Origin of the sequence: Frigoribacterium sp. Leaf415 (genome assembly GCF_001424645.1) — a bacterium.
GTDB lineage: Bacteria > Actinomycetota > Actinomycetes > Actinomycetales > Microbacteriaceae > Frigoribacterium.
This window is the reverse complement of the sequence record NZ_LMQR01000001.1, coordinates 794,966-852,636: the sequence shown is the minus strand read 5'-3', so window position 1 is coordinate 852,636 and position 57,671 is coordinate 794,966. Positions and strand designations below refer to the sequence as shown.

The window sequence follows — 57,671 nt, the reverse complement described above, 5'->3', positions numbered from 1 at the left end:
CTCGGCGTCGGCGTAGCGCAGTTCGAGCAGGGCCGCGTCGCCCTGTGCCTCGATCGTGAGCACCAGGTTGACCCGGATGACGCACGAGATCGTCGCGTCGTCCGGGGCGAGGTCGAGCGCCGTGACGAACTCTTGCCGTGCCACGTCGAGCACGCCGATCTGCGCGTAGGCGGTGCCCCGGTCGAAGTGGTGCACCCACGGCTCGACCACGTTGGCGACGCCGAGGGGCTCCGAGAGGGAGGCGCTGCGTTCGAACTGCTGGTCGCCGTACGACCACTGCGTCAGGGCGGCGAACGTGGGCAGGCTGAGCAGCTTGAGCGCGACGAGCAGCACCACGAGGACGACCGGTGCCGACCAGAGCAGCAGCCGACGTCGGAGGCGCTTGCGGTACTGCTCGACGGTGGGCCCGGCCTCGGCCTCGTGGGCGCGGCGGATCTCGTCGACGGGCGGCGGGACGAGGGTGTCGGTCACGGGCGTGCTCCCCTCTCGGGTCGGGCGGCGTCGAGGGTCGACGTCGCGGCACGGCCACGCCCACGGCCCGGCCCACGCTCGTCGCGCAGGGGCCGTGTCGGGCGGACCTCGCCCAGGGCCCTGGCCACGAGGGCGACGTCGATCAACAACAGGAGGAACGCCGGGATCGCGGCGATCCAGTAGAGGTCGATCAGGCTGTCGGCCCGCCCCTCGTCGGAGGCGACGGCCCCGTCGCGGGCGTCCGCGACGGCGGCGTCCACGGACGTCTCGGCCGTGCGGTGCACGTACGGCACGCCGAGCTGATCGGCGATGCGCCGGAGGGTGTCCTCGTCGATGGTCGAGACGGCGTCGGGATCGCCGGGCTGCGTGCGGTCCTGGATGTACTCCTTGGTCGAGTACTCGTCGCCGTAGCCGTCGAAGACGCGCATCTTGCCCCCCTGCTCGGTGCCGTAGCCGAAGACGGCACCGCCGTCGACGTCGCCGGCCGAGGCCGCGAAGCTCTCGGGCTCGGTGCCGCTGGTCTGCTCGCCGTCGCCGAGGTAGTAGACGACGTTGGCTCGTTCTGGGGCGCTCTGCCGCGCCTCGGTCAAGCGCTCGGCCAGCAGGTCGTTCGCCTCGCTGACGGAACTGCCGCTCGAGTAGTAGGTGACCTCTTGGTTCATGGCGTCGGCCGCGGCGACCACGGCGGAGGCGTCGTCGGTCAGCGGCGTCCGCAGGACGGCGGTGCTGTCGAAGGACAGCAACGAGAACCGGGCTCCCGCCAGCTGCGAGGTGACCTCGGCGATGTCGGCCCGCACCCCGTCGAGACGACGCTGGCCGTCGCCCCAGTCCTCCGCCGCGATGCTCGAGGTCGTGTCGACCACGAAGAAGACGTTGAGCTGCGCGACCGACGCCTGCGCCGACCCACCCGGGAGGCTCGGGCGCACCGCGACGACGAGGAGCAGGGCCACGATCACCAGACGTCGCACCCAGGTGAGCAGGGCCCGTCGTCGGCCCCGCTCGGCCACCACGCGCCAGCCGGTGAACCCGAGCAGGGCGACGGCGGCCACGGCGAGGAGCCACCAGGGCAGCACGGGCTGGAAGACCAGCGCGCCGGCGATCACAGCCGCACCCGCCAGAGCATCACGAGCCCACCCATCGCGACGAGCAAGGCCGCGATGGCCAGAGCCTGCGGATGGTCGGTCACCACGAGCCGTCGGGCCCCCGTGAACAGCCCCGCCTCGCGGGCGTCGATCTCGTCGACGATCTGCGGCACGGTCGTCGAATCGTCGAGGGCGTAATAGCCGCCGTCGGTCGACTCGGCCGCGGTGCGCAGTTCGTCGGCGACCTGGTCGGCCACGGCGTCCGTGGCGTGGTCGGCGGGGTTCACGGCGTACACGCGGACGTCGCGCTCGGTCGCCAGGTCGGCTGCCTCGGTGAGCGTGAGCAGGGCCTTGCCGTTGACGTAGTTGTCGGTGGCGAGCACGACCGACTTGGGTCGCGTGCTGTCGTCGTCGCCGAAGCCGAGGACGCACGAGGCCAGGCCGTCACCGATCAACGAGGCACCGTCACCGAGGTCGGTGCCCGTCCAGTAGCGGGTCCCGTTCTCGCCCATGGTGTCGAACGAGTCGCGGTACTGCTCGAGTTGCGTGCGGACGAAGTCGTAGTCGTCGGTGAGCGGGAAGGCCTGCACGGCCGAGCTGTCGAAGAGGTAGAGCCCGACGCGTTCGCCGTCGAGCCCCTGCGAGAGGGTCGAGAACGTGTCGACGATCTGGGAGTCGACCTCGGTCATCGAGCCCGACACGTCGAGGCAGAGCATGATGTCGCGCTTGTACGACTGGGGTTCGACGACGTCGGTGCTCGAGACGCGGGCCGCGAGCAGGACGCTGATGCCGGTCAGCGCCACCATGGCGACGAGCACGACCGCGAGGGCGGCACGGTAGCGCCGGACGACGCGCTGGTAGGCGGGCAGCGCGGTCAGCCGCTCGCCGTGCGCGACCGGGACGCCGAGACGACGGAGGCGCGCCCTGTCCCGGCGCCTCCACCGCACGTAGAGCCACGCCGCCACCGCCACGACCGCCAGTGCGACCAGCGGCAGCCACCAGAAAATCAGCCCCATGAGGACACCAGGTCTCTCGCGGTGGCCACGGCACGGGCGGTGTCGCCGGGCTCTTCGAGTCGGAAGGCCGGCGGGTAGTACTGCTCGACCGCCCCGGCGAGCCGGGGCAGGTTCGACTCGCGCAGGTCGGCGAGGGTCATCACGTGCGTGTCGACGCCGTTCGTCTCGTGTGCGAAGAACCGCAACAGCAGGCTGAGCCGCGAGTGCACCCCGCGGTCGTTGAGCCGCCCCGAGATCGCGGCCGTCTCGACCTCGTCGATCAGGGCGAGGTACTTCGCCTTGGTGTCGGCGAGGGCAGGCGGTCTCGACGCCGCCTGGGCCGCTCGCTGGGCCGGGGGAAGTCGGCGTGCCGAGAAACGGAACACGAAGACGTACCAGGCGACCACGAGGGCCAGCCCGGCCAGGCCGAGCACGAGCCAGAGCAGCCAGAGCGGGTACTGGTAGGGCCCGAAGAAGTCGTCAGCGCCCGACACGACGGTGCTTCTCGATCAGGGCGAACAGACCCGGCACGACCTCGGCCTGGCTGCCGAGTCGTTGGCTGCTGATGCCGAGGGCCAGGAGCTCGCGCTCGGTGTCGCCCACGCGTCGGACGGACGAGTCGTCGAACTCGCGCCGGAGCTGTGCGTTCTCGCGGAGGTAGGCCGGGAGCCCGGACATCTCTCGCACGTCGAAGACCTCGCCGGCGTGGCCCGCGCGGGTCATCAGGTCGGCGTCGCCGATCGTCAGCCAGACGACCTCGTGCTGGGCGCGCAGACGGCGCAGCAAGCGGGTGATGCGCTCGTCGATCGCGACGTCGTCGGTGACCACGAGCAGCATCGAGCGGCGCCGGATGCCGCGGGCGACCCACTCGAGCACCGAGGCGAGGTCGCTCGTCGGGGCGTCCAGGTCGACCCGTCGGTCGACCTGGCGCAGAAGGGTCTCGAGGTGGGCCTCGGTCGCGCCGGCCGGGTGCGCGCGGGTACCCGACGAGTCGCCCGCCACCAGGGACACGACGTCACCGTGCTTCGCGGCGATGTAGGCGAGGGCGCCCGCCGCCATCAGCGCGATGTCTTTCTTGGACTCGCCGCTCGTCGCCGTCGCCGCCATGTTGCGACCGGTGTCCATCACCAGGACGAGGTTCTGCCGGCGGCTGGCGATGTACCGCTTGACCAGGGGCTCGCCGTGACGGGCCGTCGCCTTCCAGTCGATGTCTTTCACTTCGTCGCCCGGGACGTAGGCCCTGAGGTCGTCGAAGTCGTGGCTGCGCCCGTGGTGCACCGAGGCGTAGCCGCCTTCGAGCAGGTCGATCGTGCGTCGGTGGGCGAAGAGCCCCATCTTCGTCCGCACACGCAGCAGCAGGCTGGCCACCGGCGTCAGGGGGTCTGGACGGCGCCGAACACGGCGTCGATGATCGTCTCGGGCGCGACCTCGTCGGCCGTGGCCTCGTAGTTGAGGATCAGGCGGTGTCGCAGCACGGAGTGTCGCAGGTGCTTGACGTCTTCGGGGATGACGTAGTCGCGCCCGTGCAGCAGGGCGAGGGCCCGGGCAGCCTGCATGAAGGCGATGCTCGCCCGCGGGCTGGCCCCGAACTCGACGTAGTCGGCGAGGGTGGCCGGGATGTACTGCTGAGGGTGCCGCGTGACGTAGATGAGCTGGACGATGTAGTTGACGATCGACGCGTCCACGTAGACGCGCTTGGCGAGGTCTTGCAGGTAGACGACGTCGGCCAGGCCGACGCCGGTCGAGGGTGCGGCGGTCTCGTCGTAGACGCCGCTCTCGATGCGCCGGATGATCTCGGCCTCTTCGGCCGGAGTCGGATAGTCGAGGATCTCTTTCAACAGGAAGCGGTCGAGCTGCGCCTCGGGCAACTGGTAGGTGCCCTCTTGCTCGATCGGGTTCTGCGTGGCCAGGACGAGGAAGGGCGACGGCAGCCGGTAGACCGTGCCACCGATGGTGGTCTGCCGCTCTTGCATCGCCTCGAGCATGGCGCTCTGGGTCTTGGCGCTCGATCGGTTGATCTCGTCGAGCAGGACGAAGTTCGAGTGGACCGGCCCGAGCTGGGTGACGAACGTCGACTTCTGGGCGTCGTAGATCTGCGTGCCCGTGATGTCGCTCGGCAGCAGGTCGGGCGTGCACTGGATGCGCCGGAAGCTGGCGTCGATCGACTGCGCGATGGTCTGCGCGGCGGTCGTCTTGGCCAGCCCCGGGACGCTCTCGAGCAGGACGTGCCCACCGGTGATCAAGGCGACGAGCAGGGTGTCGCGGAGGGCCGTCTGACCCACGACCTTGCGGCCGAAGGCCTGAGACACCGCCCCGACGATCTGCCTGGCCCGCTCGAGTTCGGCGGGCGTCACGGGGGCCGAGGCCGGCGGCGGGGTCTGGCTGGCGGTGGCGGTGTCGGTCACGCGCCCCACTGTAAACCAGTCCCCCGACAGCGCCGGCGCCCACGGCCCCGGTGCCTCATCGACGCAGCGCGCGCCTCGCCAGCCAGTTGCCGAGGAACTGGACGAGCTGCACCAGGACGATGATCAGGAGCACCGCGGCCCAGGTCACGACCGGGTCGAACTGCCGATAGCCGTAGAGCAGGGCGAAGTTGCCGAGCCCGCCGCCGCCGATGTAGCCGGCCACCGCCGACATGTCGACCAGCGCGACGAAGATGAACGTGTACCCGAGGACGAGCGGTCCGAGCGCCTCGGGCAGCAGCACCGTGCCGATGATGCGGGCCGGCCCGGCCCCCGCGGCTCGTGCGGCCTCGATGACGCCCGGCTGCACGGTGAGCAGGTTCTGCTCGACGATGCGCGAGATGGCGAACGACGCGGCGAGCGACAGGGTGAAGATGATGGCCGGGTTGCCGCTGCCCGAACCGATGACGAACCTCGCCAACGGCTGGGCCGCGGCCAGGAAGATGATGAACGGGATCGGCCGGAACACGTTCACGACCACGTTCAGCACACCGTAGACGACGCGGTTCGCGAACAGCGCCCCGCCCCGCGTCAGGTAGAGCGCCAGGCCGAGCACGAGTCCGCCGATGCCGCCGAAGAGCAGCGTCAGGGCGACGATGTAGACGGTCTCGACGGCCGCCTGCCACAGCATCGGCTGCAGTTTGATCAGGGAGTCCATGTCAGCGTCCTTCCGTGGGTGCGGCCGAGGTCGCCGGCGAGGTGGGCAGTTCGGTCGCGTTGTCGCCCAGCTCGGCGACGGCCGCCCGGACGGCAGCGTCGTCGCCGGTCACGGCGAGGGTCAGGGTGCCGAAGGTGCGCCCCTGGATGTCGTTGACGCCACCGAAGACGATCTCGAACGAGAGGCCGTGACGGGCGAGCAGCGCGAAGACGTCGCGCTGGTCGACGCCGCCCTCCGCGATGCGCACCGACACGAGGGTGCCGTCGTGCCGGGCCCGCAACGCCTCGAGCTCGTCGCCGTGCGGCGTGCCCGCGATGACGGTCGAGACGAACCGTTTGGTCGACGCCTGCTGCGGGTCGGAGAACACCTCGAAGGTGGGGCCGGTCTCGACGACGCGTCCGGAGTCCATCACGGCCACCCGGTCGGCGATCGACTTGATGACGTCCATCTCGTGGGTGATCACGACGATGGTGATGCCGAGCTCGGCGTTGACGCGCTTGAGCAGCGCGAGCACCTCGCTCGTCGTCTCGGGGTCGAGGGCGCTCGTCGCCTCGTCGGCCAGCAGGATGCGGGGGTTCGTCGCGAGCGCCCGGGCGATGCCGACGCGCTGCTTCTGTCCACCCGAGAGCTGGTCCGGCCGCGCGTGGGCCTTGTCGCCGAGGCCGACGAAGTGCAGCAGGTCGCTGATGCGCCGCTGGTGCTCGGCCTTCGGCACGCCCGCCGCCTTGAGCGGGAACTCGACGTTGCCCCAGACCGTCTTCGACGAGAAGAGGTTGAACTGCTGGAAGATCATGCCTATGCCGGCCCGGACCCCGCGCAGTTCGCGCTCACGCAGGCCGGTGATCTCGCGACCGTCGACGCGGATGCTCCCGCTCGTCGTGGGCTCGAGGGCGTTGACGAGGCGTACCAGGGTGCTCTTCCCCGCGCCCGAGTAGCCGATGATGCCGAAGATCTCGCCCTCGGCGATCTCGAGGCTGACGCCGTCGACCGCGGTCAGCGGTGCGGCGCCCTTCTCGCGGGGCGGGTACGTCTTGACGACGTCGGTCAGGGTGATGGCGGGCACGCGTTCTCCTCGGCACGGGCGGAGGCCCGGACCGCGGGCGGGTGTCTGCGCGCGGTCCGGGCCGGGGGTGGCGACCTGGTGGGGTCAGCCGTTCTGTTCGACGAGCTTCTCGGTCTCGGTCAGCGATTTCTCGAGGTCGCTCGCGGGGATCTTCGTGATGATCGCCGTGCCGCCCGAGTTGTCGACGACGCCGTCGGTGACGGTCTTGGTGTCCTGGTAGATCTGGACGAGCTTCTGGTAGGTCGCGTTGTCCTTGTCCTCCGCACGGGCGGCGAAGACGTTGGCGTAGGGCACCGACGACGGGTCGTTGGGGTCGTCCTGCGCGATGACGTCGTCGGTCGACAGGCCGGCCTTGGTCGCGAAGTCGTTGTTGATGATCGCGCCGGCGTAGTCGGGCAGCGACGTGGCGGCGAGGTCGGCGCTCACCGTGGCGACCTTGACCTTCGACTTCGACTCGTCGACGTCGTTGACGCCCGAGAAGATCGTGCCGCCGTCCTTCAGCGAGACCAGGCCGTTCGACTGCAGCACGAGCAGGGCGCGGGCCAGGTTGCTCGAGTCGTCGGGGATCGCGATGGTGTCGCCCTGCTGGAAGTCGCTCAGCTCGGTGTACTTCGACGAGTACAGCGGCAGGGGGTAGATCGCCGTCGAACCGATCGGCACGATGTCGTTGCCCGAGGCCACGTCGTACTGCGCGAGGTAGACGATGTGCTGGAACTGGTTCAGGTCGATCTCGCCGTCGGCGAGGGCCGGGTTCGGCTGCTCGTAGTCCGAGTAGTCCACGAGGTCGACCGTGATGCCCTCGTCGGCCGCGGCCTGGACGAAGTCGGCCCAGTACGGGTCGCTCGCGCCGACGACGCCGATGCGGACGGTCTCGTCGTCGCCACCGCCACGGGTGACCCCGATCGCGATGCCGACGGCGGCGAGCACGACGACGACCGCGACGATGATGGCGATCAGTCGACCGGGGCCCTTCTTGGGGGCGTCGATCAGGGGGGCGCTGCTGGTCATGGGTTCCTCTCGGGGCGCTGCTGGAGCACCGCTCGGGGGTGGGCCGAGGCTGTCGCGGTGCGTGCTCCATGCTGGCCGACGCCCCGGGGCGCGTCACATCGGGGCGTCACACGACGACACACGGCTGGGGCGGCCCCGGGCACGGACGCGACCGCACGCAGGAGGCGCGGTGCGAGAACCCTCGCACCGCGCCTCCTGAAGGGGGTCGCGTCGCCCCCGGGGCGTATCGGGTCAGACGGTGACGACCTCGGGCGAGCCCAGCTCGCCGGGGGGCATCTCGGCGGCGAGGCGGTTCGCCTCGTCGATGAGCGTCTGGACGATCTCGGACTCGGGGACGGTCTTGATGACCTCGCCCTTCACGAAGATCTGCCCCTTGCCGTTGCCGGACGCGACGCCGAGGTCGGCCTCGCGGGCCTCGCCCGGGCCGTTGACGACACAGCCCATGACGGCGACGCGCAGAGGCACGGTCATGCCCTCGAGCCCGTCGGTGACGTCGTTGGCGAGCTTGTAGACGTCGACCTGGGCACGACCGCAGCTGGGGCAGCTGACGATCTCGAGCTTGCGCTCGCGCAGGTTGAGCGACTGCAGGATCTGCAGGCCGACCTTGACCTCTTGGGCGGGCGGGGCACTGAGGCTGACACGGATGGTGTCGCCGATGCCCTCGCTCAGCAGGATGCCGAACGCCGTGGCCGACTTGATCGTGCCCTGGAACTCGGGACCGGCCTCGGTGACGCCGAGGTGCAGGGGCCAGTCACCGCGCTCGGCGAGCTGACGGTAGGCCTTGACCATGACGATCGGGTCGTTGTGCTTGACCGAGATCTTGAAGTCGTGGAAGTCGTGCTCTTCGAACAGCGAGGCCTCCCACACGGCGGACTCGACGAGCGCCTCGGGCGTGGCCTTGCCGTACTTCTGCAGGATGCTGGGCTCGAGCGAGCCGGCGTTGACGCCGATGCGGATCGAGACGCCCGCGGCCTTCGCCGCGGCGGCGATCTTGCCGACTTGGTCGTCGAACTTGCGGATGTTGCCGGGGTTGACCCGGACGGCCGCACAGCCGGCGTCGATCGCCTGGTAGACGTAGTTGGGCTGGAAGTGGATGTCGGCGATGACCGGGATCTGGCTCTTCTTCGCGATGATCGGAAGGGCCTCGGCGTCGTCACGGCTCGGCACGGCGACGCGCACGATGTCGCAGCCGCTGGCGGTGAGCTCGGCGATCTGCTGCAGGGTGGCGTTGATGTTGGGGGTCGGAGTCGTGGTCATCGACTGCACGCTGACGGGGGCGTCGCCGCCCACGAGCACCTTGCCGACCTTGATCTGCCGCGTCTTGCGGCGCGGGGCGAGGACTTCGGGGACCTTCGGCATTCCGAGATTGACTGCTGGCACGGTGTCATCGTAAACCTCGGCGCTGGACGCCGCGTGACGGGCGGGTGACCGGCCCGTCACGCGACGCCCGCCACCGGTCGTCAGCCGAAGATGTCGATCGGGTTCACGATGTCGGCATAGGTCAGCAGGACGGTCATGCCCCCGAGCAGGATCACGATGGCGAAGGTCACGGGGATGGCCTTGGCCGTGTCGACCGGGCCCGGATCGGGACGGCGGAAGAGCTTGGCGAAGCCGCGGCGGATCGCCTCGATGAGGGCTCCGGCCACGTGGCCGCCGTCGAGCGGCATGAGCGGCACCAGGTTGAACACGAACAGCGCGACGTTGAGGCTCGCGAGCAGACCGACGAGGGTGCTGATGCGGTCGACCACCGGGATGGTGTCGAGGCTCGCGATCTCACCCGCCATGCGTCCGACGCCGACGACGCTGACCGGGCCGTTCGGGTCGCGCTCGGCCCCGCCGAAGGCGGCCTGGGCCACCCCGACCAGACGCTGCGGCAGCGTGACGATGACGCCGACGACGTGCGCGATGTTGTCTCCGACGGCCGGCAGCACGGCCGTCACGGGCTCGCGTACCTTCTCGTAGGCGAAGCCGATGCCGACGAAGCCGACCTCTTGCGTCTGCGAACTGCCGTCGGGGTTCGTCGCCACGGCCCCGCTCGACGTGGTCACGTACCGCTCGGACAGCGCCGGCGTCACCTGCAGCGTGCGCTCGGTGCCGTCGCGGTCGACGACGACGTCGAGGGTGTCGCCGGGAGAACGCTGGAGGATGCTCGTGATCTGGTCGCCGTCGGTGACGGTCGTGCCGTCGATCGACACGATGCGGTCGCCGTTCAGCATGCCCGCGGCGTAGGCGGGGGCCTCGGGCGCGTCGGACGGGCAGCTCGTCTCCGTCGACCCGGCGGGCAGGACGCAGGTGCTGACGCTGCCGACGGTCGTGCTCGCCTGCTGGACGCCGAAGCCGCAGAGCAGCACGGCGAACAGCACGATCGCGATGAGCAGGTTCATGAACGGCCCGCCGAGCATGATGACGACGCGCTTGTACACGGGCAGGCGGTAGAAGGTGCGCGACTCGTCGCCCTCGTCGACGGTCTCGGCGCTGGCGGTCCGGGCGTCCTGCACGAGGGTGTTGAAGAAGCCGGTGCTCGACTGGCGCGCGCCTCCCCCGGTCTTGCCCGGAGGGAACATGCCCGACATCGAGATGTAGCCGCCGAGGGGCAACGCCTTGACGCCGTACTCGGTCTCGCCCTTCTTGCGCGAGAAGACGGTCGGCCCGAAGCCGATCATGTACTGGCCGACCTTCACGCCGAACTTCTTCGCCGGCACGAGGTGGCCCACCTCGTGCAGGGCGATCGACACGGCCAACCCGACGACCATGACCAGGACGCCGAGCACGAAGAGGAGGATCGTCTGCACCGGGCAAGGGTAGCCGCCCGTGGCCGGACGTCCACCGCGCCGACGCCATGACGACGCTGGGAGCCCCGAACTGGGGCGGCGGGCTCAGCGGGCCAGCAGCGCGTCCGCCTCGGCACGTGCCCAGCGTTCGGCGTCGAGCACGCCCTCGAGGCTGCTCTCGCCCGCGGTGTGGCGGTCGACGACGGCCTCGACCACGTCGAGGATGTCGAGGTACCCGACGCGTCCCGCGTGGAACGCCAGGACGGCCTGCTCGTTGGCCGCGTTGAAGACGGCCGGGTAGGTCCCCCCGGCCCGCCCGACCTGCTTGGCGAGCCGGACGGCCGGGAAGGCCTGCTCGTCGAGGGGCTCGAAGGTCCAGGTGGAGGCGCGGGTCCAGTCGAGCGGGACGCCCACCCCGTCGACGCGGTCCGGCCAGGCGAGCCCGAGCGAGATCGGCAGGCGCATGTCGGGCGGCGAGGCCTGGGCGATGGTCGAGCCGTCGACGAACTCGACCATGGAGTGGACGATCGACTGCGGGTGCACCGTGACGTCGATGTGGTCGTAGTCGACGTCGAACAGGAGGTGCGCCTCGATCACCTCGAGCCCCTTGTTGACCAGGGTCGACGAGTTCGTCGTGACGACCAGGCCCATGTCCCAGGTGGGGTGAGCGAGCGCCTCGCGCGGGGTGACGGCGGCCAGCGAGTCCCGCGTGCGACCGCGGAACGGCCCGCCCGACGCCGTCAGGACGAGCCGGCGCACCTCGCGGTCGCTGCCCGAGCGCAGGGCCTGCGCGATCGCCGAGTGCTCGGAGTCGACCGGCACGATCTGACCGGGGGCGGCCCGCTGCGTCACGAGGTCGCCACCGACGATCAGGCTCTCCTTGTTCGCCAGGGCGAGCGACGCACCCGAGTCCAGGGCGGCGAGGGTCGGTGCGAGACCGACCGAGCCCGTGATGCCGTTCAGGACGACGTCGGCCCGGACGTCGCGGACGAGCTGCACCGATTCGTCGGTGCCGAGGGCCGTGTGCTCGACGCCGAACTCGGCCGCCTGAGCGGCCACGCCCTGGCGGTCGGAGCCGGCGGAGAGGCCGACCACCTCGAAGAGGTCGGGGTGGGCCCGGACGACGTCGAGGGCCTGGACCCCGATCGAACCGGTGGAGCCGAGGATCGTGATGCGACGCATGGGGTCAGCCTAGGGCGAGCACCGGCGGGGCCGTTCGCCGCCACGGGTGGCCGGTGTCTGGGCGACCCGTGGCCAGGCGACCCGCGGCCAGGCGACCCGTGGCTGGGCGACCCGCGGCTAGGCGACGGCGAGGATGTCGATCACGAAGACGAGCGTGTCGGTGCCTCCGATGCCGGCCGAGGGCTGACCGGCCTCGCCGTAGCCCTCGGCGGGTGGGATGATCACCACGACCTGCGACCCGACCGTCTGACCGATCATGGCCTTGGCGAACCCCGGCACGACCTGGTCGGTCGAGAACGGCGTCGGCGTGCCCTTGCCCCAGCTCTGGTCGAAGACCTCGCCGGTGGTCCAGTTGACGCCCTGGTACTGGACGGTGACGTTCGCGGGGTCGGGGACGACGGGGCCGTCGCCCTTCTTCAGGACCTCGATCTGCAGATCGGACGGCGGGTCGGTGCCGGGCGGGATGGTCACGGTCGGCTGACCGTCGTCCGCGAGCTCGACCGCTGGGAAGCCGTCCTCGGGAGGCTGGGCCTCGCCCGTCGCCCTGGTGGGCACGATGGAGACGACGTCGGCGACGATGACCACGGGCGTGGGCGTGGCGGCCTGCTCCCCCGCGGTCGCGGTCGTCATGTCGGCCGCCGAGGCGACGGTCACCGTGCGGCTGCCCGAGGGCACACAGGCGATCGCGTCGACGATGCCCGGCACGTAGTAGTCGGTGCTCACCGTGAGTTGCGTGGGCTGCTGGCCCTCGTCGAAACCGGCCGACGTGACCTCGGCCCCGGTGGTCGCGTCGTAGACCGCGATGCGGACGTTGGCCACCGCGCCCGGGCCGGCGACCTCGCCGCTGCCCTCGACCAGGGTCGTGCGCTGGGTCGACGTGACCTCGAGCGGGGTGTCGAAGCTGACCTCGGGCGCGGCCTCGACCTCGCCCGTGACGTCGACGCCGTCGGACAGCGACCCCGACGCCGGCGCCTTGCAGTCGCCGTCGGCGCCGCTCGCCGTGGGAGACGGCTGGTCGGAACCCCCCGTGCAACCGCTCAGCACGAGGGCGACGAGCGGAACGGCCGCCAGGGCGACGATCCGTCCTCGACGGACACGGGTGGACGGACGAGGAGGCGCGGTGCGGGTCATCGAGGAGTCGTCTCGGTGGTCGACGGCGACGGTCGGCTAGGAGACGGCGAGGATGTCGATGACGAAGACGAGCGTGTCGGTGCCCGAGATGCCTGCCTGCGGGGCGCCGGCCTCGCCGTAGCCGTCGGCCGGCGGGATGACGACGACCGTCTGCGACCCGACGGTCTGCCCCACCATGCCGTCCGCGAAGCCGGTGATGACCTGGTCGGTCGAGAAGGTGGCCGGCGCGCCGCGCGACCAGCTCTCGTCGAAGATCTCGCCGGTGTTCCAGATGACGCCCTGGTACTGGACGGTGACGGTGTCACCGGCCTGGACCGTGGCGCCGTCGCCCTTGATCAGGGTCTCGACACCGAGCTCGGTCGGCGCGTCGGCCTCGGGGACGGTCACCGTCGGACGGCCGTCGGCGTCGAGCTCGACGGTCGGGAAGCCGGCCTGCGGGGCCTGGGGCTCGCCCGAGGCCCGCAGCGGGACGTCGGACGTCGACGACGCCGAGCTGGTCGGCGTCGCGGTGTCGGACGACCCGCCGGCGTCGCCGGCACAGGCCGCCAACGACAAGAGGAGGGCGGGGACGGCCAGGAGGGCGAGGGAGCGGCGCATGGGGATCTCTCGGTCGGAGTGACGGGGCTCGCGCCGTGGGACTCGGCGCGGCGGAGGTGCCGTGCCATTCTGCCTCACGCCCGGTCGGCTTCTCTGGACGCCGCCACCACGGTCGGCTCGTGGCCGACGGGGAAGGCGACGGACGCCGCGATGAAGCACTTGCGGCTCGCCTCGGCGTGCAGCTCGAGGGCGCGCTCGACCATGTCGTCGTCGGCGACGGTCACCCGGGGCCGCAGGGTGACCGACGTGAAGCGACCGCCGCCGTCCTGCGTCTGGGTCATGCGCCCCACGGCGGCGTCCTCGTAGGCGACCACGACCACGCCCGCGGTGGCGGCGACGTGCAGGTAGCTGAGGAGGTGGCACTGTGCCAGGGCGGCGAGCAGCAGCTCCTCGGGGTTCCACCGGTCGGCGTCGCCGTGGAACGTGCGATCGGCCGACGCCAGGATGTCGTGCTGCTTGCCGGTGGCGACGATCGTGTTGTCCCGGCCGTACGAACGGTACGAGGTGGTGCCCTCGCCCCGGTCGCCCGTCCAGTGGACGTCGACGGCGTAGTCGTGGTCGAGCATGCTGCCTCCCTCTGGGCCCCTCGTCGGTGCGACGTGGTCGCGTGGCGGGCCTCGGTACACTCCCCATCATGACCGACCCCCGCCCCGCCGTGCCCTCCCGTCACCCCCTGACCGCCTCGGGCAGCGTCGAGCTGGCCGTGCTCGAACGCTCGGGCTGGGACGAGAGCCGTCACCTCGGTGCGGGCGTCGTCGTGGATGCCGACGGGCACGAACTGCGTCGCGTCGGGGACGCCGACGCGACGATCTACCCACGCTCGTGCTTGAAACCGCTGCAAGCGCTGACGGTGCTGCGGTCCGGAGTCTCGCTCGACGGCCCGCAGGCCGTGCTGGCGACGGCGAGCCACGCCGGCACGCGGGCCCACCTCGACGTGGTCGAGGCACTGCTCGGCCGCTCGGGCAGCACCGAGGACGATCTCCTCTGCCCGCCGGACTGGCCCGGCGACCGAACAAGCGCCCGCGAGGCGTCCGCGAAGCGCCGCCTCGCCATGAACTGCTCGGGCAAGCACGCCTCGTTCCTGCTCGCCTGCGCCGAGAACGGCTGGGACCCGTCGAGCTACGTCGCCACCGACCACCCCCTGCAGGCCGCCGTCCGCGAGACGGTCGCCGAGTTCACCGGCGAGACCGTCGACCACGCCGGTGTCGACGGCTGCGGCGCCCCGGTGATCGCGACCACCGTGGTCGGCCTGGCCCGGGCGATCGCCCGCATCACCGGGTCGGTCCGCCCGACCGGCGCGGGACGCGACGACCACGCGGCGCACCTCGTCGAGGCCGTCCTCGGCGACGCCTGGGCGATCGACGGCCCCGGCCGCGCCAACACGGTGACGATCGACGAGCTGGGGGTGCTGGCCAAGCTGGGCGCCGAGGGCGTCATGGTGATGGGCACGACCGACGGCGTCGCGGTGGCCGTGAAGGTGCTCGACGGGAACGTGAGGGCCGGCACCCTGGTCGCGCTGCGCCTCCTGGTCGACGAGGGGGCTGTCGACGCAGCCGCCGCCGATCGCGTGATCGAGCGCACGCTCGAGAAGGTCACCGGCGGTGACGGCCTCGTGGGCCGCATCCGTCTCGGCAGCGGGCTCGACCGCTAGACGCATCGCGCGGCGTCGTCGAGCACCGACACGAACGCGACCCGCAGGCTCTGCCGACACGGCCTACCGTCCTTGAGGGTGACCGTGGCCTCACCGTCCGGGCTGATCACGACGACCGTGTCGACCGCGGGCGGTTCGGCCACGGGCAGGGCCCCCACCGAGGGCACCACACCGACGAGCACGCAGTCGACGGCCTCGGCCGCCTGGGCAGCCGACGCCCCCGCCGCCCGCAGCTGACGGCGGAGGCCCGACGCCACGGCCTCGGCCACGACGGGCGGTCCGACAATCCGGACGGTCGACGAGAGGGGCACGCAGAGCGGCGCCTCGTCGAGGGTGGCCGCCTCGGCCCGGAGGCGTGCCAGTCGGGCGACGGCCGGGTCGCCCGGCTCGAGGTCGTCCTCGGGACGCCCCTCGAGCGCGAGCCCGCTGGAGGCGCGACCCACCCCGAGCACCAGCACCCGGGTCGGACGACGTGCGGCGTCGGACGCACCGAGTCGATCGGCCGTCGGGTACCAGTCGGCCAGTTCACGCGACCGTGCCGCCCGGAGGCTCGTGACGACCTCCTCGACCGCGTCGAGGGACTCCAGGAATCGCGATCGTTCGCGACGGGCCGTGAGGGTCGCCCCGGCGACACGGTCGACGGCCCAGCCGACGAGGACCGCGAGAGCCGTCGCGACCGAGGACGCGAGGACGGCAGGCGGGCCGGTCCAGGGGACGAGGGCCCCGCACCCCGACACGAGGGCGCCCGTCGAGATCGCCGCGACCGGCGCGGCTGTCGGACGGGGGCGGGCCGGTGCCGACGGCAGCCGCACGCGGGATGCGACGGACGGGGACGTCACGGGAGTCGACGACGGCACGGGAGTCGACGACGACGCGGGAGTCGACGACGACGCGGGGGTGGAGGAGTCCATGCCCCCAGTGGAGCGGACTGCCTGCCGTGATCGGTGCCGGGTGGGCGGGGCCGGGGAGGACCCGCCGACCCTGCCGCGTGTGGAGGAGTCGTCGGTCAGACGACGACGAAGAACTGCTCGCCGATCTCGACCCGGGTGCCGCGCGTCACCCGGACGCGGACGCCCGGATCGGCACGGCGGGGCGGGAGATCACGAGGGCGGACGACCGTGCCGTTGCCGGACCACCGGTCGCTGACCCACAAGGCTCCGGCCTCTTGACCGAATTCGAGATGCGTCTTCGACACTGATTTCCCGGGATCGACGATGCGGACGAGCTGGTCGAACCGCTCCCCTGGCTGGGGCGTCGGCGCCCGGCCGACGAGACCCGTGCCGTCGACCGTGATGCTCTCACCCGTGCTGAACTGCAGGACGTACTCGGTCCCCAGGCCACCACGGCGGACGATGCGGGTCTCGTCGACGTCGTCGTCCACCGGCAGGTCGACGGGGGGACGACGAGGACGCCAGGGCGGGGCCGACGAGGAGGTCGGGGCCGGCGGGACGTCGGCGACGGTCGGCCTCGGGGTCACGGCCGGTCGCTCGGCCCGGAAGCCCGGGACGTGGTCGATCGGCTCGGGGGCCGGGCGTGGTGCCGCCTGCTGCTGATCGTCGGCCTCACCCTGTGCGGGGACGCCGTCATGGGAGCCCGGATCGCCCTGGCCGGTGCCGGCGTCGCCGGTGCCGGCGTCGCCGGTGCCCGATCGGACGGCCTCACCGTCCTCGGTGGCGGGACCCCGGCGGAGGACGGACTCGTCGTCCGGTCGCCACTCGGGTGGGAGCGGGACGACGGGGCCCGTGAACGACAGGGCGACGGATTGCACGACCGCACCGCATTCACCGCAGAAGATGTCGTCCTCGTCGACGGCTGCGCCACAGTGCGTGCACCGTTCGAGGCCGACGGCGGAACCCGGTGGGACGAGCGGCGCGGGCTCGACGAGCGGGACGGGTGCGGGACGACCGGACTCGACGGGAGCGGGACGGGACCCGTCGGGGATCGGCGGACGGAAGTCCCGGCCGAGCGCGGCGACCGGGGCGGTGTCGCCGTCCCGGGGCACGTCGGCCGTCGGACGCACGAGAGGCGGGGGGCTCACAGGAGCCGCCGCCCGGTCGTCGGGTGCGACCTCGGGGGTGGGAGCGGATGCGGGGGCGGGCTCGCCGGACGGCGCAGCCGCCTCCGGTCCGTCGGCGCCGTGGGCGTGGTCGGCCTCGGCCGGACGTGCGCCGTCGGGGGTGGAGGACGGCGCGGCCTCGCCGAAGCCGACCTCGTCGTCCGGACGGACGTCGGGCACCTCGGAGGACGGGGTCTCCGCGGCGGTCGTCGCCACGGGAGGGGTGTCGTCCGACCGGAGAGGCGTCAACGATGCCGTCCAGAGCGGGGCCGACGTGGGGCGTGGCCCGTTGTCGGGGTGCTCGGCGGGCGATCGGAGCGGGACGGGCGGTTCGACCGCCTCGGGGGCCGCCGTCCCGAGGGCGCCGACCTGGCCGTCGGGGATCGCGGGACGGTCGGGGCGAGAGGGCCTCGGGGACTCGGCCCGCGCCTCCTCGGAGGCTGCTCGAGGGTCGACGTCGGCCGCACGCTCGACCGATCGGTCGTCGACCGGCCACGCCGGGGGCTCGGGAACCGACTCGGGCGCCACGGGCCGGGGGTGGTCGGGGCCGGGCGACCCGACCTCGGCCGCGTCGGCGTCCGTCTGACGGTCGCGCACCCACCACGGTGGCTCCGCATCGCCGCGGCGGGGGTGCGACGTCGCGCGCGAGGGAGCCTCGGGCAGGTCGGGGGCGCTGGTGGCGTCGACGTGCTCGGCGGCGGCATCGGCCCGACGGCGGGCGGCCGCGAGGTCTGCGCTCGAGACCGCCCGACCGCACTCGCCGCAGAACATCGCGCCGACGGGCAGGGGGCTGGCACAGGTGGGGCAGTACATCAGTCGTTCCTCTGTCGCTCGGGAGGGGTGCGCCCATGGTAACCACGCAAAGATCGGAGCGAGACCGCCGCGGCGAACCGCTGCCGCCTCGTGAGGCCCACCCCGAGGGCTCGCCTCATCTCGGCGACGGCCGTCCAGACGCGGTCGGCGTCGGAGTCGGCGGGCGGGTTCGGAGAGAACACCGCACGGTCCGCCACCCGGGCCAGCACCGCGGGACGCGAACCACCGACCACGGCGGCGACCTCGCTCCGCGTCGCGGCCGGCGGGGTGCGGATGCCGTGGTCGACCACGGCGTCCTGGAACTCGTGCCAGCCGCCGCTGATGCGGGCGGACGGACTCGTCGCCGTCCGGCGGCGGCGTCTCCTCCGTGCCTTGAGGGCGACGATCGTCACGAACGGGGCCGCGAGCAGGCCGGCCACGAGAGCGCTCCAACCGGCGATCCGGACGATCGCCAGGACGACGGCCAACCAGACCGGAGGGGTCTCGGGGTCGTCCTGCTCGGATTGCGGCGGGGTCTGGTCGTCCCGCACCTGAGGGTCCTGGGGCGGCGGCTGGACGACGGACTCGGGACGGGAGATCTGCGTGGGGTCCTGCACCTGGTCCTCGGGGATCGGCCGTTCGGCCGGGTTCGGGTCGAGGGCCACCCAGCCGTGCTGGGCGGTGTCGACCTCGATCCAGGCGGTCACGCTGGACCCGGTGACCTCGACGCTGCCGCCGTCGGTCTCGGGCGCGAATCCCATGACCACCCTCGCGGGGAACCCCAGCTGATCGGCCATCAGCGCGGCCGCCGTCGCGTACTGCTCGGCGTCCCCGATCATGACGGGGTCGGTGAAGAGCTGGGCGATGCGGTCCGCCCCGTGCCCCGATCGACTGACGGGCTCGTCGGCGGTGACCCCGTGGCTCACGTAGCCGTCCTCGCGCAGCGCGCTCAGCGCCGCCTGCAGGCGCGCCCCCGGCCCCTGGACCCCGGCGACGTCCTCCTCGAGCGAGGAGGAGAGCTCGTCGGGCACGTCCCGCGGTGTCGGCACGGTGGCCGTCCCCGGCGTGAGCGCGTCGAGCTCGTCGTCGCCGGGCTGGCGGGGCTCGACCGCGTCCAACCGGTACGAGTCGCCTTGCCGGAGTCCGCCGAGGACGGCCGCCGTGCCCGTGACGTCGTTGTAGAAGAACTCGTCCCGCCGGGCGTCCGCCGTGGCTCCGTCGAACGAGACGGACTCGAGTCGGCCGACGGTGGGCAGCCAGAGGTCGTCGTAGGCACCGACCGTGACGTCCACCGTGGTCGCATCTCCGTCGACCTCGGATTGGTCGACGTCGGACGGCACGCGCGTGAAGAACCCGGAGGCGCTGTCGACCTCGCCGCTGCCGACGCTGTAGACGACACCGTCGTAGGTGTCGAGCGTGGCGACGCGCAGTCGCTGTCCGTCGCGGAGGCCCGAGACCGTGAGGAGCGTCTGGTCGACGGTCGGCTCCTGTTCGTAGGCCCGGAAGCCGCTGAGCGGGCTGACGTGGTCGCGGGGGTCGAACGGTTGCTCGACGACCGTGCGGGCCACCGTCCGCGAGGTGGTCGGCGGGACCGCCGCGACGGCGAGCGTGCCGGCTGTACCGGCGACGACCAGCGTGGCGAGCGTGCCGACGACGGCCCGGACGGCCACCGGGCGGTGCCCGGTCGACCTCGTGGCGTCACGGGCGGTGAGCGCGTCGAGCGCGACGCGACGCCGACGGAGGCGCCACCAGACCACCCAGGCGACCACCGTCACGAGCACGGCGACTCCCGTGGCTCGGGGCCACCAGGCCTCGCCCGGACCGAGCACGATCGCCGCGATCCAGACGACGACGGGGACGACGACGGCGAGTTCTCCGCGTCGGCCGCGGAGCGCGACGGACAGACCGACGACCGTGCCGACGAGGACCAGTACGAAGACCGGCACCAGCAAGGCCTCGTAGCTGCCCACCGGCAGGGCGATGGTGACGAGCTGTTTCCAGCCGAGAGCCGTCGCCGAGACCAACGTCAGGAGGCCCCTGCCCGTGGGCAGCACGCCGACGAGGGCCTGCGACGGCACGGCCAGCGGCACGCCGAGCACGAGGTACGCCACGACCGTGGCGACGAACACCCACACGCTCGACAGTCGGAGGACGGCCGACCCGAGCGCGATGACCACGCCGACGGCGAAGGCGACGACGACGAGCACCACGAAGGCGGCACTCTCGTACACCGGCCAGAAGGTCGCGGCCGCGGTGCCGAGCGAGGCGGCGAACAACGCCACGACGGAGGTCACGAACGGCGCCCGCAGTCGGGTCGGCCGGGTGCGTGACCGGGCGCGGGGAGGAGGGGTCACGGGCCCTGCGGGCGTCCGGACCTCGTCGACGGCGGTCATGCGCTCGCCGTCCGGGCGAGCGACTTCTGCAGGTCCTCGAGGAAGCCGATGGTGAGCACGGTGAGATCGGCGATGCGCCTCATGCCGGGCACCGTCTCGGGGTCGCACACGATCGCGACCGCTTCGACCCCGAGGGGGAACTGCATGGCGGCGGCGCGCATCTCGGTGACGGTCGTCGTGGACCCGACGACGAGGAACGCCACCGAGATCCCCACGACCTGGTCGCCGGCGACCCGTGAGACGTCGGTGATGGCCAGGGCGGACTCGGCCGTGGTGACGACGGCGAGCTCGTCGAGCAGCCGGTTGCGCGTCAGCGTGCTCAGCGAGCGGATCTCGAGGTTCTTGCGCTTGGCGAACTCGGGGGTGGTCGCTCCGACGACGACGCTGACCTCCCGCGCGTCCCGGATCGCCCGGGCGCCGAGCGAGCCCGCGACGCTGACGGCGAGCTCGAACTCGTCCTCGTTCGCGAAGTCGCCGGCCGCCAGGCTCAGGGCGATGACGAGGTGGCTGCGCCGACTCTCCTCGAACTGCCGCACCATGTAGGTGCCCGTCTTGGCGGTCGACTTCCAGTGGATGTTCCGTCGTTCGTCACCGGGCTGGTACTCGCGCAGCGCGTGGAACGAGATGTCGCTGGGTGAGAGGTCGCGCGTCGGGTTTCCCTCGAGGTCGCGGATGAGCCCCGTGCTCGTGCTCGGGATGCCGATGGTGCGGGGATGGACGAACACCTCGGTGACGCCGGTCCACTCGATCTCGCGTCGGGCGAGGCCGACCGGATCACCACGGACGGTGCTGACCGGTCCCACGACGACGACGCCCCGGCGCGTGGTGGGCAGGTCGAACGACTCGGTCACCTCGTCACCCGACCGCAGGCTCGGCAGGTCGATCTCGGCGAGCCCCGGGCCGACGGGGACCTCGACGGACACCCCGAGGATGCGGCGCGCACTCGCGTTGCGCACCCGCACGGTGCCGGCGGCCGCGGCGCCGACGGCCACCCGTTCGTGCGGGATCTCGAGGGTGATGCGGACGGAGTTCCGACCGATCAGCGCCAGCCCCGCGACGAGCAGCAGGACGATCGCGGCGAAACCGACCACCACGAACTCGGGCCAGCCGAGCAGGTAGCCGACGAGCAGCGCCACCGGTGCGGCGACGAGCATCGACCACCCGAACGGCGTGACCACCGAGGAGGCGCTGGTGAAGGCCCCGCGGACGGCGCGGCGGGTCCCGCGGGTCGTCCTGACGAGCAGGACGAGCAGGTCCGCTCCGATGCCGGTGCGATCGCCGACGATCCGGGTGCGGGCGTTCGTCAGCCCCTGTGTTCCCGTCGAGAACGCGGAGTCGAAGCGCTGGTCGACGCCACGGGTGCCGCCCCGCGGTCGTGTGCGACCGGCGCGGGAACCGTCCGCGGTCGACCCCGGCACGGGCCGCGCGGCCCGGTCGGTGCCTCGGGGACGCTCGCTCACACGGCTACCCGTTCGGCGGGTGGCGCCGTCTCGATGAGCAGCTGGCTGACGACGCTGGACGGCGTGACGCCGTCGAACTCCGCTTCGGGGTCGAGCACGAGACGGTGCGCGAGCACGGGCTCGGCGAGCGACTTGACGTCGTCCGGGATCACGTAGTGGCGGCCGAGGGACGCCGCGTAGGTCTTGGCCGAGCGGACGAGGGCCAGCGCGCCGCGCACGCTCACGCCGAGACGGACCTCTTGGGCGGTGCGCGTGCCGTCGACGAGTCGGGCGACGTAGTCGCTGATGGTGGGCTCGACGTGCACCGTGCGGGCGAGCTGGGCCATCTCGGTGATGACCCCCGCCTGGACGATCGGGTTGAGGCTGCCCTCGTGGACGCGTGTGGCCGAGCCCTCGAGGATGCGCACGGTCGCCGCGTGGTCGGGGTAGCCGATCGAGGTCTTCATGATGAACCGGTCGAGCTGGGCCTCGGGGAGACGGTAGGTGCCGGCCTGTTCGACCGGGTTCTGCGTGGCGATCACCATGAACGGCGAACCCACGGGATGGCTGATGCCGTCCACCGTCACGCGGCTCTCTTCCATGACCTCGAGCAGGGCGGACTGCGTCTTGGGGCTGGCCCGGTTGATCTCGTCGGCGAGCACGATGTTGGAGAAGATCGGCCCGCGGTGGAACTCGAACTCGCCGGCCTTCTGGTCGTAGATGCTGACGCCGGTGATGTCGCCGGGCAGGAGGTCGGGCGTGAACTGGACGCGGTTGCTCGTGCCCTGGACGCTCTGCGCGATCGCCCGGGCGAGCGAGGTCTTGCCGGTGCCCGGGAAGTCCTCGAGCAGCAGGTGCCCCTCGCTCAGCAGAGCCGTGAACGACAGCCGCACGACGAAGGTCTTGCCCAGGAGCACCTGGTCGACGTTGGCCACCAGGCGCCCGAAGATGTCGGAGAACCAGGTCGCCTGCTCGGGGGTCATGCTCATCGTGTCGTGTCTTTCTCGAGGGAGGGAGTCGCGGCGTCAGCCACAGTTTGCCGTGACCCAGCCCGCGGCAGTCTGCGGATCGCCGCTCGCCGGGACGACCGTCGCCTTGATCCGGGCCTGCTGAGCGCCTTCAGGAACGGCCGTCGGGTCGTCGGACGAAGCGTTCCGCCAGCTGGTGATGCCGAGGATCGGCACGTTGTACTGGATCTCGAACGTGGTGGAGGTGCTGCCGCCGGTGTTCCGAGGATCGTTGGTGTTCAGCCTTCCTGCCGGCTGGCACGAGGTGATCTCCCCGACGGTCTGGAGCGGGGTGACGCCGGCACTCGCATCCGAGTTCTGGTTGGAACAGCTCGTCGCCCGGCAGGCTCGGATGACGACCGACGCGTTGCGCCCGTAGACGGACGAGTCGGCGAGTGACGTCACGTAACCGTCCGCCGAGGGAGTCACCCAGTCCTTGTCACCGAACTTCGCCTGGAAGAAGACACCGTCGGCGTCACCCTCGACGGAGAGATCCGTCACCCGCACGTCGAACCGGTCCTGTCCGCTGTTCGCGACGGTGACCGTTCCTCGTGCCTTCCCCGGCAGGCTGGAGACGGACGTCGCCGAGGCGGAGCAGAAGACGGTGTTGTCGGCATGGACGAAGTACGTGTACCGCTTGCCGTTCTCGGCCGTCTTGTCGTCCGTGGGGCTGGACGCGTTCGAGGACAGTCTCGTCCGCGACGGGGAACAGTCCGTACCCGCGACGTTGCCTTCGCTTCGCCAGAGGGAATAGGTGACCGGTGCGGACCCGGCCGGCGACGCGTCCGACCACGAGACCCTGATCGAACCGTCGGCCTGGACCACCGCGTTCGGGGCCGTCTGACCGGGAGGACCGAAAGCGGAGGCCTGCGCGACGTCGCTCCGCGCCCAGTCGGTGTCGCTGCTGACCTGGGCGGCGTTCCGGGCGAAGACCCGGAACGTGTAAGGCTGCCCCGGGACGAGCCCGCCGATGACCATCGCCGTCGAGGTCGTGTCACGTCGTGCAGGTGCGTTCTGGCCGGTGGCCTCCACCGTGTAGCCCGCGACGGCGGTGCCGGGGCTCGGCTTGGGGACGGCGTTCCAGGAGATCTGGAGTTCACCGGCGGTACTGGTCGGCACGACCCTCACCCCGGTCGGCGCCGCGGGCACGTAGTCGGCGCTGTACGGGTCGCTCGAGGCGCTGGCCGCCGACTCTCCGATGCCGTTGACCGCGGTCACGGAGAACCGGAAGGTCTGCTCGGGGTCGAGGTCGGTCAGGGTGCACACGGTGGCCAGCCCGCAGTCCTTGGCGTACGAACCACCGGACGAGCCGGTGCCGGCCAGACGGTAGCCGGTCAGCGGCGAGTTGTTGGCCGCGGGCGCCGTGTAGCTGAGGGTGAGCTGTCCCCCCTTGAAGGTGCCCGATCGGACCGGTGCGTTGGGGGCGTTCGGAACGTCCTGCACGCTGATCGTGACGGTGCCCCACACGGAGCGGTCGGGGTCGTTCGTGACGTCGGCCACCTGGTACTGGAGGTTGGTGTCGCCCGGGGCGGCGGAGGCCGCGACCGAGACGGCGAGACTGCGGTTGTCACCGCTCGGCGTGATGGAGACACCCGCCGGGACGGACGACCCGTTCAGTCCCCGGATCGCCACCACCCGGAGGGCCTGGCCGGGGAAGGGGTTCGTCGCCTGGTCGTTCTGCAGCACGTCGACCGTGGTCGATGCTCCGCGCTTGACGACGGCACGGTCGGCCGCCGGCTGGGCGAGCGGTCGGGTCGATCCCACCACCGACAGGGTGACGGCACCGCTCCGGCCCGGATTGAGTGCGTCGCTGACGGCGACGGGCAGGGACCTGCTCGTCCCCTTGGCGGTGCCCGCGTCTGCCGACACCGTGAGTTTCGACCCCGACAGGTCGAAGCCGAAGCCCGCCGCACCGCTCTGCTCGACCGAGTAGCTGAGCTCGTCGACGTCGTCCGGATAGGGATACGTGGTGAGCCTGGCGAGGTCGAGCGTGCGGGACTGGCCCGGTTCGAGGTCGATCGACGTTCCGTTGAAGACGGGCGGTTGGTTCTCTCGCGACGTCACCGTGATGGGCAGCACGAGCGACGCCGTCCGTCCGTCCGGGTCGTCGGCCGAGCGGCCGTCGGTCACCTGGAACGAGATCGAGGCTGTGCCCGAGAACAGGTCGGCCGACGTGAAGCGGAGGGTCGTGTCGTCGACGACGAGATCGTCACCGTTCGAGTTCGTCGCCCGGACGGTTCCGGGGTCGGTCAGTCGGACACCGTTGGTACCGGCGGAGATGACGTAGCGGTCGAGGTCGATCGTGACGGCCTTCTCGCTCTCGACCGTGATCGGACGGACGGTCCGGTCGATCTGTGGGAGGGCGTCGTCGAAACCGGGCACGACGATGAACGCGTAGGCGCGGATGCCCGGGTCGTCCTTCCTCGAGACGGAGAACGGGATGATCTGGCTCGAGTCGGTGATGCGGACGGTCACGCGCGAGTTCGGTGTCACCTCGGCGGTCGAGCCGAAGCCCGGCGCCAGTCCGAGGTCGAGTCGGGACGTGCTGCCGTCCGAGAAGAACACGTTCGTGAGCGGGTTGACCGTCACGGTCTGCCGACCGGCGATGTCGCTGAGACCGAGCACCGTGTCGTCGGCGAGGGGGTAGTTCAGCGGCGCGTCCGGATCGACCGTCACGGTGACGAAGGTCGAGCTCTGGCCGCCGCGCTCGTTGGACACGGTGTAGACGAGGCCGTACGTGCCCGGTGTCTCGGGGGGCGTCACCGACACCATCGTCCCCGAGACGACCTCGGCGACGATGCCCTCGCCGTTCGGCTCGACCGCGTCGACCGACAACGCGCCCCCGTCGGGGTCGGAGTCGTTGTCGAGCACCCGGACCGTGATGGAGCCCCCTGGTCGCATCGTCACCGCGTCCGCGACGGCGATCGGGTTGCGCGACCCGTCGGCGCGGGTCGAGATGCCCACGCGGACCGTGCCGGTGGCCCGGGCACCCAACCCGTCGACGACCGTGTACGTGAAGCTGTCGGTGCCCGCCGAACTGGCGTTGGCCTGGTACTCGACGTAGTCGGTGCCGACGGTCGACACGCTGCCCTTCTCGGGGTTCGTGCCCACTCCGAGCAGCTGGACCGAGTCGCCGTCGGGATCGATCCCGTCGAGGGGGACGCCGACGCGGACCGTCTCGCCGGCGACGACGCGCGCCGTCACCGACTGGGGCGCGGGGGCCGCGTTGCTGCCGGCGTCGACCTCGCGGACCGCGATGGCGACCTGGGCGGACGCTCGCTGCCCGTCCGGGCCCTCGACGGTGTAGGTCGCCGTGACGTTGCCCGGGGTGGACGGGGCCAGGTACCGCAGACGGTTGCCCGACGCGAACAGCAACCCGCTGCCTGCCGGGACGTCGCTCTCGAGTCGTGGCACCAGCGTCAGCTCGTCGCCGTCGGGCTGTTCGTCGTTCGCGAGGACGTCGATGTCGATCGAGTCCCCCACCCGGACGGTCACCTGGTCGTCGGTCGCGATCGGGGGCTGGGTGATCGCCCGGCGCGGGATCTCGACCACCGTCACCGTGCCGGTGGCCGAGGCGAGGCCGTTGCTGACGGTGTAGCCGAAGGTGACCGGCCCGTCGTCGAGCGGAGCCGCGAGCGTGATGCGGGCGTAGCGCTGGTCGATTGTCTCGACCCTGATGCCCGACGACGCGGGTACGACGTCGGTCGCCGTGAGCATGAGGACGTTGTTGGCCGGGTCGCGATCGGTCGCCACGACGTCGAGCGTCTGCGTGCCCAGCGTCTCGACGAAGATCGTCTTGGGTGTCGTGATCGGGGGTGTGCCCGCGTCCGGAGGCGACTGGACGTCCACCCGGACCATGCCGGTCGCCGTCTGGTCGCCGTCCGTCACGGTGTACTCGAGGAGGTGGGTCCCCGGCGCGTCGCTGAGGAACCGGAACGTGCCCTGTTCGTAGTTCGGCGTGACGGTGACGCCGTCCTTCGTCGGGACGCTGTTCAGCTTGATCGTGCCCGTACCGCCCCGTGCGTAGGTCAGCGGTCGCACGGTCAGCTGCTGGCCCGCGTAGGCCTGTTGTGAGAACGGCAGGGCCTCGAGCGGCACCTGGCCCGCCCCCATCACACCGATCGAGAGCGCCCCCCGCCCCTCGTCGCGGCCGTCCGAGACCGTCAACGGGACGTCCACGGTCGTCTCGCCCGCACCGGCGTCCTGGTAGACGACGTCCCCGGACGGCTTGTACGACACCCCGGCCACCCCACCCGCCGAGGTCAGGTAGAAGGCGTCGCCGTCGGGGTCGATCCAGTCGCCCAGCACCGAGGTGGTGACGCGCCCCGACGACGACACCGAGGCGGTCGTCCTGCGCGCCTGCTGCGGCGGCGAGTTCTCGGAGGGTTGTCGCACGGTGACGGCGACCGTCGCACTCGCCTGGCCGCCCCGCCCGTCGGAGATCGTGTAGTCGAACGTGAAGGTGCCCGAAGTCGAGTCGGCCAGGGTGAGCAGCACCTGCTGCCGATCGTTGACGAGGTCGAGCCGGCCGACGGAGTCGTCGAGAGCCGACACGTCGTCGATGACGAGCGGGTCGCCGTTCGGGTCGTAGTCGTTGAGCAGGACGGGCACGGTGCTCGCCCGACCCGGTCGTGCACCGAACGCGTCGTCCACGGCGACCGGTGGTTTCTGGTCGAGATCGAGCTCGGGCGGTTGCTCGTCGTCGTTCTCCTGCTGCTCCTCCTGGTCGCGGTCCTCTTGGAAGAGGTCGGACCAGTTGTCGATCAGCTGGCCGGAACGCTGGACGGCCCACGACCGCCCCGTCGCCGGGTCGTTCAGCACGACCCGACGTGCGTTGACGTCGAAGACGAGGTCCGCGCCTCCGGCGACCTGGTCGAGGTCGAGGACTCCCCCGCGGGCCGATGCGCAGTCGCTCCACGCCGAGCCGCCCGCCCAGGCGGCGAGACGGCAGTCGCCGACGACCACGGGTCGTGCGGGCTTGCCCTCGCGTCCGCCGACGACCTCGGTGACCCGCGACGAGTCGATCGACACGGACAGGAGGCCGGTGGACGTGGCGACCAGGACCTCGTCGCCCGTGTCGGACCCGGCCTGCAGGGCGAGTCCACCGGAGGCCCGGTCGGACAGGTCGACCTGCCGTCCGTCGACGACCAGGGCTCCCGTGACGGTGTCGAGCACGGCCCAGTGGCTGCCCACGGAGGCCACCTGGTACCCGGCGGACGACGAGGCCGGCACGTCGTGCGTCTCGGTGACGTCGGGTGACACCGTGCCGTCGAAGAGCGACACCTGGCCGGTGTCGGTCGAGTAGGCGGCCACGGTGCCGTCGGCCGTGACGCTGGTGACGAGTCCCTTGCCGAGGCTGAGGTCGGGGTCGACCTCGTTGCTGAAGGACGACAGGTCGGAGAGCGGTTGGCTCCACACCTCGCCCGTGCCCTGCGAGACGACGAGCGCCCGGTCGCCCGCGATCGACACGTCGGGTGACTCCGGGGGCAGCGGGACGCTCTCGGCGACCTCGGCCGTCGCGGTGTCGACGAGGCCGACGGTGGCGTTGCTGCGGTCGACGAGGAGGACGTCCTGCCCGCGCTGCACGACCGACACGTCGGCACCGGTGCTGCGCACGGCGGAGTTCAGCTGCAGGACGTCGGTGTTGGCCCGGCCGATCGCGGACCGTTCACCGTTGGCCACCCAGACCGTGCCGTCGGACAGGTCCACGCGCTGGGCCTCGTAGCCGTCGCTGGCCACGGCGATCGTCGTCACGAGCGTGGCCACCACGACCACTCCGACGCCGGTGACCACGGCGGATCGGCGACGGGCAGCCCAGTCGAGCAGCCGCCCCATCAGCCCTGACCCGCCGTCGCGCAGTTCTCGTTGCTCGCCGGGCCGGTCGCCCCACCGCGGCTCACGGTGACGGTGATGCAGACCTCGTCACCCGGGTCGGCGGGGGTGGCGACGAACCGGTCGGCGGACTGCTGGCTCGTCTGCTCGCCGGTCGAGATGACGTAGGTGTCACCTGCCCGGAGTCCCGGGTCGCTCCAGGTGAAGACCACCGAGGACCCGTCGCTCGACGACGCGACGTCGGCCACCCGGGGGATGTCGGTCGACGTCGAGCGGACCAGCACGAGCGTCGCCGCGGCCGCCAGGCCGATGCCCACGACGGACACCGCCACGAGGGCCCAGGTCATGACGAGCACGGATCGACGTCGCGCCGGGCGCGTTCCCGTGCTGCGGGGAACCGCGCGGCTCTGTTGCAGCGAACCGCCGTGCTGCGCCTGGACCTGGGCCTCGGTCGCCAGACGTCGGCGACGACGCCGGGAGGCCTGCACGGGGGTCACTCCTCGGAGGCGCGTCTTGTCCTCGAGGTCTGCCACGGTCGCGAGGGCCCAGTCGTCGACGGCCACCTCGATGGGCGTCTGCACGACGCCGATCTCGCTCTCGACCTGCTGCAGCTCGCGCACGAACTCGAGGACGCTGGCCTGGCGGTTCTCGGGACGACGCGACATGGACCTCGCGAGCAGCCGCTCGAGCGTGGGCGGGACGTCCGTCCGACCGGTGGGCACGAGCTTGGCCTTGTCGATGCGGCCGATCAGGTCGGAGGCGCCGTTCTTGTCCCCGCCGAGGACCTCGAACGGGCTGCGACCCGCGAGCAACGAGTACACCGTCGCGCCGAGCGACCACACCTCGGACTCGATCGTGCCGTTCGTCTCGTCGAGCAACACCTCGGGCGCCGACCACGGGATCGACATGCCGACGACCTCTTGCGGCTCGCTCTCGCTGAGTGACGCGGCGATGCCGAAGTCGGACAGCACGGGATGGCCGTAAGCCGTCATGAGGATGTTCGACGGTTTGAGGTCGCGGTGGAGGACGCCCTGCCGGTGGGCCGTCTCGACCGCGCTGCCGATCTTGACGCCGATGCGCAGGACGTCCGCGACCGGGATCCGGTCGCGCCGGTACCGCTCGCTCAGCGACGACGAGCAGAGTTCCATCACCAGGTAGGGACGACCGTCGGCCGAGACGCTGGCCTGGAACACCGTGAGGATCGACGGGTGGGCGCTGAGCTGGGCCATGAGGTTGGCCTCGGCCTGGAACATCTGCCGGACCTGGTCGTTCACGACCTCGCTGAGCATGACCTTCACCGCGACCTGCCGGCGTGGCATGTTCTGTTCGTAGAGGAACACGTCGGCGAAGCCGCCCGACCCCAGCACGCGCACGTGCGAGAAGCCCGGCAGCACGGGGGGCGCCGAAGGCAGTCGTCGAGCCACGTCGCCTCCTCTGGGGGATCGATGCCGGGTCGGCTGGGTGGAGCCGGTCGGCGTCGGTCCGACCGCAGCCATTCTACGCGGGGGCCCCTGACGCCCGAGAGGCCCGCGGGCCCCCCTGTGGACAGGCCGCGTCCCCCCACTTCGGGGGCCGGGCCGTCCGCCGGTGCGTGTCGCGCCTAGTCGGCGTCCGGTGTCTCGACGCCCCGGACGTCCACGACGAGGGCCGTCACGTTGTCGCGCCCGCCCGCCTCGACGGCGGCCTCGACGAGGGCCGTCGCCGCCGGCTCGGCACCCTCGACACCTCCCAGCACCTCGGCGATCCGGTCCGCCGACAGCTCTTTGGTGAGGCCGTCCGAGCAGACGAGGAGGCGCAGGCCGGGTCGGGCGGGGACCCGCCAGTAGTCCGGTCGCGGGTCGACGTCGAAGCCGACCGCCCGGGTGATGACGTTGCTGTCGGGGTGCTTCTCGGCGTCGTCCGCGTGCAGGAGCCCGGCGTCGACCATCTCCTGGACGACGGAGTGGTCGACGGTGACCTGGCGCAGACGACCGTCCTCGAACATGTACACGCGCGAGTCACCCACGTTGAAGACCGTGAAGTCGACCTCGGCACCGTCTGCTTCGCGGGAGAGGAACGCCCCGGTGGCCGTCGTGCCGACCCCGAGCTCGGTGTCGGCCGCCGCGACGGCGATGTCCTCGGTGGCGACGCGCAGGGCCGTCTCGACGTCGTCCGTCGTGGCGAACGGCCGGGACGCGATCTCGCTCATGCGGCGCACGACCGCGTCGCTGGCGACATCGCCGGCGCTGTGCCCGCCCATGCCGTCCGCCACCACGAAGAGCGGGGCCTCGGCGAGGTAGCTGTCCTCGTTGTGGGCGCGGCGCCGACCGACGTCGGTCACCCCTGCCCAGTCGAAGGTGAGCCCCGGGCCGTCGAGGCCGAGGGCGTGGGCGGTCGTGGGGCGGCCGAGCTCGGTCACAGGAGGGGTTCTTTCGTCGGGATGATGCGCTGGGGAGGCAGGATCTCGAGAAGGTTCCCGTCACCTACGTCCACTATCGTGCCTGCACGCGCGACGAGCGACTCGCCTTGCCGGAGAACCACGGGAACGCGTCCCGGCTCGGTCACCCGGGTCCCGTTCGTCGACCGCAGGTCGGTGATCACGACGATGCCTCCTTGCTGGCGCACGTCGACGTGGGCGCCCGAGACCTCGTGGCGGGGGGACGGGACGGTCACCAGGCGTGGGGCGGGCCCCGACCCGACGCGCGGCCCGGCGGGCCGGCGCCCGACCACGACGGGCGCGTCGAGCAGCAGGTCCTGGCCGGCGACCCTCACCCCGTGGAGGCGCGGTGCGGGACGGGCGGACGGGTTCTGCACCCTGCCCCTCGCCGCGGTCACCGTCGGGGACGCCCGGAGGACCGTGTCGTCTGCGTCCGCGGCGCCCGAGGGGCGGGCGCGACGGCCGACGACCGTGTCGTCGATCCCATGGCGTTCGTGCCACGGGTCTGGTGACTGTGCGGCGGACATCTCGTTCCTCTCACCGGGGCCGTGGCGCGCGTCGGCGACCACGACCTCCACGCTAGCGCGCGGCGAGACGCACGCCGCGTCGGCGTGGCGCCGCACGACGTCTCCTCCCCATGCTCGGCGGGGTGCCATCGATGCACATCGGCGCCGTGCACCCTCATCCGGGCCGGACCCCGGCCCTAGCGTGACGCCATGACCGACCTCGTCCTCGTGCCCCCGCTGCCGCCCGGCCGAGCCGGCGACGACGAACCGCCGGGACTGGTCCGGCTCGACTCCCCCGTCGGACGCATCGAGATCGTCAGCCGGCACTTCGCCGTCGAGGGCCTGGCGATCGAGCGCGACGGTGTGCTGCCCCACGACGATCAACCCGAACGGCCCGACAGTCTGCTCGACGCCGCCCGACGACAGGTCGACGGCTACTTCGAGGGGGTGCGCACCCGCTTCGACCTCCCGTTCCGCCTGGTCGGTTCGAGCTTCCAGCGCTCGGTCTGGTCCGCGCTGCTCGAGGTCGAATGGGGACGGGCCACCACCTACGGACGGCTCGGCGGGACCTTCGGCAATCCTCGGGCCGGGCGAGCCGTCGGCGGAGCCGTCGCGGCCAACCCGCTGCCCTTGCTCGTCCCCTGCCACCGTGTGCTCGGTCGGACGGGCGGCGTCACCGGCTACACCGTCGGTGCGGGGGTCGACACGAAGAAATGGCTCCTCCGGCACGAGGGCATAGCGTTCCGAGACGGTCCTGTGCCCCTCGACTGAGCCGGGGACGTCGACAGGTCGTTCGGCCGACGATCAGGCCGAGGCCTCGAGGACCGACTCGGCCACGAGAACGGTCTCGTCCCCCGGCTCGAGCACGAAGCCCCGACCGCGGGCCCAGTGCGTCAGGTCGTCGAGGTCGGACAATTCGGGGCGATCCGTCAGGAGTGCCCGGACGAACAACCCCTTGCTCTTCTTGTTGAAGTGGTTGAGGGCCCGACGTCGGTCGCCCGCGTCCGAGACGACCCGGACGTACGTCGATCGGGGACCTGTCGGCCCGAGTCCGACGTATCCCTCCGATCGCAGATCGACGACGAGTTCGTCGACGCCGGCCAGCACCTCGGACACCGGGCTGCGCCAGAGTTTCTTCAACGAAGTGCGAGGCACCTTGGAATCGTGCGACAGCCGGTAGGCCGGGATCTCGTCACCGGCCCGGAGCAGCCCGAACAGGGCCGAGTGCACCACCACGTGTCGGTGCGCCCAGCTCCATGCGTCGGCACCGAGCAGTGCCACGCCGAGGGGATCGAAGAGCACACCCGTGTAGCGCGCCAGAGCCGGCATCGTCGGCGACAACGTCACTTGCTGGTTGCGTACGACCTCGTGAGCCTGGGTGGGGCCGAGCTTGAGGGCGACCGCGGCCGCCGAGACGTCGACCGACATCTCGTCGAGCAGAGCCAAGGAGGCGCGGCGAGGGCCCTCGAGTTCGTCGAACGACAGTGCCGTCACGTCGAGCCGTGAACCGACGCTGCCCCCGTCGAGTTTGGTCTCGGACGGGGGCAGCAGGAACAGCATGGAACTCGGTGGTGCAGGCGACTGGTGATCAGTTGAGCTGCGCGTTGCGCGCGACGACCGTCACGGTGTCGTTCTCGACGGAGAGGAAGCCGTCATCGGCGGTCGCCTCGACGGTGGTGCCGTCGGACAACCGGACCCTGACCTGGCCTGAGGCCAGGATGGCGAGGATCGGCTCGTGACCGGGAAGGATCCCGATCTCACCCTCGGCGGTGCGAGCGACGATCGACGACGCCTCGCCCGACCACACCTCGTGGTCGGCCGAGACGACGCTGACAGTGAGAGCAGCCACGATCAGCCGTTCTCCTTCTGGATCTGAGCCCACTTCTCTTCGACGTCCGAGATGGAACCGACGTTGAAGAAGGCCTGCGTGGCGACGTGGTCGAACTCGCCGTCGGCGATCGCGGTGAAGGACTCGATGGTGTCCTTCAGCGGGACGGTCGAACCCTCGACACCGGTGAACTTCTTCGCCATGTAGGTGTTCTGCGAGAGGAACTGCTGGATGCGACGGGCACGCGACACCGTGATCTTGTCCTCTTCGGACAGCTCGTCGACACCGAGGATGGCGATGATCTCTTGCAGCTCTTTGTTCTTCTGCAGGATGGCCTTGACCCGGATGGCCGTGTCGTAGTGCGCCTGGCCCAGGTAACGGGGGTCGAGGATGCGACTGGTCGAGGTCAGCGGGTCGATCGCGGGGTAGAGACCCTGCGACGCGATCTCGCGCGACAGCTCGGTGGTCGCGTCGAGGTGCGCGAAGGTCGTCGCGGGGGCCGGGTCGGTGTAGTCGTCGGCCGGCACGTAGATCGCCTGCAGCGAGGTGATCGAGTGACCACGCGTCGAGGTGATGCGCTCCTGGAGGACACCCATCTCGTCGGCGAGGTTGGGCTGGTAGCCCACGGCCGAGGGCATGCGACCGAGAAGGGTCGAGACCTCGGAACCGGCCTGCGTGAAGCGGAAGATGTTGTCGATGAAGAGCAGCACGTCCTGCTTCTGCACGTCACGGAAGTACTCGGCCATGGTGAGGGCCGAGAGCGCGACGCGGAGACGGGTTCCCGGCGGCTCGTCCATCTGGCCGAAGACCAAGGCGGTCTTGTCGAACACGCCCGCCTCGTCCATCTCGGCGATGAGGTCGTTGCCCTCGCGGGTACGCTCGCCGACGCCGGCGAACACCGAGACACCACCGTGGTCCTGGGCGACACGCTGGATCATCTCTTGGATCAGGACGGTCTTGCCGACGCCCGCACCACCGAAGAGGCCGATCTTGCCACCCTGCACGTAAGGCGTCAGGAGGTCGATGGACTTGATGCCCGTCTCGAACAGCTGAGTCTTCGACTCGAGCTGGTCGAACTTCGGGGGCTTGCGGTGGATCGGCCAACGCTCCGTGATCTCGACGGTCTCGTCACCCTCGAGGTTGAGGATCTCGCCCGTGACGCTGAAGACCTTGCCCTTGGTGACGTCACCGACGGGCACGGAGATGGGGGCGCCTGTGTCGATGACCTCTTGCCCGCGGACGATGCCGTCGGTGGGCTTGAGGGCGATGGCACGGACGAGGTCGTCGCCGAGGTGCTGGGCGACCTCGAGCGTGATCTGCGTGGTCGTGTCACCGATGGTGATCTTGGTGGTCAGCGCGTTGTAGACGCCGGGGATGGCATCATGCGGGAACTCGATGTCGACGACGGGGCCCGTGACCCGGGCGATGCGCCCGACGCCGGGAGCCGACTCGGTCGCGACCGGTGCGGTTGCGGTGTCAGTCATGGCTTCTCTCTCTTCGGATGATGATGCTGTGGTGCAGAGCTCTACTTGGCCGACCCGAGGGCGTCTGCGCCGCCCACGATCTCGGAGATCTGCTGCGTGATCTCGGCCTGGCGCGCGTTGTTGGCCAGGCGGGTGAAGTCGCGGATGAGGGTGTCGGCATTGTCGCTGGCAGCCTTCATGGCCTTCTGACGGGCGGCGTGCTCGGAAGCGGCCGACTGCAGCATGGCGTTGAAGATGCGGCTCTCGATGTAGACCGGCAACAAGGCGTCGAGGACCTCGGTCGGGTCGGGCTCGAAGTCGTACAGCGGCAGGACCTCGTCCTCGCCAGGCTCTTCGATTCCCTCGACGACCTCGAGAGGAAGCAGACGGACGACCTCGGGGACCTGGCTGACCATGTTCACGAAGCGGTTGTAGACGATGTGGATCTCGTCCACGCCGCCCTCGGCCGCCTCGGTGAGGAACTTGGACACGACCGCGTCGCCGATCTCTTTCGCCGTGGCGAACTCGGGCTGGTCGGTGTTGCCGGTCCACACCTGCTCGGCATCACGACGTCGGAAGGCGAAGTACCCCTGGGCCTTGCGACCCACGAGGTAGTAGACGACCTCTTTGCCCTGGCTCCGCAGCAGTTGTGCGAGCTGCTCGCTCTCTTTCAGCGTGTTCGAGCTGAACGCGCCGTTGAGACCGCGATCCGACGTGAACACGACGATCGCGGCACGCTCGACCGTCTCGGGCTCGGTGGTCAACACGTGGTCGACGTCCGAGAACGTCGCCACGGCCGACACCGCACGCGTGATGGCCCGTGAGTACGGCCCGGAGGCCTTCATCCGGGCTTGCGCCTTCTGGATGCGCGAGGCCGAGATGAGCTCCATCGCGCGAGTGACCTTCTTGGTCGTCTGCGCAGAGCGGATCCTCTGCCGGTAGACCCGGAGTTGGGCTCCCATTACTCTCCTGTTGTCTCGTCAGTCGTGAACGTCGAACGGGCGCGTCAGCGCTTCGTCTTGACGATCTTCTCCTGGTTGACGTCGTCGGCGTCGGTGGCCTTGAACTCTTCGCGTCCCACCGAAGCGAGGGGCTTGCCCTCACCGGTCTGGAACTCCTGCTTGAACGAGTCGATGCCGCTTTCGAGAGCTGCGACGATCTCGTCCGTCAGGACGTTCTTCTCACGGAGATCGGACAACACGGACGTGTTGCGACCCATGTAGTCGAGCAGCTCCCGCTCGAAGCGCAGGATGTCGGGCACGGGGACCTCGTCGAGCTTGCCGTTGGTACCGGCCCAGATCGAGACGACCTGGTCCTCGACCGGGTACGGCGAGTACTGCGGCTGCTTGAGGAGCTCGGTCAGGCGAGCACCACGTGCGAGCTGACGGCGGCTCGCCGCGTCGAGGTCGGACGCGAACATCGCGAAGGCCTCGAGCGAGCGGTACTGGGCGAGCTCGAGCTTCAGGGTGCCCGAGACCTTCTTGATCGACTTGACCTGGGCGTCACCGCCGACGCGCGACACCGAGATGCCCACGTCGACCGCGGGACGCTGGTTGGCGTTGAAGAGGTCGGACTGCAGGAAGATCTGACCGTCGGTGATCGAGATGACGTTGGTCGGGATGTAAGCCGACACGTCGTTGGCCTTGGTCTCGATGATGGGCAGACCCGTCATGGAACCGGCGCCCAGCTCGTCGGACAGCTTCGCGCAACGCTCGAGGAGACGCGAGTGCAGGTAGAAGACGTCACCCGGGTAGGCCTCGCGTCCCGGCGGACGGCGCAGGAGGAGCGAGACGGCACGGTAGGCCTCGGCCTGCTTCGACAGGTCGTCGAAGATGATGAGGACGTGCTTGCCGCTGTACATCCAGTGCTGGCCGATGGCCGAACCGGTGTACGGGGCGAGGTACTTGAAGCCGGCGGGGTCCGAGGCGGGAGCGGCGACGATCGTCGTGTACTCCATGGCTCCGGCCTCTTCGAGCGCACCCTTGACCGAGGCGATCGTCGAGCCCTTCTGGCCGATGGCGACGTAGATGCAGCGGACCTGCTTGTTCTCGTCGCCGGACTCCCAGTTGGCCTTCTGGTTGATGATCGTGTCGATCGCGATGGCCGTCTTGCCGGTCTGGCGGTCGCCGATGATGAGCTGACGCTGGCCCCGTCCGACGGGGATCATGGCGTCGATCGCCTTGATGCCGGTCTGCATGGGCTCGTGGACCGACTTGCGCTGCATGACGCCGGGAGCCTGGAGCTCGAGGGCGCGGCGACCTTCGGTGGCGATGTCGCCGAGACCGTCGATGGGAGCACCCAGCGGGTCGACGACGCGACCCAGGTAGCCGTCGCCGACGGGGACGGACAGGACCTCACCCGTGCGGGTGACCTCCATGCCCTCTTCGATGCCGGAGAACTCGCCGAGCACGATGGCGCCGATCTCGTCTTCGTCGAGGTTCTGGGCCAGGCCCTGCGTGCCGTCCGCGAAGCGGATGAGCTCGTTGGCCATGACGCCGGGGAGCCCCTCGACGTGGGCGATGCCGTCAGCTGCGTCCGTGACGTGGCCGACCTCGGTGGTCGAGGCCTTCGAAGGGTCGTACGACGAGACGAAGTCCTTCAGCGCGTCGCGAATCTCATCCGGGCTGATCTTGATGTCTGCCATTGTGATTCCTATTCGTAGCGAGGCTTCGGGAGGCCTCGAGTCTGTGTGTGAGAGCGTGACTAGCCGGCGAGCTGCAGGCGGAGCAGGCTGAGCTTGGTCGCGACGGTGCCGTCGATCACCTCGTCGCCCACCTGGACCCGGAGACCGCCGACGACGGCGGGATCGATGACCTGGTTGATGCGCAGGCTACGCCCGAACTGCTTGGCCAAACCGTGCTGCAGTCGTGTGACGTGGGCGTCACCGAGGCGAACGGCGCTCGTGACGGTGGCGACGAGCTGGTCGGACTGGTCGGCGACGACGTCGGCCGCGTGACGCAACAACTCGCCGATGCGACGACCACGAGGCTGTCGCACCAGGTGCATGGCGATGGCGATCGTCTGAGGGCTGGCCTTGCCTCCGAGCAGACGCCCGACCAGGGCTGCCTTGGCGTCCGGGTCGCCCAGCTTGGAGCCGATGGCCAGCTCGAGCTGCGCGTCGGTGCGGACGGCGGCGTCGAAGGCGAACAACTCGTTCTCGATGCTGCTGTCGGCCGGGGTGGTCGACGCGATCGCCCGGAAGGCGACCTCTTCGATGCCGGCGAGCAGATCGTCGGACGACGACCAGCGGCTGCCGACGACCGACACGAGCACCGCTCGTGTCGACTCGGAGAACGACCCGAAGAGCCGGTCGAGCAGCTGCTTCTTCGTCGTGACGTCGACGGCGGGGTCGGCGAGGTACGACTGCAGCTGAACGGAGCCGCCGATGACCCGGCCGGCGTCGAGCAGTTGCTCACCCGTCGTCAGGTCGACGGAACCGCCGAGGTCGGAGAGGACCGACCGCGCCGAACCGAGTGCTTCTCGGGACATGGAACCCATCGTCAGTTGCCCGCCTTAGCGTTCTCGTCCGCCTCGAGGTCGGCGAGGAATCGGTCGACCACGGCCGAGGCCTTGGCGTCGTCGCTGAGCGACTCACCGATGACACCCGACGCGAGGTCGATCGCCAACGAGCCGACTTCGGACCGGAGCGAGGCCACGGCGGCCTGGCGCTCGGCCTCGATCTGCGCGTGGGCGGAGGCGGTGATGCGGTCGGCATCGGCCTGCGCCTGCTGCTTGAGCTCGGCGATGATCTCGTTGCCCTCGGCGCGCGCAGCCTCACGGATGCGAGCGGCCTCGGCACGAGCGTCGGCCAGCTGCTTCTTGTATTCGTCGAGGGCCTTGGCAGCCTCGGCCTGTGCGGCCTCGGCGTGCTTGATGCCGCCTTCGATGCGCTCGGCACGCTCGTCGAGGATCCTGCGGAACTTGGGGATCGCGAAGAGCCCGAAGAACGCGGCGATGACCACGAAGACGACCAAGGACCAGAGGATGTCGTAACCAGCGGGGAAGAAGATGGCGGCGCCTTCGGGCGCACCACCCTCGGCCGCGAGGATCGTCTCGATCATCGGTGTGTCGTCCTAACTGATCAGGAGAAGATGAAGCCGGCGGCGAGGCCGATGAAGCCCAGCAGCTCGGTGAACGCGATGCCGAGGAACATCGTGACCTGCAGGCGGCCGGCCAGCTCGGGCTGGCGAGCCATGGCCTCGACGGTCTTGCCCGCGACGATGCCGATACCGATGCCGGGGCCGATCGCAGCGAGGCCGTAGCCGACGGTCGCGATGTTGCCGTTGATCTCAGCGAGGATCGTGGTGGTGTCCACTTGTGTTTCCTTCCGGTTGGGCGATGCACGTCGGATGACGTGCGTCGTCTGTATTTAGTGTTCTTTCGCCGCGGCCTGTTGGATGTAGACCGAGGCGAGGAGCGTGAAGACGTAGGCCTGCAGCACGGCGACGGCCATCTCGACGATGGTCATCACGAAGCCACCGATGAGGGTGAGAGCACCGAAGGCCATGAAGCCCCCGCTCATGCTGAAGAAGAAGAAGTGCGTCGCCGCGAAGCAGAGCACCAGCAAGAGGTGGCCGACCATCATGTTCAGGAGGAGTCGAAGGGCCAGCGAGATCGGCCGCACGATGAAGATGTTGATGAACTCGATGGGCGTCAACAGGATGTACATGACCCACGGCACACCGGGCGGGAAGAGGGCGTTGCGCAAGAACGTCGCGCCGCCGGCCTCACGGAAGCCCGCATAGATGAACATGATGTAGGCCACGACCGCCAGCAGCAGCGGCATGGCGATCACCGAGGTGCCCGCGATGTTGAGACCCGGGATGATGCCCGTGATGTTCATGGCGAAGATGCCGAAGAACATCGCCGCCAGCAGCGGCAGGTATTTGCGTCCGAGCTTCTCGCCGAGGATCTCCTCGACGATCTGGATGCGGACGAAGTCGAGGCCCAGCTCTGCGATGCTCTGCCCACGGGACGGGATGAGCCGTCCCTTGCGCAGGGCCAGCCAGAACAGCAGCAACATGACGGCGATCGCGAAGAGGCGGACCAGCATGATGCGGTTCAGCTCGAAGGGAGTGCCCTCGAAGAAGATGGCGGGAGGGAAGAACTCGTCAAGAGTCGGGGCGTGGAATCCCCCGTCCCCGTGGCCGGCTTCGGCAGCGGAGAGCAGGTTCACAGCGTTCGCTATCAGCGCTATCTCCTGTGTCGGGGCGAGCACCCTGAAGTGTCGCGACGATTGGTGGGGTTTGTCATCCGTGCACGCTGGAGACGCGGCCGGGGAACGTCGCCAACCCTATCAAGGTAATGCTTGCTTCCACGAATCGGTCGAGGTATTTTCACCGTCTGCACGCATGGCCGTCAGTCCTGGGGAGCAGGGGGCAGCGTGGCGTCGCTCACGTACGCCAGTCGCCCCCGGACGACCACGAGGGCGTCGACCGCGAGGGTGCCGATGATCGAGACGACGAGAGCCAGGAAGAGCACCACGTCGTTCACGAACGGCTGGTCGCGCAGCACGACGAGCAACACGATGAAGATGACGAGCTTGAGCAGCCAGGCACCCATCACGATGCCGAAGAACGCCCCGAGCGTGAACCGGATGGCCACCAGCATGCTCGCGGCCGTGATCGCCGCGAAGAGGATCGCGAGCCCCACCCCGACGAGGGCGCTCCACAGGCCGTCGGTGCCGGCGAAGAGGAAACCGAGCCCCCCTCCGACCACGGCGATGACGAGGGCGAGCACGCCCGTGTACTTCAGGATCTGGGTGAAGATCGAGCTGGCGTTCATGGGTGGTCCTTCGGGTTCGTCAGTTCGGGCACCACGGCCTTGGCCGCGGTGTCGGTGTCGTGCGGATCGAGGACGTCCGCGGCGGCGTCGAGCGGGTCGAACCGGTCGGACTCCGTCGTCGAGAGTTCGTCCGTGCGGGTCGTCTGGACGGCGATCTCGACCTTCTTGCGGCGGCTGAGCGGCGACAAGGTTGCAGCGGTGCAGGCGACCAACCCGACGCCGAGGAACACGGCGACCAGATAGGTCGGCTTGACGAAGAGGAACATGAGACCCCCGACGGCCGCCACGATCGTCCAGGCGTAGAAGATCAGGACGGCTTGGAAGTGGGAGTGCCCCATGTCGAGCAGGCGGTGGTGCAGGTGCTTGCGGTCGGCGGTGAACGGGGACTTGCCGGCGCTCAGTCTCCGGAGGACGGCCAGGCCGAAGTCGAGCAACGGCACGACGAGGATCGCGAACGGCAGGATGATCGGGATGAAGGCCGGAAGGAGGGCCGTCCGGGAGATCCCGGCCGGGTCGATCTGCCCGGTGACCGAGATCGCGCTCGTCGCCATGACGAGACCGGTGAGCAGCGCACCCGCGTCGCCCATGAAGAGCTTGGCCGGATGCCAGTTCAGCGGTAGGAAGCCGAGACAAGCCCCGATCAGCACGGCCGAGAGCAGGGCCGCGAGGTTGAAGTACTCGGTCTGGCCGATGGTGATCGAGATGACGAAGCTGTAGACGAAGAAGACGCCGTTGGCGATGATGGCGACCCCGGCCACGAGGCCGTCGAGACCGTCGATGAAGTTCACGGCGTTCATCACGAGGACGATCGTCAGCACCGTGAGCACGAGGGACATGTACGGCGAGCCGATGGCCAGGCTGCCCCCGATGGGCAGCGAGACGAGTTGGACGCCCTGCCACGCGAGGACGCCGGCGGCGATGATCTGACCCGCCAGCTTGGTCATCCAGTCGAGGTCGTACAGGTCGTCGACGACTCCGATGACAACGATGATCGTGGCGGCGCCGATGATGGCCAACGGAGGCCCCGCGTCGGCGAACACGAGACGGAAGTAGTCGACTCCCGAGATCAGGGGGAAGACGAACCACGCCGCGAGCAATGCGACCACGATGCCGGCCCACATCGCGATGCCCCCGAGTCGTGGCGTCGGCGTCTGGTGGACGTCACGCTCGCGGATCTTGGGATACAGGCGGTACTTGAGACCCACCCGCCAGACGACGACGGACAGCACGAAGCTGACCGCGGCCGAGATCGCCAGCGCGAGGAGGTAGTACCTCACGCGAGTGCGTCGACCCCGACGACGCGGATGATGTCGGCGTCGGACAGGACACCGTGACGCACGATGCGCAGCACCCCGTCGGCACCCCCCGTGGCGTCGACGATGGTCGACCCCGTATTGGCGCCGGCCCGGTGTTCGTACGACGTGCCCGCGGGGCCGTCGTCGAGGTAGACCGACACCGAGTCGCCGAGCATGCGACGCGCGTCGCCCGCCGACTCGGCAGCGGGCCGGCCGGTGAGGTTTGCGCTCGACACCGCGAGCGGGCCGGTCTCTTCGAGCAGCTCGAGGGCGATGCGGTGGCTCGGCACGCGCAGGGCGACGGTGCCGCGCGTCTCGCCGAGGTCCCAGCTGAGCGACGCCTGCGCACGGAAGATCACCGTGAGCGGGCCGGGCCAGAACTCGTCGAGCAGCGGACGGACGACCTCGGGCACCCGGTCGGTGAGCGCGGCGAGGGTCTCTTGCCCCTTGATCAACACGGGAGGCGGCGACTGACGGCCACGGCCCTTGGCGTCGAGCAGGCGCTGGACGGCGTTCGGGTCGAACGCGTCGGCCGCGACGCCGTAGACCGTGTCGGTCGGCAGGACGACGAGTTCGCCTCGACCGATGGCACCACGCGCCATGCGCATGCCGGCGAGCAGTTCGGAGTCGACGGAGCAGTCGTGAAAAGTGGCCATGACCTGACGATGATAGTGCGACGGACCGGGAGAACCCGGTCAGCGCACCGCGGTCGTGGCCCGGTCGCGACCGGTGAGGTCGGGATGCGTGGCCGGGGAGCGCCATCCGTCGGCCGTCAGGAGGTCGCGGATCGCGCCTCCTTGGAGCTCGCCGTGCTCGATGACGAGCGCTCCCCCGGGGAGCAGCAGCCGCCGGGCGGTGAGGGACAACGCCCGGACGAGGTCGAGGCCGTCCTCGCCGCCGTACAGGGCGAGGGCAGGATCGTGAAGGCGCACCTCGGGGTCGCGCGGGATCATGCCGACGGGCACGTACGGCGGGTTCGAGACCACGACCGAGACCGTGCCGTCGAGTTCGGGAAGGGCGTCGGCGAGGTCGCCCTCGACGAGGCGCACGTTGTCGACCCCCACCGCGGCGATGTTGCGACGGGTCCACACGGCCGCCTCGGGAGACAGCTCGACGGCGACGACCGTGGCCGTCGGCACCTCGGAGGCCATCGCCAACGCGAGGGCTCCGCTGCCGGTCCCGAGGTCGACGGCGACGGGCGACGCGTCCGGCACGGCGCGGAGGGCGTCGATCGCCAGCTGGGCGACGCCCTCGGTCTCGGGCCGCGGGACGAAGACGCCGGGACCCACGTGCAGCTCGAGGTGCCGGAAGGACGCGCGCCCCGTGATGTGCTGCAGGGGCTCGCGGGAGGCGCGGCGCGTGATCGCGGCGACCAGCGCCTCCTGCTCGTCCGTCGTCATCGGCGCCGCCGTGACGGCCCTCGCCCGGACGACTCCCCTGGCCAGGCCCGTGACGTGCGCGAGCAGGAGTTCGGCGTCGACGTCAGGCGACGGCACACCGGCGTCGGCGAGGACGGCCGACGCGACCCGGAGGGCGGCGTCGACCGTCGTCACGCCGTCGAAGGCCGTGGCGATCGCGTCGGTCACGACGCGGTGTCGCCGATCTCGGCGAGACGGGCCTCTTCGTCGGCCTGGATGCACGAGTCGACCACCGGGCCGAGCGCACCGTCCATGACCGCGTCGAGGTTGTACGCCTTGTAGCCGGTGCGGTGGTCGGCGATGCGGTTCTCGGGGAAGTTGTAGGTGCGGATGCGCTCCGACCGGTCCATGCCCCGGATCTGGCTCTTGCGGGCGTCCGACGCGATGGCCGCCTGCTCTTCTTGCTGACGGGCCAGGATGCGGGCCCGCAGGACGCGCATGCCGGCCTCGCGGTTCTGCAGCTGGCTCTTCTCGTTCTGCATCGCGACCACGATGCCCGTGGGCAGGTGGGTGATGCGGACGGCGGAGTCGGTCGTGTTGACCGACTGGCCGCCGGGGCCGCTCGACCGGTAGACGTCGATCTTGAGATCGTTCTGGTTGATGTCGACCTCTTCGGGCTCGTCGACCTCGGGGAACACGAGCACGCCCGTGGTCGAGGTGTGGATCCGCCCCTGCGACTCGGTCGCCGGCACCCGCTGCACGCGGTGCACGCCGCCCTCGTACTTGAGGTGCGCCCAGACGCCCTGCGAGGGGTCGGACGCGTTCGACTTGAGCGCGACCTGCACGTTCTTGTAGCCGCCGAGGTCGGAGTCGTCGCTCGCGATCATCTCGGACTTCCAGCCCTTCGACTCGGCGTAGTGCAGGTACATGCGCAGCAGGTCGGCAGCGAACAGGGCGCTCTCGGCCCCGCCCTCGCCGCCCTTGATCTCCATGATCACGTCGCGCCCGTCGTCCGGGTCGCGCGGGATCAGGAGGCGCCGCAAGCGTTCCTGGGACTCGTCGAGCGCCTGCTCGAGGCCGGGCACCTCGTCGGCGAACGCCTCGTCCTCTTTCGCGAGTTCGCGCGCGGCCTCGAGGTCTTCAGCCGCCTGCTGCCACGCCGAGTGGGCAGCCACGATGCGGCTGAGCTCGGCGTAGCGGCGGTTGATCTTCTTGGCGCGAGCGGCGTCGGCGTGGACGGCCGGATCGCTGAGCTGCGTCTGCAGGTCGTCGTGCTCGGCCAGCAGCACGGCCACCGACTCGAACACGCTCAGTGCTCCTTGTGGCCGGAGTCGTGTCCGTTCGAGGCGGGGACCGACTTCTGGACCTGGACGAGGAACTCGACGTTCGACTGCGTCTCGCGCAGGTTGCGCAGGACGATCTCGAGGGCCTGCTGCTGGTCGAGTCCGGCCAGGGCCCGGCGCAGGCGCCAGGTGATCTTGACCTCGTCGGGGCTGAGCAGCATCTCTTCACGACGGGTGCCCGAGGCGTTGACGTCGACGGCGGGGAAGATGCGCTTGTCGGCCAGGTGGCGCGACAGGCGGAGCTCCATGTTGCCGGTGCCCTTGAACTCCTCGAAGATGACCTCGTCCATCTTCGAACCGGTCTCGACGAGAGCGGTCGCGAGGATGGTCAGCGAGCCACCGTTCTCGATGTTGCGCGCCGCGCCGAAGAAGCGCTTCGGCGGGTACAGGGCCGACGAGTCGACGCCACCCGAGAGGATGCGGCCCGACGCGGGTGCGGCCAGGTTGTACGCACGGCCGAGACGCGTGATCGAGTCGAGCAGCACGACGACGTCGTGGCCCAGCTCGACGAGGCGCTTGGCGCGCTCGATGGCCAGCTCGGCGACCGTGGTGTGGTCCTCGGCGGGACGGTCGAAGGTCGAGGCGATGACCTCGCCCTTGACCGTGCGCTGCATGTCGGTGACCTCTTCGGGGCGCTCGTCCACGAGCACGACCATGAGGTGCACCTCGGGGTTGTTGATCGCGATGGCGTTGGCGATCGACTGCAGCACGAGGGTCTTGCCCGCCTTCGGCGGCGAGACGATGAGACCGCGCTGCCCCTTGCCGATCGGTGACACGAGGTCAATGATGCGGGTCGAGAGCTTCTGGGGCTCGGTCTCGAGACGGAGGCGCTCTTGCGGGTAGAGCGGGGTCAGCTTGTTGAACTCGACGCGCTTGGCCGCCTCGTCGACGGGCTGGCCGTTGATCGAGTCGATCCGGACGATCGCGTTGTACTTCTGGCGCCCCTGGCCCTGGTCGCCCTCGCGGGGCTGACGGATGGCACCGACGACCGCGTCGCCCTTGCGCAGGTGGTACTTCTTGACCTGGCCGAGCGAGACGTAGACGTCGCTCGCACCGGGCAGGTAGCCCGTGGTGCGCACGAAGGCGTAGTTCTCGAGGACGTCGAGGATGCCCGCGACGGGGATGAGGACGTCGTCCTCGCCGATCTCGGGCTCGACGTCGTCGTTCTGGCCACCACGGCCACGCTTGCGGTCACGCTGACGACCACGGCCCTGTCGGCCGCCTTCGTCGTTCTGGCCGCCGGACTGGGGGCCGTTGCCGGACTGCTCACCGCGGGCGGCGTCGTTCTTCTCGCCGGCCTCACGCTGGGCCTGCTGCTCGGCCTTCTGGTCGGCGCGCTGCTGCTCGCTGCGCTGCTGGCCGTTCTGCTGCTGGTCGCCGCGCTGCTGGCCGTTCTGCTGCTGCTGGCCGTTCTGCGGGGCGTCGGCCTTCTGAGCGCCGTTCTGCTGGCCACCGTTCTGCTGGCCACCGTTCTGGTCGGCCTGGGCCTGCTGCTGACCACCCTTGCCACGGTTGCGGTTGCGGCTCCGACGGCCACCACCCTGCTGGCCACCGTTCTGCTGGTCGCCGTTCTGCTGCTCGGACTGGGCCGGGTCGGACGCCTGCTGGTCGGTCTCGCCCTGCGGGCCGGAGCCGACCTCGTCGGTGGACGCGGTCGGGGCCGTCTCGGCGGACGCCGACTCGTCGGCGGCCGGGGCCTCGACCGACGCGCCGGGCTGCGCGGCGTCGGCGGCGACGGACGCGTCGGAGGCGCGGCGCGAGCCGCGACGGCGGGACGGGCGCTCGGAGGCGACGACCTGCTCGGTCGGGGCCTGCTCGGTCGGAGTCTGCTCGGCGGCGGTGGCCTCGACGGTGGCGGCTTCGGTGGCGGGAACCTCGACGAGAGGGGTGACACCGGTCTCGCCGGCGTTGACGTGCGCGCCGGCGGCACGGGACTCGGGAGCCCCGGCCGCGGACGTGGCACGACGCGAGCCGCGGCGGGCGCGGGTCGGTGCCTCGGCGGGCTCGGTGGCCGCCTCGACCACGGGAGCCTCGGCGCCCTCGGCGACAGCGGTCTCGACCGAGGCCGGGACGCCGGCGTCGACGACCCCGTCGAGCGTCGGCTGGGGGGCGACCTCGACGGCGGCCCCCTCGCCCTGCTTCGCCGCGATGGCGGCGACGAGGTCGCCCTTGCGCAGCTTCGAGATGCCGCTGATGCCCAGCGACGAGGCGAGGGCCTGCAGCTGGGGCAGGCGCATGGCGGTGAGTTCGGGCGTGGACGGCGCAGCGGCGCCGTTCTGGACGTCAGTCACGAGTGATGGGTTCCTTTCGCTCCCCCGCGTTGATCGGCGGGGCAGAGCTGGTCACACCTCGTGGTCTCGGACCTGCACTGATCGGGTTCGCCCCGAGGGGCTGACCCTGTGCCGGCTCTGCCCTGAACGAGCAGCTGCTCGGGATGAGCAGGAGGCCTGGGAGGTGCGGTGCGCGCCGACCAGATCGGCAGACGAACACTGCTAGATGTGCACTACGGGATGTGCGACCCGGGGACTCGAAGACTTGTGACCCCACGCGGAAGCCCCCACGAAGAACGGCGGAGACGAAGCTAGATGCCCAGGAAATCTGAGTTTTCTACCGGGTGCGGCACCACTGTAGCACCTTTGAGATCGACGGCCAGCATCAACGGACGCCACTCCGACACGGCGTGTTCCCGCACCAGCTCGGCGGCGAACAGCCGCTGCGCGGGGTCGCTGCCGAGCACCAGGAGCGAGGGACCGGCACCCGAGACGACGGCCGCGAGCCCGGCGTCGCGGAGCATGCGGATGAGGGCGTCGGTCTCGGGCATGGCACTGGCGCGGTAGCTCTGGTGCAGGCGGTCCTCGGTGGCCGCGAGCAGCAACTCGGGACTCTGCACGAGGGCCGCCACCAGCAGCGCCGACCGCGACACGTTGAACGTGGCGTCCTCGTGCGGCACGGAGGCGGGCTGCAGGCTGCGGGCCAGTTTGGTCGAGAGGGTCGACTCGGGCACGAACACCACGGGCGAGACCCCACGGTGCACGAGCAGGCGCTTGTGCGACGGGCCGTGCGAGTTCATCCAGGCGATCGTGAGACCGCCGAACAGCGCCGGCGCCACGTTGTCGGGGTGCCCCTCCATCTCGGTCGCCAGGGCGAGCAGCGCCGCCGAGTCGAGCTCGACCGTGCCCTCGAGGAGCCCCTTGGCGGCCATGATGCCCGAGACGATCGCGGCCGCGGACGACCCGAGTCCCCGGCCGTGCGGGATCGCGTTGCGAGCCCGGAGGCGCAGCCCGGGAAGGGGGACGTCGACCGAGGCGAAGGCCGCGGCGACGGCCTGCACGACGAGATTCGACCCGTCGGTGGGCACCTGACCGGCCCCGACGCCCGTGACCTCGACCGAGACCCCGGGCTCATCGGTCGCCGTGACCTCGAGCTCGTCGTAGAGCGAGAGCGCGAGGCCCAGCGTGTCGAAGCCGGGGCCGAGGTTGGCCGAGGTCGCGGGGACCTTGACCAGCACCGAACGCCCGACGACCCCGGAGGTCATGCAGAGGCCGGTGCGAGACCGAGCACTTCGGCCACCCGGGCCGTGTCGCTCGCGACCACGGTCGGCTGCACGTCGCTGCCGTCGGCGCGACGCAGGGCCCACTGGGGGTCCTTCAGGCCGTGGCCGGTGACGGTGAGCACGACGGTGGCACCGGCGGGGATGACCCCGGCGTCCGCACGCTCGAGCAGACCCGCCACGCTGATGGCCGACGCGGGCTCGACGAACACGCCGACCTCGGCCGAGAGGATCTTCTGCGCGGCGAGGATGGCCTCGTCGGTGATGGCGCCGAACCAGCCGTCGGTCAGGTCGCGCGCCTCGAGGGCGAGCTGCCACGAGGCGGGGTTGCCGATGCGGATCGCGCTGGCGATGGTCTCGGGGGCCTTGACGACCTCACCCGCGACGATCGGCGCCGACCCGGCCGCCTGGAAACCGAACATGCGCGGCAGCTTCGTGGCGCGACCGATCTCGAGGTCCTCGCGGTAGCCACGCGTGTAGGCGGTGTAGTTGCCGGCGTTGCCGACCGGGATGAAGTGGAAGTCGGGGGCGTCGCCGAGGACGTCGACGACCTCGAAGGCTCCGGTCTTCTGCCCCTCGATGCGGTCGTTGTTGACCGAGTTGACCAGGTGCACCGGGTAGTTCGCGGCGAGGTCGCGCGCGATGTCGAGGCAGTCGTCGAAGTTGCCCTGGATCTGCAGCAGCTGGCCGTCGTGCGCGACGGCCTGGCTGAGCTTGCCCATGGCGATCTTGCCCTCGGGCACGAGCACGGCGGCCGTGATGCCGGCGTGGGCGGCGTAGGCCGCGGCCGAGGCCGACGTGTTGCCGGTGGACGCACAGATGACGGCCTTGGCGCCGTGCTCGACGGCCTTCGAGATGGCCATCGTCATGCCGCGGTCCTTGAAGGAACCGGTCGGGTTCATGCCCTCGTACTTGACGTAGACCTTGGCACCCGTGCGGTTCGACAGCGCCGGAGCCGGGATGAGCGGCGTGCCGCCCTCGCCCAGCGTGACGATCGGGGTGGCGTCGGTGACGTCGAGACGGTCGGCGTATTCGCGCAGGACACCCTGCCACTGGTGGGCCATCAGGCTCCTTCGACTCTCAGCACGCTCGTGACGGAGTTCACGACCGTGGCGTTCTTCAGGGCGGTCACCGTCGCGGCGAGGTCGGACTCGCGCGCCCGGTGGGTGCCGATGATCAGCGTAGCGGTGGCCACGGCGTCACCCTCGACCGTGACGCCCGGCGTCGCACCCGACGTCTGCTCGACGCTGTGGACGCTCACGCCGTGGTCGCTGAGCACCCCGGCGACCTCGGCGAGCACACCCGGCTGGTCGGCCACGTCGAGCGTGATCTGGTACCGGGTCGACACACGGCCGATCGGCAGGACGGGAAGGTTCGCATGGGTGGACTCGGCGACGCCCGGGCCGCCGATGACGTGCCGTCGAGCGGCCGAGACGAGGTCGCCCAGCACGGCGGACGCCGTCTCGACTCCCCCGGCGCCGGCGCCGTAGAACATGAGGTCGCCGGCCGACTCCGCCTCGACGAAGACGGCGTTCTTGGCTCCGTGCACGGCCGCGAGCGGGTGGCTCAGCGGCACGAGCGCCGGGTAGACGCGGGCGCTGACGCCCTCGACTCCGTCGTCGTCGACCAGGCGTTCGCAGATGGCGAGGATCTTCACGACGTACCCGGCCTTGCGCGCGGCGACCACCTGGTCGTGCGTGACGGAGGTGATGCCCTCGCGGTGCACGGCGGCGAGGGGCACGGCGGTGTGGAAGGCGAGGCTGGCCAGGATGGCGGCCTTCTGCGCCGCGTCGTAGCCCTCGATGTCGGCCGTGGGGTCGGCCTCGGCGTACCCGAGGGCCGTGGCCGTCGCCAGGGCGTCCTCGAGGCTCGAACCGTCGGTGTCCATGCGGTCGAGGATGAAGTTGGTCGTGCCGTTGACGATGCCCATGATGCGCTGGACGCGGTCGCCGGCGAGGCTGTCGCGCAACGGGCGGATGATCGGGATGGCCCCGGCCACGGCGGCCTCGTAGTAGACCTGTGCGCCGACCTGCTCGGCGGCGTCGAAGAGCTCGGTGCCGTGGCTCGCCAACAGGGCCTTGTTGCCCGTGATGACGTCGGCCCCCGAGTTGAGCGCCTGCAGCACGTAGCTGCGGGCCGGCTCGAGTCCGCCGATCAGCTCGACGACGATGTCGGCGCCGACGATGAGCGACTCGACGTCGGTCGTGAACAGCTCGCGCGGCAGGTCGACGTCGCGGGGCGCGTCGACGTCGCGCACGCCGATGCCGACGAGCTCGAGTCCGGCGCCCGCGCGCCCGGCGAAGTCGTCGCCCTGCTCGAGCAGCAGCCGCGCCACCTGCGACCCCACCGAGCCGGCGCCCAGCAGGGCGACCCTCACGTTGCGGTATTCGATCATGTCAGTCCGTTCTCGGGTGCTTCGTCGTCGGGGTGCGGTGCTCGCACGAGGTCAGGAGGCGCGGGTCGATCCGTCGAGGCCGGCGTCGCGGGCCAGCAGGTCGGCTTCGCTCTCGCCCCGCACGATCACGCGGGCCCGGCCGTCGCGCACGGCCACCACGGGGGGACGCCCGACGTGGTTGTAGTTGCTCGCGAGGCTGTGGCAGTAGGCGCCGGTGGCGGGCACGGCGAGCAGGTCGCCCGGGGCGACGTCGCCGGGCAGGTAGTCCGCGAGCACGACGAGGTCGCCGCTCTCGCAGTGCTTCCCGGCCACGCGCACGAGCGCGGGCGGAGCCGAGGAGGTGCGGTTCGCGATGCGCACGGAGTAGTCGGCCGCGTAGAGGGCCGTCCGCGCGTTGTCGCTCATGCCCCCGTCGACGCTGACGTACCGTCGAACCGCGCTGCCCTCGTCGGAGGAGACCGTGACGTCCTTGATGGTGCCGACCTCGTAGAGCGTGGTGCCGGCGGGGCCGACGACGACGCGCCCGGGCTCGACCGCGAGGAGGGGCACGTCGACGCCGAGGCGGAGGCACTCGGCCTGAACGATGTCGGCCAGGGCGACGGCGAGGTCGTCGAGCGGGCGGGCGTCGTCGGCGCTCGTGTAGGCGATGCCGAAGCCGCCGCCGAGGTTGAGCTCGGGGACCGGACCGGACGCGAGCAGGTCGGCGTGCACGGCGAGCAGGCGACGGGCGGCCTCGGCGAAGCCGTCCGAACCGAAGATCTGCGAGCCGATGTGCGAGTGCAGTCCGACGAACTCGAGTGAGGGCTGCCGGCGGATCGAGTCGACGATCTCGGCGGTCTCGGAGAGCGGGACGCCGAACTTCTGGTCCTCACGGGCGGTGGCGAGGTACTCGTGGGTGGAGGCGTGCACGCCCGAGTTGACCCGCAGGCGCACGCGCTGGACGCGCCCGTGACGCTCGGCCGCCGCGGCGACCCGGCCGACCTCGGCGGCGTTGTCGAGGACGACGGTGCCGATGCCGGCCTCGACCGTGCGGTCGATCTCGGCGAGCGACTTGTTGTTGCCGTGGAACCCCATGCGGGCCGGGTCGACGCCCGCGGCCCGGGCGACGGCGAACTCGCCGCCGGTGCAGATGTCGACGGCCATGCCCGCCTCGGCCACCCAGCGGGCGACCTCGGCCGAGAGGAACGCCTTGGCGGCGTAGTAGACCGTCGCCGTCGTGCCGATGCGGGCCGCCTCGCGCTCGAACGAACGGACGGCCTCGACGGCCCGGGTGCGGGCGTCGTCCTCGTCGAGGACGTACAGCGGGGTGCCGAACGACGCTACGAGGTCGGAGGCGGTGACACCGCCGAGGACGAGTTCGCCGTCGGACGACCGCTGGGCCGTGGCCGACCAGACCGCCGGATCGAGGGCGTCGGCGTCGGTCGGCTCGACGAGCCAGGCAGGGGCCAGGGGGTTCGGGGACACGCGGACCTCGGGGGTTCGAAGGACGGGGAACGACATCAGAGCCTACCCACCGCCGGCGACCGTGACGGCCACGGTCGGGACGCCCTCGACGGCGGAGGCGAGGTCAGGAGCAGGAGCCCTTGGTGCCGATGCCGCTGGACGAGATCGGCAGGCCCGGCGACGTGACGTCGAGGGTCGCCGCCGACGACGTGACGTCGACGCCGGTGAGGGTGGTGCCCTGGGGCAGGTACTGCGCCGCACACACGTCGAAGGCGTAGCCGCCGATGAAGGGCGCGAGGTCGAGCGACACCGACGTGTCCCGGAGCGACGCCGTCGTCGGCGTGAGCGAGATGACCCGGCCCTCGCTCGTGATCGAGGGCGTGGCGACGACGTCCACGGGGACGACCGTGTTCACCAGCGGGATCGTGAAGTCGCGGGCGTAGGTGACCTGCCCGTCGCCGAACGAGATCGCTCCTCCGCTCTCTTGCACGGCCGCCAGACCGTTGACGGTCGCCGCGTCGGCGGTGACCGTGCCGGTGATCGCGCCGGTCGAACCGCTCAGGTCGGTCGGGACGTCCCGGACGTCGAAGTCGAACGAGAGCCCGCCCGACGACCCGGCGGACGAGATGGTGGCCTGGTCGATGGTGCCCTGCACGAGCTGCCAGAGCATCGAGAAGCCGCCGATCTGCACGTCGACCGGGCCGGCGGCGTCACCGAGCTGCTGCGAGATCTGCTTCTCGGCCTGGTCCTCGGCGACGGTCCGGACGACGAGGTCGGCGACGACGGCGAGGATGCCGAGGACCACCACGAGACCGACCAGCACGAAGAGGAAGATGCCGAAGCCTCGACCCCGGCGGCGGGCGACGGGCTTGGCCTCGAAGAAGTCGGAGTCGATGTCGCTCATCGGGCCATCTTGTCAGCCGGGCGGCGAGGATCACTCACGCCGCGCCTCCTGCGGTCGAGGCCGAGGAGGCGCGGCGCGGGAGGTCACATGCGGTCCGGTGCCGAGACGCCCAGCAGTCCGAGCCCGTTGCGGATGACCTGGCCCGCCGCGTCGTTGAGCCACAGGCGGGTGCGGTGCAGGTCCGTGACCTCGTCGTCGCCGAGCGGCGTGACGCGGCAGTTGTCGTACCAGCGGTGGTAGGTGCCGGCGAGCTCTTCGACGTAGCGCGCGACACGGTGCGGCTCGCGCAGTTCGGCGGCCTGGACGACGACGCGCGGGAGCTCGGACAGGGCGCCGAGCAGGGCGCTCTCGGTCTCGTGCGTGAGCAGCGAGGCGTCGAACGCGTCGCGCGTGACCCCGGCGGCCTCGGCGTTGCGGGCCACCGCGCGGGTGCGGGCGTGGGCGTACTGGACGTAGAAGACCGGGTTGTCGTTGCTGCGCTTGGTGAGCAGGTCGAGGTCGATGTCGATCGAGCTGTTCACCGGGCTGCGGACCAACGAGTACCGGCCGGCGTCGACGCCGACCGCGTCGACGAGGTCCTCCATCGTGACGACGGTGCCCGCGCGCTTGGACATGCGCATCGGTTCGCCGTCGCGCAGCAGGTTGACCATCTGGCCGATGAGGATCTCGAGGTTGACGCCGGGTTCGTCGCCGAACGCCGCGCACATCGCCATCATGCGGCCGACGTAGCCGTGGTGGTCGGCGCCGAGCATGATCAGGTTGCGCTCGAAGCCGCGCTCGCGCTTGTCGAGGTAGTAGGCCAGGTCGCCGGCGATGTAGGCGGCCTCGCCGTCGCTCTTGACGATGACGCGGTCGCGGTCGTCGCCGAACTCGGTGGTGCGCAGCCAGGTCGCGCCTTCGGACTCGTAGACGTGGCCGAGTTCACGCAGGCGGGCGACGGCGCGCTCGACGGCCTTCGACTCGTGCAACGAGTTCTCGTGGAAGTAGACGTCGAAGTCGACGCCGAAGTCGTGCAGCGAGGACTTGATGTCGGCGAACATGAAGTCCACGCCGGCCGCGCGGAAGACCTCCTGGGCCTCCTCCCGCGGTAGGGCGCGCAGGTCGCCCTCGTGCGCCGCGGCGACCCGGGCGGCGATTTCGGCGATGTACTCGCCGCCGTAGCCGTCCTCCGGGGTCGGCTCGCCGAACGAGCGGGCGATGAGGCTGCGGGCGAAGCGGTCGATCTGCCCGCCGTGGTCGTTGAAGTAGTACTCGCGGGTGACGAGCGCGCCCTGGGCCTGGAACACGCGGGCCAGGCTGTCGCCCACGGCGGCCCAGCGCACGCCGCCGAGGTGGATGGGGCCGGTGGGGTTGGCCGAGACGAACTCGAGGTCGATCGTGACGCCGCGGTAGTAGTCGCCGCGCCCGTACGCCTCGCCCTGCTCGACGATGGACCGCGCGAGGAGACCCGCGGCGGCGGCGTCGAGGCGGATGTTGATGAATCCGGGGCCCGCGACGTCGACGTCGGCGACCCCGTCGACCTCGGCCAGCTCGGCGGCGATCTCGGTGGCGAGCTCGCGCGGGTTCGTGCCCACGCGCTTGGCGAACTTCATCGCCACGTTCGATGCCCAGTCACCGTGGTCGCGGTTCTTCGGCCGCTCGAGCGCCACGTCACCCTCGGTCACCGCCACGTCGACGGTGCCTCGGCGCTCGAGGACGCCCTGGACGACGGCGAGCAGGGACGTGGAGAGTTCGGCGGGAGTCACGAGGGTCGATCTTACCGGCAGCCACGGGGCCGACGACGAGCCCGCCGTCGGTGATGATGGGGGGATGAGCCCTGCCCCGACCCGCTCCCCCGTCGTCCTGCGCACCCTCGTCGTGACGGGTGCCCTCGCCCTGTCCCTCACCGCCTGCACGGCCCCGTCGCAGGCCGCACCGAGCGCCACGCCGACGTCGGGTGCGCAGGCCTCCGCGACCCCCGGCGCGACGCCGACCGCGACGCCGACGCCCGACCTCGTGAGCACGCCGTTCACGATCGACTGCGACGACCTGCTCGACACGGGCTCGCTCTCGTCCTGGTACCCGGGCTTGGCGGTCGTGCCGGACGAGAGCGCGAGCGGCGACGAGAGCCGCGACGGCGAGGCCCTGCAGCAGGTGGCCGACTCTGGCGGCACGACGTGCACGTGGCAGGACTCCGGCGGCGCCACCGTCACGGTCGGCGTCGCGCACTTCGACCCGGACAGCCTCGACGAACTGGCCAACGAGCTCGTCGCCACCAGCAACTCGGTGCCGACCTTCGGCGTCGAGGGCTACTTCGACACCCCCGGCGAGATCGGCACGGCCGAGGCGTTCTCGTCCCCGGCCTTCGTCGTGGCCCGCTCGACGACGTTCCTCGAACCCGGAGACGCCGAGCCGGTCGTGTCGGCCGTGCTCTCGGCACTGAAGCAGGTCGGCTGAGACCGAGGGCGGGAGGCCAGAGGGCGGGAGGCGCGGGGGCGGGAGGCGCGAGGGCGGGAGGCGCGCTCGGGTGAGGGGCGCGACCTAGGCGACCAGCGCCTCCTGGTCCGTTCGCGAGGCGGCGGTCGCGGCGAGGCGCCCCGACTCGACGGAGGCGGCCAAGGAAGCCAACAACGCCTCGAGCTGACCGACCGGGGCTCCTCTGTCTTCGGGGTGCCACTGCACGCCGACGACGGGGGCCGAGTCGTGCTCGACGGCCTCGACGGTGCCGTCGGAGGCGCGGCCGACGACGCGGAGGCCTCGGCCCAGGCGGCCGACGGCCTGGTGGTGCGCGCTCTGCACGACCGGCGCGGTGCCGAGGGCCCGGGCGAGGCGACTGCCGGGCTCGAGCCCGACGGCGTGCGGGTGCATGAGCTGGTCGACCGGCGCGTCGGGGGTGCGGTGCACCCCGTCGTGGTCGTCCAGGTGTTGCACGAGGTCCCCGCCGAGGGCGACGTTGATCACCTGGTGGCCGCGGCAGACGCCCAGCAGAGGGGTGCGGCGGGCGACCGCGCGGCGCACGAGGGCGAGCTGGGCCTCGTCGGCCACGGGGTCGTGGCGACCCTCCCCCGGGTAGCCGGTCGCGCCTCCGTAGAGACGGGGTGAGAGGTCCTCGCCGCCGAGGACGACGATCGCGTCGGCGTCGGCGGTCACGCGCAGCAGCTCGTCGGTGCCGAGGTCGCCCGCGGCGAAGCGCGTCGCCTGCCAGCCCGCGGCCTCGGCGGTCGCCCTCACCCGGGAGTTCATGTCGTCGACGTAGGCGTGGTATTCGGGGGCCTGCGGCCGGTGTCTCGTGACCTCGACCACGGCGAGACGCATCGAGGCGACGGTGGGATCGCTCGGGCGGGTCGACGGGGCGCGGTACGAGGGCATGCCCCCAATGCTGCCGTCGGGGCCGACGGCCTGCCAGGTGCGTGTCGCCGCGTTACGTCCGGGCCACGGCCGCGCAGTCGGTACCAGCCGTGGCGGTCAGGGCCACAAGGAGGCGCGGGTCCAGCCGTCGCCGTCGCGGTCGTACCGCAGGCGCACCTGGTCGCGGCCCGTGGTGGCCTGCCAGAACTCGATCGAGGTGGGGTCCACCCGCCAGGCGGTCCAGTCGTCGGGCACGAGGGTGTCGTCGGACTCGATGGCCGCCTTGGCCTCGGCCAGACGACGGCGAGTCTCGGCCTCGTCGGTGATCGGACTGCTCTGCGGCTGCGTCACCGCGACGGCACGGGAGTCGGGGTGGCGAGCGGTGAAGTCCTTCTCGCTGACGTCGCGAGGGCCGGGCGTCGCCCGACCGAGCACGCGGACCTGGCGGCCCTGCTCACGCCAGTAGAGGGTGAGGGCCACCCGCGGGTTCTCGGCGATCTGGCGTCCCTTCGGGCTGATCGACGAGGTGGCGAACCAGAGGGCACCGTCGTCGACGTCCTTGAGCAACAGGGTACGGGCCGTCACGTCACCGTCGGACGACGAGGTCGAGATCACCATGGCGTGCGGCTGGGCGACGTCCTGGTCGACGGCCTCGACGAGCCACGCGACGAACTGGTCGACCGCGTCGTCGGCCACGTCGTCGACGTCGAAGGTGGGCAACTCGGGGTGGAAGACCTTGGCCGAGCGGAGGCGGTCGCGCAGGGTCGGGCCGTCGGGGGCGGTGCGGTCGGAGCGGATGCCGTTCTCGGCTCGGTCGGTGCTGGTGTCGTCGGTCACTCCCCCACGATGCACCCCCACACCGTCGGGTCGTCCCAGACGCGGCCGATTCGCTGCTAACCTGGACGACGTTCCCGGGCCCCCATAGCTCAGGGGATAGAGCACTGCCCTCCGGAGGCAGGGGCGGCAGTTCGAATCTGCCTGGGGGCACCACATCGTCACTCTCACCAAAGTTCTCCTGTCGCGACGGTTTTGCTCTCGCGACGGTTCTCCTCTCGCGACAGCCTCGGCGTCGAGGCCACGCCGCTGCCGGGATCGGTCAGTCGGGCTGCTGGCGGCGGGCGCGGTCGGCTTCGTCGCGCTCGAGCTCGCGGCGCAGGACGCGCTCGGGGACGGCGACGTGCTCGGCGGCCTGACGCATGCTGGCACCCTCGGCACGCAGCTGGCGGGCCGCGTCGAGGCGGCGTCTCGAGACCGGGGGCTTCGGGGTCTGCGCCACCCGCGCCTCCTGGCGTTTGCGGGTCTCGGCGCGGTGCAGCTCGCCGCCGACCTGCTCGTCGAAGCGGGCCAAGGCGGCGGTGACGCGGAAGAAGAAGCGGCCGTAGGCGTTGAGCTCGTCGATCTGCTCGTCGATCGAGCGGAAGGCGACGCCGAGCGCGTCGAGGGTCGCCATCACACCGACCAACTCGGCG

51 protein-coding genes and 1 tRNA gene (2 of these 52 running past the window's edge) are annotated in these 57,671 nt (G+C 70.9%); 4 read left to right on the top strand and 48 right to left on the bottom strand.

The genetic code is table 11. The annotated features are described in order from the left end of the window. The 15 genes from ASG28_RS03935 to ASG28_RS03865 form a co-directional block, all read right to left on the bottom strand. Window positions 1–471, bottom strand: partial view of a hypothetical protein gene (locus ASG28_RS03935; protein WP_055972223.1) — the 5' portion only. It extends 366 nt beyond the left edge of the window; 471 of the gene's 837 nt are visible here — the first part of the coding sequence; its start codon is at window positions 469–471; its stop codon lies beyond the left edge, outside the window. Continuing rightward, entirely contained in the window at window positions 468–1,574 is a 1,107-nt protein-coding gene (locus tag ASG28_RS03930; RefSeq protein WP_055972220.1) for a VWA domain-containing protein, read from the bottom strand. Before ASG28_RS03930 ends, ASG28_RS03935 begins: the two co-directional genes overlap by 4 nt. Beyond that, complete coding sequence (locus tag ASG28_RS03925) at window positions 1,571–2,569, bottom strand: vWA domain-containing protein (protein WP_055972218.1); 999 nt, start codon at window positions 2,567–2,569, stop codon at window positions 1,571–1,573. The genes ASG28_RS03930 and ASG28_RS03925 overlap by 4 nt, the downstream gene beginning before the upstream one ends. Then, on the bottom strand, window positions 2,560–3,042 hold the full coding sequence (locus tag ASG28_RS03920; RefSeq protein ID WP_055972215.1) for a hypothetical protein: 483 nt from the start codon (window positions 3,040–3,042) through the stop codon (window positions 2,560–2,562). The genes ASG28_RS03925 and ASG28_RS03920 overlap by 10 nt, the downstream gene beginning before the upstream one ends. Next, a complete protein-coding gene (locus ASG28_RS03915) occupies window positions 3,029–3,916 on the bottom strand; it encodes a DUF58 domain-containing protein (protein ID WP_055972212.1) in 888 nt (295 codons plus the stop codon). Before ASG28_RS03915 ends, ASG28_RS03920 begins: the two co-directional genes overlap by 14 nt. A gap of 5 nt (window positions 3,917–3,921) precedes the next feature. Next, on the bottom strand, window positions 3,922–4,953 hold the full coding sequence (locus ASG28_RS03910; RefSeq protein ID WP_082454343.1) for an AAA family ATPase: 1,032 nt from the start codon (window positions 4,951–4,953) through the stop codon (window positions 3,922–3,924). A gap of 55 nt (window positions 4,954–5,008) precedes the next feature. Continuing rightward, window positions 5,009–5,668 (bottom strand): methionine ABC transporter permease, encoded by a 660-nt coding sequence (locus tag ASG28_RS03905; protein WP_055972209.1) that lies wholly within the window; start codon window positions 5,666–5,668, stop codon window positions 5,009–5,011. A gap of 1 nt (window position 5,669) precedes the next feature. After that, on the bottom strand, window positions 5,670–6,731 hold the full coding sequence (locus ASG28_RS03900) for a methionine ABC transporter ATP-binding protein (RefSeq protein WP_055972206.1): 1,062 nt from the start codon (window positions 6,729–6,731) through the stop codon (window positions 5,670–5,672). 84 nt (window positions 6,732–6,815) lie between these two features. Then, window positions 6,816–7,739, bottom strand: coding sequence for a MetQ/NlpA family ABC transporter substrate-binding protein (locus ASG28_RS03895; protein ID WP_055972203.1), 924 nt, complete (start codon window positions 7,737–7,739; stop codon window positions 6,816–6,818). Between the two features lie 231 nt (window positions 7,740–7,970). After that, entirely contained in the window at window positions 7,971–9,119 is a 1,149-nt protein-coding gene (ispG, locus tag ASG28_RS03890) for a flavodoxin-dependent (E)-4-hydroxy-3-methylbut-2-enyl-diphosphate synthase (protein WP_171007237.1), read from the bottom strand. A gap of 80 nt (window positions 9,120–9,199) precedes the next feature. Continuing rightward, window positions 9,200–10,531: a M50 family metallopeptidase gene (locus ASG28_RS03885; protein ID WP_200925255.1), complete on the bottom strand. Its 1,332-nt coding sequence runs from the start codon at window positions 10,529–10,531 to the stop codon at window positions 9,200–9,202. An 84-nt stretch (window positions 10,532–10,615) separates the two neighbouring features. Beyond that, window positions 10,616–11,692 carry a 1-deoxy-D-xylulose-5-phosphate reductoisomerase gene (gene dxr, locus ASG28_RS03880; RefSeq protein WP_055972200.1) on the bottom strand — a complete coding sequence of 359 codons (1,077 nt, stop codon included), beginning with the start codon at window positions 11,690–11,692 and terminating at the stop codon, window positions 10,616–10,618. 117 nt (window positions 11,693–11,809) lie between these two features. Further along, window positions 11,810–12,823 carry an FKBP-type peptidyl-prolyl cis-trans isomerase gene (locus ASG28_RS03875; protein ID WP_055972198.1) on the bottom strand — a complete coding sequence of 338 codons (1,014 nt, stop codon included), beginning with the start codon at window positions 12,821–12,823 and terminating at the stop codon, window positions 11,810–11,812. 36 nt (window positions 12,824–12,859) lie between these two features. Continuing rightward, window positions 12,860–13,420 carry an FKBP-type peptidyl-prolyl cis-trans isomerase gene (locus ASG28_RS03870; protein WP_055972195.1) on the bottom strand — a complete coding sequence of 187 codons (561 nt, stop codon included), beginning with the start codon at window positions 13,418–13,420 and terminating at the stop codon, window positions 12,860–12,862. Between the two features lie 74 nt (window positions 13,421–13,494). Then, complete coding sequence (locus ASG28_RS03865) at window positions 13,495–13,986, bottom strand: OsmC family protein (RefSeq protein ID WP_055972193.1); 492 nt, start codon at window positions 13,984–13,986, stop codon at window positions 13,495–13,497. A gap of 68 nt (window positions 13,987–14,054) precedes the next feature. Here ASG28_RS03865 and ASG28_RS03860 point away from each other — a divergent pair, with 68 nt between their 5' ends. Continuing rightward, on the top strand, window positions 14,055–15,071 hold the full coding sequence (locus ASG28_RS03860) for an asparaginase (RefSeq protein ID WP_055972190.1): 1,017 nt from the start codon (window positions 14,055–14,057) through the stop codon (window positions 15,069–15,071). Here ASG28_RS03860 and ASG28_RS03855 read toward each other — a convergent pair. The 9 genes from ASG28_RS03855 to ASG28_RS17040 all read right to left on the bottom strand — a co-directional run bounded on the left by ASG28_RS03855 (window position 15,068) and on the right by ASG28_RS17040 (window position 31,533). After that, on the bottom strand, window positions 15,068–15,982 hold the full coding sequence (locus ASG28_RS03855; protein WP_055972187.1) for a hypothetical protein: 915 nt from the start codon (window positions 15,980–15,982) through the stop codon (window positions 15,068–15,070). The genes ASG28_RS03860 and ASG28_RS03855 overlap by 4 nt on opposite strands. Window positions 15,983–16,077: 95 nt before the next feature. Continuing rightward, entirely contained in the window at window positions 16,078–17,940 is a 1,863-nt protein-coding gene (locus ASG28_RS16985; protein WP_055972184.1) for a zinc-ribbon domain-containing protein, read from the bottom strand. Then, window positions 17,940–20,312, bottom strand: coding sequence for a transglutaminase-like domain-containing protein (locus tag ASG28_RS03845; RefSeq protein WP_055972182.1), 2,373 nt, complete (start codon window positions 20,310–20,312; stop codon window positions 17,940–17,942). The genes ASG28_RS16985 and ASG28_RS03845 overlap by 1 nt, the downstream gene beginning before the upstream one ends. Next, window positions 20,309–21,772 (bottom strand): DUF58 domain-containing protein, encoded by a 1,464-nt coding sequence (locus ASG28_RS03840; protein ID WP_235477527.1) that lies wholly within the window; start codon window positions 21,770–21,772, stop codon window positions 20,309–20,311. The genes ASG28_RS03845 and ASG28_RS03840 overlap by 4 nt, the downstream gene beginning before the upstream one ends. Further along, window positions 21,769–22,740 carry an AAA family ATPase gene (locus ASG28_RS03835; RefSeq protein WP_055972180.1) on the bottom strand — a complete coding sequence of 324 codons (972 nt, stop codon included), beginning with the start codon at window positions 22,738–22,740 and terminating at the stop codon, window positions 21,769–21,771. Before ASG28_RS03835 ends, ASG28_RS03840 begins: the two co-directional genes overlap by 4 nt. Window positions 22,741–22,776: 36 nt before the next feature. After that, window positions 22,777–28,593: an Ig-like domain-containing protein gene (locus ASG28_RS03830; RefSeq protein WP_055972177.1), complete on the bottom strand. Its 5,817-nt coding sequence runs from the start codon at window positions 28,591–28,593 to the stop codon at window positions 22,777–22,779. Then, entirely contained in the window at window positions 28,593–30,014 is a 1,422-nt protein-coding gene (locus tag ASG28_RS03825) for a serine/threonine-protein kinase (protein ID WP_055972174.1), read from the bottom strand. Before ASG28_RS03825 ends, ASG28_RS03830 begins: the two co-directional genes overlap by 1 nt. A 176-nt stretch (window positions 30,015–30,190) precedes the next feature. After that, the gene (locus ASG28_RS03820; protein ID WP_055972171.1) at window positions 30,191–30,988 is read right to left on the bottom strand and encodes a PP2C family protein-serine/threonine phosphatase; all 798 of its coding nucleotides are present in this window, start codon (window positions 30,986–30,988) and stop codon (window positions 30,191–30,193) included. Continuing rightward, window positions 30,985–31,533 (bottom strand): FHA domain-containing protein, encoded by a 549-nt coding sequence (locus ASG28_RS17040; protein WP_326937855.1) that lies wholly within the window; start codon window positions 31,531–31,533, stop codon window positions 30,985–30,987. Before ASG28_RS17040 ends, ASG28_RS03820 begins: the two co-directional genes overlap by 4 nt. A 189-nt stretch (window positions 31,534–31,722) precedes the next feature. Here ASG28_RS17040 and ASG28_RS03810 point away from each other — a divergent pair, with 189 nt between their 5' ends. Continuing rightward, window positions 31,723–32,283 carry a methylated-DNA--[protein]-cysteine S-methyltransferase gene (locus ASG28_RS03810; RefSeq protein WP_082454339.1) on the top strand — a complete coding sequence of 187 codons (561 nt, stop codon included), beginning with the start codon at window positions 31,723–31,725 and terminating at the stop codon, window positions 32,281–32,283. 33 nt (window positions 32,284–32,316) lie between these two features. Here the strand turns inward: ASG28_RS03810 and ASG28_RS03805 are convergent, their stop codons facing one another. From ASG28_RS03805 to argS, 21 genes are all read right to left on the bottom strand, one after another. Further along, window positions 32,317–33,072: a YaaA family protein gene (locus ASG28_RS03805; RefSeq protein ID WP_055972165.1), complete on the bottom strand. Its 756-nt coding sequence runs from the start codon at window positions 33,070–33,072 to the stop codon at window positions 32,317–32,319. A 28-nt stretch (window positions 33,073–33,100) separates the two neighbouring features. Beyond that, window positions 33,101–33,361 carry a F0F1 ATP synthase subunit epsilon gene (locus ASG28_RS03800; protein ID WP_043594515.1) on the bottom strand — a complete coding sequence of 87 codons (261 nt, stop codon included), beginning with the start codon at window positions 33,359–33,361 and terminating at the stop codon, window positions 33,101–33,103. Window positions 33,362–33,363: 2 nt separating this feature from the next. Further along, the gene (atpD, locus tag ASG28_RS03795) at window positions 33,364–34,824 is read right to left on the bottom strand and encodes a F0F1 ATP synthase subunit beta (protein WP_043594513.1); all 1,461 of its coding nucleotides are present in this window, start codon (window positions 34,822–34,824) and stop codon (window positions 33,364–33,366) included. Window positions 34,825–34,865: 41 nt separating this feature from the next. Next, entirely contained in the window at window positions 34,866–35,765 is a 900-nt protein-coding gene (locus ASG28_RS03790) for a F0F1 ATP synthase subunit gamma (RefSeq protein ID WP_043594511.1), read from the bottom strand. Window positions 35,766–35,809: 44 nt separating this feature from the next. Further along, complete coding sequence (gene atpA, locus ASG28_RS03785) at window positions 35,810–37,447, bottom strand: F0F1 ATP synthase subunit alpha (protein ID WP_055972164.1); 1,638 nt, start codon at window positions 37,445–37,447, stop codon at window positions 35,810–35,812. A 59-nt stretch (window positions 37,448–37,506) separates the two neighbouring features. Beyond that, window positions 37,507–38,301 (bottom strand): F0F1 ATP synthase subunit delta, encoded by a 795-nt coding sequence (locus ASG28_RS03780; RefSeq protein ID WP_055972162.1) that lies wholly within the window; start codon window positions 38,299–38,301, stop codon window positions 37,507–37,509. Window positions 38,302–38,303: 2 nt separating this feature from the next. After that, window positions 38,304–38,864: a F0F1 ATP synthase subunit B gene (locus ASG28_RS03775; RefSeq protein WP_054145784.1), complete on the bottom strand. Its 561-nt coding sequence runs from the start codon at window positions 38,862–38,864 to the stop codon at window positions 38,304–38,306. A 20-nt stretch (window positions 38,865–38,884) separates the two neighbouring features. Further along, window positions 38,885–39,118, bottom strand: coding sequence for an ATP synthase F0 subunit C (gene atpE / locus ASG28_RS03770; RefSeq protein WP_043594505.1), 234 nt, complete (start codon window positions 39,116–39,118; stop codon window positions 38,885–38,887). Between the two features lie 54 nt (window positions 39,119–39,172). After that, window positions 39,173–39,979, bottom strand: coding sequence for a F0F1 ATP synthase subunit A (gene atpB / locus ASG28_RS03765; RefSeq protein WP_043594504.1), 807 nt, complete (start codon window positions 39,977–39,979; stop codon window positions 39,173–39,175). Window positions 39,980–40,161: 182 nt separating this feature from the next. Beyond that, the gene (locus ASG28_RS03760) at window positions 40,162–40,587 is read right to left on the bottom strand and encodes a hypothetical protein (RefSeq protein ID WP_055972160.1); all 426 of its coding nucleotides are present in this window, start codon (window positions 40,585–40,587) and stop codon (window positions 40,162–40,164) included. Beyond that, window positions 40,584–41,864: an MraY family glycosyltransferase gene (locus ASG28_RS03755; protein ID WP_055972157.1), complete on the bottom strand. Its 1,281-nt coding sequence runs from the start codon at window positions 41,862–41,864 to the stop codon at window positions 40,584–40,586. Before ASG28_RS03755 ends, ASG28_RS03760 begins: the two co-directional genes overlap by 4 nt. After that, complete coding sequence (locus tag ASG28_RS03750) at window positions 41,861–42,538, bottom strand: L-threonylcarbamoyladenylate synthase (RefSeq protein ID WP_055972154.1); 678 nt, start codon at window positions 42,536–42,538, stop codon at window positions 41,861–41,863. Before ASG28_RS03750 ends, ASG28_RS03755 begins: the two co-directional genes overlap by 4 nt. A gap of 39 nt (window positions 42,539–42,577) precedes the next feature. After that, complete coding sequence (prmC, locus tag ASG28_RS03745; protein ID WP_235477515.1) at window positions 42,578–43,468, bottom strand: peptide chain release factor N(5)-glutamine methyltransferase; 891 nt, start codon at window positions 43,466–43,468, stop codon at window positions 42,578–42,580. Further along, window positions 43,465–44,547: a peptide chain release factor 1 gene (gene prfA / locus ASG28_RS03740; protein ID WP_055972151.1), complete on the bottom strand. Its 1,083-nt coding sequence runs from the start codon at window positions 44,545–44,547 to the stop codon at window positions 43,465–43,467. The genes prmC and prfA overlap by 4 nt, the downstream gene beginning before the upstream one ends. Window positions 44,548–44,549: 2 nt before the next feature. After that, entirely contained in the window at window positions 44,550–46,874 is a 2,325-nt protein-coding gene (gene rho, locus ASG28_RS03735) for a transcription termination factor Rho (RefSeq protein WP_055972148.1), read from the bottom strand. 290 nt (window positions 46,875–47,164) lie between these two features. After that, entirely contained in the window at window positions 47,165–48,118 is a 954-nt protein-coding gene (gene thrB / locus ASG28_RS03730; protein ID WP_055972145.1) for a homoserine kinase, read from the bottom strand. Beyond that, the gene (thrC, locus tag ASG28_RS03725) at window positions 48,115–49,197 is read right to left on the bottom strand and encodes a threonine synthase (RefSeq protein WP_054145791.1); all 1,083 of its coding nucleotides are present in this window, start codon (window positions 49,195–49,197) and stop codon (window positions 48,115–48,117) included. Before thrC ends, thrB begins: the two co-directional genes overlap by 4 nt. Continuing rightward, the gene (locus ASG28_RS03720) at window positions 49,197–50,528 is read right to left on the bottom strand and encodes a homoserine dehydrogenase (RefSeq protein ID WP_054145792.1); all 1,332 of its coding nucleotides are present in this window, start codon (window positions 50,526–50,528) and stop codon (window positions 49,197–49,199) included. The genes thrC and ASG28_RS03720 overlap by 1 nt, the downstream gene beginning before the upstream one ends. Before the next feature lie 51 nt (window positions 50,529–50,579). Next, on the bottom strand, window positions 50,580–52,028 hold the full coding sequence (gene lysA, locus ASG28_RS03715) for a diaminopimelate decarboxylase (protein WP_055972141.1): 1,449 nt from the start codon (window positions 52,026–52,028) through the stop codon (window positions 50,580–50,582). Window positions 52,029–52,095: 67 nt separating this feature from the next. Continuing rightward, complete coding sequence (locus ASG28_RS03710) at window positions 52,096–52,875, bottom strand: LmeA family phospholipid-binding protein (protein WP_054145794.1); 780 nt, start codon at window positions 52,873–52,875, stop codon at window positions 52,096–52,098. A gap of 83 nt (window positions 52,876–52,958) precedes the next feature. Continuing rightward, window positions 52,959–54,620: an arginine--tRNA ligase gene (gene argS, locus ASG28_RS03705; RefSeq protein WP_055972138.1), complete on the bottom strand. Its 1,662-nt coding sequence runs from the start codon at window positions 54,618–54,620 to the stop codon at window positions 52,959–52,961. 64 nt (window positions 54,621–54,684) lie between these two features. On the opposite strand from argS, the gene ASG28_RS03700 reads away from it, so the two are divergent. After that, a complete protein-coding gene (locus ASG28_RS03700; RefSeq protein WP_055972135.1) occupies window positions 54,685–55,311 on the top strand; it encodes a hypothetical protein in 627 nt (208 codons plus the stop codon). Between the two features lie 84 nt (window positions 55,312–55,395). Here ASG28_RS03700 and ASG28_RS03695 read toward each other — a convergent pair whose 3' ends face one another. After that, the gene (locus tag ASG28_RS03695; RefSeq protein WP_235477512.1) at window positions 55,396–56,223 is read right to left on the bottom strand and encodes a gamma-glutamyl-gamma-aminobutyrate hydrolase family protein; all 828 of its coding nucleotides are present in this window, start codon (window positions 56,221–56,223) and stop codon (window positions 55,396–55,398) included. Between the two features lie 96 nt (window positions 56,224–56,319). Next, on the bottom strand, window positions 56,320–57,039 hold the full coding sequence (locus ASG28_RS03690) for a pyridoxine/pyridoxamine 5'-phosphate oxidase (protein WP_055972131.1): 720 nt from the start codon (window positions 57,037–57,039) through the stop codon (window positions 56,320–56,322). A gap of 78 nt (window positions 57,040–57,117) precedes the next feature. Here ASG28_RS03690 and ASG28_RS03685 point away from each other — a divergent pair. Next, window positions 57,118–57,192 (top strand) — tRNA-Arg (locus ASG28_RS03685). 106 nt (window positions 57,193–57,298) lie between these two features. Here ASG28_RS03685 and ASG28_RS03680 read toward each other — a convergent pair. Further along, window positions 57,299–57,671, bottom strand: partial view of a recombinase family protein gene (locus tag ASG28_RS03680; protein WP_055972129.1) — the 3' portion only. It continues 212 nt past the right edge of the window; 373 of the gene's 585 nt are visible here — the last part of the coding sequence; its start codon lies beyond the right edge, outside the window; it ends in the stop codon at window positions 57,299–57,301.

Bases quoted from the DNA above. Each gene is read 5' to 3' on its own strand.
- ASG28_RS03925 (WP_055972218.1), bottom strand. From the start codon at position 2,569: ATGGGGCTGATTTTCTGGTGGCTGCCGCTGGTCGCACTGGCGGTCGTG.
- ASG28_RS03905 (WP_055972209.1), bottom strand. From the start codon at position 5,668: ATGGACTCCCTGATCAAACTGCAGCCGATGCTGTGGCAGGCGGCCGTC.
- ASG28_RS03895 (WP_055972203.1), bottom strand. From the start codon at position 7,739: ATGACCAGCAGCGCCCCCCTGATCGACGCCCCCAAGAAGGGCCCCGGT.
- dxr (WP_055972200.1), bottom strand. From the start codon at position 11,692: ATGCGTCGCATCACGATCCTCGGCTCCACCGGTTCGATCGGGGTCCAG.
- ASG28_RS03875 (WP_055972198.1), bottom strand. From the start codon at position 12,823: ATGACCCGCACCGCGCCTCCTCGTCCGTCCACCCGTGTCCGTCGAGGA.
- ASG28_RS03870 (WP_055972195.1), bottom strand. From the start codon at position 13,420: ATGCGCCGCTCCCTCGCCCTCCTGGCCGTCCCCGCCCTCCTCTTGTCG.
- ASG28_RS03865 (WP_055972193.1), bottom strand. From the start codon at position 13,986: ATGCTCGACCACGACTACGCCGTCGACGTCCACTGGACGGGCGACCGG.
- ASG28_RS03860 (WP_055972190.1), top strand. From the start codon at position 14,055: ATGACCGACCCCCGCCCCGCCGTGCCCTCCCGTCACCCCCTGACCGCC.
- ASG28_RS03855 (WP_055972187.1), bottom strand. From the start codon at position 15,982: ATGGACTCCTCCACCCCCGCGTCGTCGTCGACTCCCGCGTCGTCGTCG.
- ASG28_RS16985 (WP_055972184.1), bottom strand. From the start codon at position 17,940: ATGTACTGCCCCACCTGTGCCAGCCCCCTGCCCGTCGGCGCGATGTTC.
- ASG28_RS03845 (WP_055972182.1), bottom strand. From the start codon at position 20,312: ATGACCGCCGTCGACGAGGTCCGGACGCCCGCAGGGCCCGTGACCCCT.
- ASG28_RS03835 (WP_055972180.1), bottom strand. From the start codon at position 22,740: ATGAGCATGACCCCCGAGCAGGCGACCTGGTTCTCCGACATCTTCGGG.
- ASG28_RS03830 (WP_055972177.1), bottom strand. From the start codon at position 28,593: ATGGGGCGGCTGCTCGACTGGGCTGCCCGTCGCCGATCCGCCGTGGTC.
- ASG28_RS17040 (WP_326937855.1), bottom strand. From the start codon at position 31,533: ATGTCCGCCGCACAGTCACCAGACCCGTGGCACGAACGCCATGGGATC.
- ASG28_RS03810 (WP_082454339.1), top strand. From the start codon at position 31,723: ATGACCGACCTCGTCCTCGTGCCCCCGCTGCCGCCCGGCCGAGCCGGC.
- ASG28_RS03805 (WP_055972165.1), bottom strand. From the start codon at position 33,072: ATGCTGTTCCTGCTGCCCCCGTCCGAGACCAAACTCGACGGGGGCAGC.
- atpD (WP_043594513.1), bottom strand. From the start codon at position 34,824: ATGACTGACACCGCAACCGCACCGGTCGCGACCGAGTCGGCTCCCGGC.
- ASG28_RS03790 (WP_043594511.1), bottom strand. From the start codon at position 35,765: ATGGGAGCCCAACTCCGGGTCTACCGGCAGAGGATCCGCTCTGCGCAG.
- atpA (WP_055972164.1), bottom strand. From the start codon at position 37,447: ATGGCAGACATCAAGATCAGCCCGGATGAGATTCGCGACGCGCTGAAG.
- ASG28_RS03780 (WP_055972162.1), bottom strand. From the start codon at position 38,301: ATGGGTTCCATGTCCCGAGAAGCACTCGGTTCGGCGCGGTCGGTCCTC.
- ASG28_RS03775 (WP_054145784.1), bottom strand. From the start codon at position 38,864: ATGATCGAGACGATCCTCGCGGCCGAGGGTGGTGCGCCCGAAGGCGCC.
- ASG28_RS03760 (WP_055972160.1), bottom strand. From the start codon at position 40,587: ATGAACGCCAGCTCGATCTTCACCCAGATCCTGAAGTACACGGGCGTG.
- ASG28_RS03750 (WP_055972154.1), bottom strand. From the start codon at position 42,538: ATGGCCACTTTTCACGACTGCTCCGTCGACTCCGAACTGCTCGCCGGC.
- thrB (WP_055972145.1), bottom strand. From the start codon at position 48,118: ATGACCTCCGGGGTCGTCGGGCGTTCGGTGCTGGTCAAGGTCCCCGCG.
- thrC (WP_054145791.1), bottom strand. From the start codon at position 49,197: ATGGCCCACCAGTGGCAGGGTGTCCTGCGCGAATACGCCGACCGTCTC.
- ASG28_RS03720 (WP_054145792.1), bottom strand. From the start codon at position 50,528: ATGATCGAATACCGCAACGTGAGGGTCGCCCTGCTGGGCGCCGGCTCG.
- lysA (WP_055972141.1), bottom strand. From the start codon at position 52,028: ATGTCGTTCCCCGTCCTTCGAACCCCCGAGGTCCGCGTGTCCCCGAAC.
- ASG28_RS03710 (WP_054145794.1), bottom strand. From the start codon at position 52,875: ATGAGCGACATCGACTCCGACTTCTTCGAGGCCAAGCCCGTCGCCCGC.
- ASG28_RS03700 (WP_055972135.1), top strand. From the start codon at position 54,685: ATGAGCCCTGCCCCGACCCGCTCCCCCGTCGTCCTGCGCACCCTCGTC.
- ASG28_RS03695 (WP_235477512.1), bottom strand. From the start codon at position 56,223: ATGCCCTCGTACCGCGCCCCGTCGACCCGCCCGAGCGATCCCACCGTC.